General features: G+C 63.6%; 50 protein-coding genes and 3 tRNA genes (1 of these 53 running past the window's edge). 19 read left to right on the top strand and 34 right to left on the bottom strand.

The features are described from left to right. From AC0MRV_RS19085 to AC0MRV_RS19060, 6 genes are all read right to left on the bottom strand, one after another. Window positions 1–603, bottom strand: the 5' portion of a protein-coding gene (locus tag AC0MRV_RS19085; protein WP_472766108.1) for an LUD domain-containing protein. Its footprint begins 27 nt before the window's first position; 603 of the gene's 630 nt are visible here — the first part of the coding sequence; it begins with the start codon at window positions 601–603; the stop codon falls past the left edge of the window. After that, on the bottom strand, window positions 600–1997 hold the full coding sequence (locus AC0MRV_RS19080; protein WP_472766107.1) for a LutB/LldF family L-lactate oxidation iron-sulfur protein: 1398 nt from the start codon (window positions 1995–1997) through the stop codon (window positions 600–602). The genes AC0MRV_RS19085 and AC0MRV_RS19080 overlap by 4 nt, the downstream gene beginning before the upstream one ends. 151 nt (window positions 1998–2148) lie before the next feature. After that, window positions 2149–2907, bottom strand: a complete 759-nt coding sequence (locus AC0MRV_RS19075; protein ID WP_472766106.1) for a (Fe-S)-binding protein — start codon at window positions 2905–2907, stop codon at window positions 2149–2151. Window positions 2908–2930: 23 nt separating this feature from the next. Further along, entirely contained in the window at window positions 2931–4190 is a 1260-nt protein-coding gene (locus tag AC0MRV_RS19070) for an L-rhamnose isomerase (RefSeq protein ID WP_472766105.1), read from the bottom strand. Beyond that, the gene (locus AC0MRV_RS19065) at window positions 4187–5632 is read right to left on the bottom strand and encodes a rhamnulokinase (RefSeq protein ID WP_472766104.1); all 1446 of its coding nucleotides are present in this window, start codon (window positions 5630–5632) and stop codon (window positions 4187–4189) included. Before AC0MRV_RS19065 ends, AC0MRV_RS19070 begins: the two co-directional genes overlap by 4 nt. Window positions 5633–5775: 143 nt before the next feature. Further along, the gene (locus AC0MRV_RS19060) at window positions 5776–7995 is read right to left on the bottom strand and encodes a bifunctional rhamnulose-1-phosphate aldolase/short-chain dehydrogenase (protein ID WP_472766103.1); all 2220 of its coding nucleotides are present in this window, start codon (window positions 7993–7995) and stop codon (window positions 5776–5778) included. Between the two features lie 122 nt (window positions 7996–8117). Between AC0MRV_RS19060 and AC0MRV_RS19055 the strand changes: the two genes are divergently transcribed. Next, entirely contained in the window at window positions 8118–9005 is an 888-nt protein-coding gene (locus tag AC0MRV_RS19055) for a helix-turn-helix domain-containing protein (RefSeq protein WP_472766102.1), read from the top strand. Window positions 9006–9009: 4 nt separating this feature from the next. Here AC0MRV_RS19055 and AC0MRV_RS19050 read toward each other — a convergent pair whose 3' ends face one another. The 13 genes from AC0MRV_RS19050 to AC0MRV_RS18990 form a co-directional block, all read right to left on the bottom strand. Further along, window positions 9010–9903 carry an SMP-30/gluconolactonase/LRE family protein gene (locus tag AC0MRV_RS19050; protein WP_472766101.1) on the bottom strand — a complete coding sequence of 298 codons (894 nt, stop codon included), beginning with the start codon at window positions 9901–9903 and terminating at the stop codon, window positions 9010–9012. A gap of 73 nt (window positions 9904–9976) precedes the next feature. Beyond that, window positions 9977–10252 carry a hypothetical protein gene (locus AC0MRV_RS19045; protein ID WP_472766100.1) on the bottom strand — a complete coding sequence of 92 codons (276 nt, stop codon included), beginning with the start codon at window positions 10250–10252 and terminating at the stop codon, window positions 9977–9979. 81 nt (window positions 10253–10333) lie between these two features. Continuing rightward, a complete protein-coding gene (locus AC0MRV_RS19040) occupies window positions 10334–11413 on the bottom strand; it encodes a hypothetical protein (RefSeq protein WP_472766099.1) in 1080 nt (359 codons plus the stop codon). Window positions 11414–11562: 149 nt separating this feature from the next. Then, the gene (locus AC0MRV_RS19035; RefSeq protein WP_472766098.1) at window positions 11563–12096 is read right to left on the bottom strand and encodes a hypothetical protein; all 534 of its coding nucleotides are present in this window, start codon (window positions 12094–12096) and stop codon (window positions 11563–11565) included. A 24-nt stretch (window positions 12097–12120) separates the two neighbouring features. After that, the gene (locus AC0MRV_RS19030; protein ID WP_472766097.1) at window positions 12121–12654 is read right to left on the bottom strand and encodes a hypothetical protein; all 534 of its coding nucleotides are present in this window, start codon (window positions 12652–12654) and stop codon (window positions 12121–12123) included. Window positions 12655–12675: 21 nt separating this feature from the next. Next, window positions 12676–14046, bottom strand: a complete 1371-nt coding sequence (locus AC0MRV_RS19025; protein WP_472766096.1) for a tetratricopeptide repeat protein — start codon at window positions 14044–14046, stop codon at window positions 12676–12678. 4 nt (window positions 14047–14050) lie between these two features. Then, complete coding sequence (locus AC0MRV_RS19020) at window positions 14051–14719, bottom strand: energy transducer TonB (RefSeq protein WP_472766095.1); 669 nt, start codon at window positions 14717–14719, stop codon at window positions 14051–14053. A gap of 20 nt (window positions 14720–14739) precedes the next feature. Continuing rightward, window positions 14740–15183, bottom strand: coding sequence for an ExbD/TolR family protein (locus AC0MRV_RS19015; RefSeq protein ID WP_472766094.1), 444 nt, complete (start codon window positions 15181–15183; stop codon window positions 14740–14742). A 39-nt stretch (window positions 15184–15222) separates the two neighbouring features. Next, on the bottom strand, window positions 15223–15654 hold the full coding sequence (locus AC0MRV_RS19010; protein WP_472766093.1) for an ExbD/TolR family protein: 432 nt from the start codon (window positions 15652–15654) through the stop codon (window positions 15223–15225). A gap of 55 nt (window positions 15655–15709) precedes the next feature. Then, the gene (locus AC0MRV_RS19005) at window positions 15710–16381 is read right to left on the bottom strand and encodes a MotA/TolQ/ExbB proton channel family protein (RefSeq protein WP_472766092.1); all 672 of its coding nucleotides are present in this window, start codon (window positions 16379–16381) and stop codon (window positions 15710–15712) included. A gap of 312 nt (window positions 16382–16693) precedes the next feature. Further along, window positions 16694–16767 (bottom strand) — tRNA-Gln (locus AC0MRV_RS19000). Window positions 16768–16799: 32 nt separating this feature from the next. Next, window positions 16800–16875, bottom strand: a tRNA-Thr gene (locus AC0MRV_RS18995). 136 nt (window positions 16876–17011) lie between these two features. Next, window positions 17012–17086: transfer RNA gene (locus AC0MRV_RS18990), tRNA-Lys, on the bottom strand. A gap of 322 nt (window positions 17087–17408) precedes the next feature. Here AC0MRV_RS18990 and AC0MRV_RS18985 point away from each other — a divergent pair. Next, window positions 17409–19355: a sensor histidine kinase gene (locus AC0MRV_RS18985; protein ID WP_472766091.1), complete on the top strand. Its 1947-nt coding sequence runs from the start codon at window positions 17409–17411 to the stop codon at window positions 19353–19355. On the opposite strand, the gene AC0MRV_RS18980 is transcribed toward AC0MRV_RS18985, so the two are convergent. After that, window positions 19302–19964 (bottom strand): response regulator transcription factor, encoded by a 663-nt coding sequence (locus AC0MRV_RS18980; protein WP_472766090.1) that lies wholly within the window; start codon window positions 19962–19964, stop codon window positions 19302–19304. The genes AC0MRV_RS18985 and AC0MRV_RS18980 overlap by 54 nt on opposite strands. A 178-nt stretch (window positions 19965–20142) precedes the next feature. Between AC0MRV_RS18980 and AC0MRV_RS18975 the strand changes: the two genes are divergently transcribed. From AC0MRV_RS18975 to AC0MRV_RS18945, 7 genes are all read left to right on the top strand, one after another. After that, the gene (locus tag AC0MRV_RS18975; RefSeq protein WP_472766089.1) at window positions 20143–22938 is read left to right on the top strand and encodes a TonB-dependent receptor domain-containing protein; all 2796 of its coding nucleotides are present in this window, start codon (window positions 20143–20145) and stop codon (window positions 22936–22938) included. A 77-nt stretch (window positions 22939–23015) separates the two neighbouring features. After that, entirely contained in the window at window positions 23016–24689 is a 1674-nt protein-coding gene (locus AC0MRV_RS18970; protein ID WP_472766088.1) for a gamma-glutamyltransferase family protein, read from the top strand. 85 nt (window positions 24690–24774) lie between these two features. Further along, window positions 24775–24969 carry a 50S ribosomal protein L35 gene (gene rpmI / locus AC0MRV_RS18965; RefSeq protein WP_221030168.1) on the top strand — a complete coding sequence of 65 codons (195 nt, stop codon included), beginning with the start codon at window positions 24775–24777 and terminating at the stop codon, window positions 24967–24969. Window positions 24970–25059: 90 nt separating this feature from the next. After that, window positions 25060–25440 carry a 50S ribosomal protein L20 gene (rplT, locus tag AC0MRV_RS18960; RefSeq protein WP_472766087.1) on the top strand — a complete coding sequence of 127 codons (381 nt, stop codon included), beginning with the start codon at window positions 25060–25062 and terminating at the stop codon, window positions 25438–25440. 131 nt (window positions 25441–25571) lie between these two features. Beyond that, window positions 25572–26615 carry a phenylalanine--tRNA ligase subunit alpha gene (gene pheS / locus AC0MRV_RS18955; protein WP_472766086.1) on the top strand — a complete coding sequence of 348 codons (1044 nt, stop codon included), beginning with the start codon at window positions 25572–25574 and terminating at the stop codon, window positions 26613–26615. A 126-nt stretch (window positions 26616–26741) separates the two neighbouring features. Continuing rightward, on the top strand, window positions 26742–29198 hold the full coding sequence (gene pheT / locus AC0MRV_RS18950) for a phenylalanine--tRNA ligase subunit beta (protein ID WP_472766085.1): 2457 nt from the start codon (window positions 26742–26744) through the stop codon (window positions 29196–29198). 99 nt (window positions 29199–29297) lie between these two features. Beyond that, a complete protein-coding gene (locus tag AC0MRV_RS18945; RefSeq protein WP_472766084.1) occupies window positions 29298–30797 on the top strand; it encodes an L-fucose/L-arabinose isomerase family protein in 1500 nt (499 codons plus the stop codon). A gap of 102 nt (window positions 30798–30899) precedes the next feature. On the opposite strand, the gene AC0MRV_RS18940 is transcribed toward AC0MRV_RS18945, so the two are convergent. The 5 genes from AC0MRV_RS18940 to nagB all read right to left on the bottom strand — a co-directional run bounded on the left by AC0MRV_RS18940 (window position 30900) and on the right by nagB (window position 38739). Beyond that, window positions 30900–32099 carry an acyltransferase family protein gene (locus AC0MRV_RS18940; RefSeq protein ID WP_472766083.1) on the bottom strand — a complete coding sequence of 400 codons (1200 nt, stop codon included), beginning with the start codon at window positions 32097–32099 and terminating at the stop codon, window positions 30900–30902. Next, complete coding sequence (locus AC0MRV_RS18935) at window positions 32092–33873, bottom strand: sodium:solute symporter family protein (protein WP_472766082.1); 1782 nt, start codon at window positions 33871–33873, stop codon at window positions 32092–32094. The genes AC0MRV_RS18940 and AC0MRV_RS18935 overlap by 8 nt, the downstream gene beginning before the upstream one ends. 128 nt (window positions 33874–34001) lie before the next feature. After that, window positions 34002–35972, bottom strand: coding sequence for a beta-N-acetylhexosaminidase (locus tag AC0MRV_RS18930; RefSeq protein ID WP_472766081.1), 1971 nt, complete (start codon window positions 35970–35972; stop codon window positions 34002–34004). 8 nt (window positions 35973–35980) lie between these two features. After that, on the bottom strand, window positions 35981–36826 hold the full coding sequence (locus tag AC0MRV_RS18925; RefSeq protein WP_472766080.1) for a PIG-L deacetylase family protein: 846 nt from the start codon (window positions 36824–36826) through the stop codon (window positions 35981–35983). Further along, a complete protein-coding gene (gene nagB / locus AC0MRV_RS18920) occupies window positions 36823–38739 on the bottom strand; it encodes a glucosamine-6-phosphate deaminase (RefSeq protein WP_472766079.1) in 1917 nt (638 codons plus the stop codon). The genes AC0MRV_RS18925 and nagB overlap by 4 nt, the downstream gene beginning before the upstream one ends. 83 nt (window positions 38740–38822) lie before the next feature. On the opposite strand from nagB, the gene AC0MRV_RS18915 reads away from it, so the two are divergent. Next, window positions 38823–39704, top strand: a complete 882-nt coding sequence (locus AC0MRV_RS18915; RefSeq protein WP_472766078.1) for an AraC family transcriptional regulator — start codon at window positions 38823–38825, stop codon at window positions 39702–39704. Between the two features lie 33 nt (window positions 39705–39737). Here the strand turns inward: AC0MRV_RS18915 and AC0MRV_RS18910 are convergent, their stop codons facing one another. Further along, window positions 39738–40616 (bottom strand): metallophosphoesterase, encoded by an 879-nt coding sequence (locus AC0MRV_RS18910; RefSeq protein ID WP_472766077.1) that lies wholly within the window; start codon window positions 40614–40616, stop codon window positions 39738–39740. 175 nt (window positions 40617–40791) lie between these two features. On the opposite strand from AC0MRV_RS18910, the gene gatC reads away from it, so the two are divergent. The 9 genes from gatC (at window position 40792) to AC0MRV_RS18865 (ending at window position 50759) form a co-directional block, all read left to right on the top strand. Beyond that, window positions 40792–41082, top strand: coding sequence for an Asp-tRNA(Asn)/Glu-tRNA(Gln) amidotransferase subunit GatC (gene gatC / locus AC0MRV_RS18905; protein ID WP_472766076.1), 291 nt, complete (start codon window positions 40792–40794; stop codon window positions 41080–41082). 5 nt (window positions 41083–41087) lie between these two features. Further along, window positions 41088–42554: an Asp-tRNA(Asn)/Glu-tRNA(Gln) amidotransferase subunit GatA gene (gatA, locus tag AC0MRV_RS18900; RefSeq protein ID WP_472766075.1), complete on the top strand. Its 1467-nt coding sequence runs from the start codon at window positions 41088–41090 to the stop codon at window positions 42552–42554. An 84-nt stretch (window positions 42555–42638) separates the two neighbouring features. After that, window positions 42639–44096 carry an Asp-tRNA(Asn)/Glu-tRNA(Gln) amidotransferase subunit GatB gene (gene gatB / locus AC0MRV_RS18895; RefSeq protein WP_472766074.1) on the top strand — a complete coding sequence of 486 codons (1458 nt, stop codon included), beginning with the start codon at window positions 42639–42641 and terminating at the stop codon, window positions 44094–44096. Window positions 44097–44146: 50 nt separating this feature from the next. Then, entirely contained in the window at window positions 44147–44389 is a 243-nt protein-coding gene (locus tag AC0MRV_RS18890; protein WP_472766073.1) for a hypothetical protein, read from the top strand. A 47-nt stretch (window positions 44390–44436) separates the two neighbouring features. Next, window positions 44437–44904: a TlpA family protein disulfide reductase gene (locus AC0MRV_RS18885; RefSeq protein ID WP_472766072.1), complete on the top strand. Its 468-nt coding sequence runs from the start codon at window positions 44437–44439 to the stop codon at window positions 44902–44904. Next, window positions 44901–45992 (top strand): hypothetical protein, encoded by a 1092-nt coding sequence (locus tag AC0MRV_RS18880; RefSeq protein ID WP_472766071.1) that lies wholly within the window; start codon window positions 44901–44903, stop codon window positions 45990–45992. The genes AC0MRV_RS18885 and AC0MRV_RS18880 overlap by 4 nt, the downstream gene beginning before the upstream one ends. 92 nt (window positions 45993–46084) lie before the next feature. Continuing rightward, entirely contained in the window at window positions 46085–47713 is a 1629-nt protein-coding gene (locus tag AC0MRV_RS18875) for an immunoglobulin domain-containing protein (RefSeq protein ID WP_472766070.1), read from the top strand. A gap of 170 nt (window positions 47714–47883) precedes the next feature. Continuing rightward, entirely contained in the window at window positions 47884–50073 is a 2190-nt protein-coding gene (locus tag AC0MRV_RS18870) for an APC family permease (RefSeq protein WP_472766069.1), read from the top strand. A 44-nt stretch (window positions 50074–50117) separates the two neighbouring features. After that, window positions 50118–50759, top strand: coding sequence for a phosphopantothenoylcysteine decarboxylase domain-containing protein (locus tag AC0MRV_RS18865; RefSeq protein ID WP_472766068.1), 642 nt, complete (start codon window positions 50118–50120; stop codon window positions 50757–50759). Here AC0MRV_RS18865 and AC0MRV_RS18860 read toward each other — a convergent pair. The 8 genes from AC0MRV_RS18860 to AC0MRV_RS18825 form a co-directional block, all read right to left on the bottom strand. Then, window positions 50745–51683 (bottom strand): ArsR/SmtB family transcription factor, encoded by a 939-nt coding sequence (locus AC0MRV_RS18860; RefSeq protein WP_472766067.1) that lies wholly within the window; start codon window positions 51681–51683, stop codon window positions 50745–50747. The two genes, AC0MRV_RS18865 and AC0MRV_RS18860, sit on opposite strands and share 15 nt — an antisense overlap. A 54-nt stretch (window positions 51684–51737) precedes the next feature. Then, entirely contained in the window at window positions 51738–52262 is a 525-nt protein-coding gene (locus tag AC0MRV_RS18855; protein WP_472766066.1) for an RNA polymerase sigma factor, read from the bottom strand. A 47-nt stretch (window positions 52263–52309) separates the two neighbouring features. Further along, window positions 52310–52909, bottom strand: coding sequence for a pyridoxamine 5'-phosphate oxidase family protein (locus tag AC0MRV_RS18850; RefSeq protein WP_472766065.1), 600 nt, complete (start codon window positions 52907–52909; stop codon window positions 52310–52312). 151 nt (window positions 52910–53060) lie between these two features. Next, entirely contained in the window at window positions 53061–53435 is a 375-nt protein-coding gene (locus tag AC0MRV_RS18845; protein WP_472766064.1) for a DsrE family protein, read from the bottom strand. Between the two features lie 113 nt (window positions 53436–53548). Further along, a complete protein-coding gene (locus AC0MRV_RS18840; RefSeq protein ID WP_472766063.1) occupies window positions 53549–54130 on the bottom strand; it encodes a TetR/AcrR family transcriptional regulator in 582 nt (193 codons plus the stop codon). 48 nt (window positions 54131–54178) lie between these two features. Further along, the gene (locus AC0MRV_RS18835) at window positions 54179–54679 is read right to left on the bottom strand and encodes a nuclear transport factor 2 family protein (RefSeq protein ID WP_472766062.1); all 501 of its coding nucleotides are present in this window, start codon (window positions 54677–54679) and stop codon (window positions 54179–54181) included. A 175-nt stretch (window positions 54680–54854) separates the two neighbouring features. Then, complete coding sequence (greA, locus tag AC0MRV_RS18830) at window positions 54855–56630, bottom strand: transcription elongation factor GreA (RefSeq protein WP_472766061.1); 1776 nt, start codon at window positions 56628–56630, stop codon at window positions 54855–54857. A gap of 253 nt (window positions 56631–56883) precedes the next feature. Then, window positions 56884–57116, bottom strand: a 233-nt coding sequence (locus AC0MRV_RS18825) for a hypothetical protein (RefSeq protein WP_472766060.1), incomplete at its 5' end; no start/stop codon positions are given.

Here is a 57116-nt window from a genome sequence, read left to right as displayed (position 1 = left end):
AATTTGCCGGCCGGGGCCGTGCACGCCTTCGATCAAGATGCCCTCCACGTCCGCGGTTTTGGACGGACCAGTGACGAAGATCAGATTCGGATCATCCGGCAGGGAAGCGAGCGCGGCGGGAATATCGGGGGCAATCTGCGTGTCGCGCACGACCGCGATGTGCGCCCAGGGCGCCAGGGCGGCCAGCCGGGTGGACGTCGTGTGATCGCCGAGAATGAGCGTGCCGGTTTCGGCGATCGCGCCGGCGGCCGCCGTGATGCCGAAGGCGTAGTCATCGACCCTCGTGCGATCGAAGGTCGTTTCGACCGTGAAACTCTCGTTGAACGCCCCTTCCAATTCCGGCCACAACGCGGGATCACAATAGCCATGCAGCCAACCATGGTCGCGCAGCAGGTCGACAAGGGTGTTGAGCTGGTCGACTGGCTCGCCGTTCACCGCGCGCAGACGTTCGGCGAAGAGAGTCCAAAGTTGATCGGCGGGTGGCGTAGTGGATTCGCGCATACGCACGAGCTCGCGGTCCCAATCGGGCAGCGGCGCCCGCTCCGGCAGAGGGGCGAGGGCGTCGTTTACGCGCTTGAGGATCTGGTCGCGAGCGGAGCTCATGATTTGGACGAACGCGTTTTGAGCCACTTGCGGAAGGCGCCACCGCGCCACTCGGGCAGCGTGCGCGACGCGGTCCAGGCCTGCAGCGGCGGGAAGGGAATGAGTTTGGTGGGCAGGTGGTTGATGACCTTGCCGCCGACGAGCGCGGCTTTCCACGCGGTGGGTTGGCTGGCCATCAAGGCCCAGGCACCCATGGGCGGCACGCCGATTGACGCCTTGGGGGCACCTTCGGTTTTGCCCTTGTTGCGCAGACGCAGCAGCAGGTCGGGAATGGGAATGTCGACCGGGCAGACCTCGTTGCAGGCACCGCAGAGCGAGGACGCTTTGGGCAGGTCGGCCAGTTCGGGAAATTTTTTGCCCGCGAGCAGAGGGGACAGCACGGCGCCAACCGGTCCCGGATAAACGCTGCGGTAGGCGTGGCCGCTGGCCTGGCGGTAGATCGGACAAACGTTGAGGCAGGCGCCGCAACGGATGCAGCGCAGGATCTCGCGGCACTCCGAGGCGAGGACCTCGGTGCGGCCATTGTCGACAAAGACGACGTGCATCTCCTCGGGGCCGTCTGGCTGTTCGGCGGACTTCGGGCCGGAGATGAACTCGGTGTAGACCGTGAGCTGCTGGGCGGTGGCACTGCGGCCGAGCAGGTTGAGCAACAGGCCGAGGTCGCGGTCGCGGGGAACGAGTTTCTCAATTCCGACCAACGCGATATGCACCTTGGGGGCGGCGAGGCAGAAGCGCGAGTTGCCTTCGTTGGTCACCAACACGAGGCGTCCGCTTTCGACCGAAATGAAGTTCCCGCCGGTGAGGCCGACATCGGCCTGCAGGTATTTCTGGCGCAGAAAATCGCGGGCGCGGCGGGTGATGACCTCGGGCTCGTCGTTGTAGTCGCCCAGGCCCTCACGCTCGAAGCTGGTGGCGATCTCGCGGCGGTTCTTGTGGATGATGGGACGAACGATGTGGGACGGGTGGTCGTGATCGATCTGCACGATGAACTCGCCGAGGTCGGTCTCGAGCGCTTCCATGCCGCGCGCCTCGAGGTAGGGCGTGAGTTCGATTTCCTCGCTCACCATGGTCTTGGATTTGACCAGTTTGGTGGCGCCGCGCGCCTGCATGATGGCGTGCACGGCGGCGCAGGCGTCTTCGGCGGTGCTGGCCCAGTGCACCTGCACGCCATTGGCCTGGAGTTTGGCTTCGGCGGCCGGGAGCAGCGTATCCAGATTTTCGATCACATGCTGCTTGATCGCGCCGGCGGTGTGACGGAGCTCATCGGGATCAAGGAAATGGTCCCACAGCAGTTTCGTCCGCTTCTCGTGCGTGCCCTTGGTGCTCTGATAAACCGACTCCCGCTTGTCGGGCGGCAGCGCGGCGGCGTAGGCATCAATGGGTTGAACGGGCATGGGACGGGCAGGATGGAACGGACTTTTTAACCACGAATGGACACGAATCGCTTCGCCTACCGGCTACGCGCTGACGACTCGGCTGTAACCAACTCGGTTTGGATGCGAAACGGTAGTGTAGCCTTTCGTGTCCATTCGTGGTTGAGAACAATCATTTGGTTGGCAGCGCGTCGCGGAGGATTTGGACGAAGTGGCGGGTCTTTAGGGGCGCGCCGGCTTTTTCGGCGAGGCCGCCCATGTGCATGAGGCAGCTCATGTCGGCGGAGACGAGGTAATCGGGCTCGGTGGCGCGCACGTTCTCCAATTTCAGCGTGCCCATGTTGGCCGAGATATGGGGGAAGCTCACCGAGAAAGTGCCGCCGAAACCGCAGCATTGTTCGGCTTCGCCAAACGGCGCGACGGTCACGCCGTCGATGGACTCGAGCAGAGCGAGCGCAGCGGCGCCGCTGTTGGACCCGCGACTGTGGCAGGAACGATGAAAGGCGAGCTTGGCGTCGAATCGACCGGGCCAGGCTTTCACGCCGAGTCCGTTGACGATGAAGTCGGCGAGTTCCCAGGTGCGGCGGCCGAGCGAGGCGACGTCGGCAGCATCGGCTTCCTTTTCGAACTCGAGCGGCGCGCCGTGAAAGAGCATGGCGGCGCAGGAGCCGGAGGGGACGATCACCGGGGCATCACCGGCGAAGGTCTTCACGGTGTGACGCACGACCTTGCGCGAGGCGGACCAGTCGCCGCCGTTGAACGCGGGTTGGCCGCAGCAGGTCTGGCCTTCGGGGAACTCGACGATGCAGCCGAGGTGTTCCAGCACCTCAACCGTGGCGCGGGCAACGTCGTCGTAGAAGGCGTCGCACAGGCAGGTTGCCATGAGCTGCACGCGTCGGTCGGCGGCGGGAAGTTGGCGATCGGCAATCACGGAGTGACAGAGAGGCTTTGCGCTCAACGACGGGCAGCAAGCACCGTTTGCTCATAGGTGGTGACGTCGGCGAGCCAGTCTGCGCCCACCGGCACCTCGGCGCGGCGGCAGAGTTCGTCCCACACCGTGCCCCAAGGCAACGAACGGCCGAGTTCCATGAGGGCGAGACGTTCGTGGCCTTTGCCGGATTTTTCGGCGGCCTTGAGCTGCGAAGTGGCATCGAGCAGTCCGCATAGGATGGCCTGGCGGGTGGCGCGGGTGCCGATCACGTAGGCGGCGATGCGGTTGATCGAGGCGTCGAAGAAATCGAGCGCGACGTAGATGCGGTTCCACGCTTTGCCGCGGGCGATTTCGAGGAAGAGGTTGCGCACCTGGTCGTCGAGCACGACGACGTGGTCGCTGTCCCAACGGACCGGGCGGCTGGTATGCAGGAGCAGTTTGGGGTGGAACTGCAGGTGGGCGGAGATCTTGTCGGCGACGGATTCGGTCGGGTGGTAGTGACCGAGGTCGAGACAGAGCACCTTTTCGCGGGAGAGGGCGTAGTTGGAGTAGAACTCCTGGGAACCGACGACGTATTCCTCGGAACCGAGGCCGAAGAGTTTGCCTTCCACGGCGTCGACGCACTTGGCCGCGTCGATCGAGGTGTCGGCGAAGATGGCATCGTAGCTGTCGCGCAGGCGTTGGCGCGGGGCATGGCGATCGGCGGGCACGTCCTTGGCGCCATCCGGCACCCAATGGTTGTTCACGCAGACGCCGCGTTGCGCGGTGGCCATGTGCTCGGCGATCTCGCGGGAGCGTTTGCCATGTTCGATCCAGAACTGGCGCACGGACTTGGAAGCGTGGGAGAGCGTGAAGCCGTCGTTGGCGAGCGGGTGGGCGAAGTAGGTCGGATTAAAATCGAGGGCAATCTTTTGGGATTTCGCCCAGGCGATCCAACGTTCGAAGTGGGCGGGCTGCAGGGCGTCGCGATCGACGGGCACGCCGTCGGTTTCGGCGTAGAGCGCGTGCAGATTGAAGCGGTGTTTGCCAGGCAGGAGTGACAGGGCCTTGGCGACGTCCTGGCGAATTTCGTCGCCGGTGCGGGCGGCGCCGGGGTAACCGCCGGTGGCCATGATGCCGCCGCCATCAACGGACTCGGTGCGGGTCTCGAGGCCCTTGACGTCATCGGCCTGCCAGCAGTGCAGCGAGATCGGCACGGCGAGGGCCTGTTTGATGGCTTTTTCGGTGTCGACGCCAACGGCGGCGTAGGCATCGCGGGCAAAAGAGTAGGCGGAAGCGGTCATGACGAAACGGGGCGGTAGATTTTCGCTTTGAGTTGGGTGGAGAGGGAGGCGCGGAAGGCGGCGAGGTTTTTGACGGCCTTGAGCGCGATGAGTTGGTTGGCGAGGTTGCCGACGGCGGAGCCCTCGATCTGGAATGCGTGCACGGGCAGGCCGGAGGCGTTGGCGGTGGTCTGGCAGAGCAGCTGGTTCTTGGCGCCGCCGCCGACCATGAGGATGCGGCGGAAGGATTGGCCGGAAAGTGTCTCGAAACGCCGCACCACGTCGGCATGGCCCTGGCCGAGCGAATCACAGATGAGTCGCACGTAGCCGGCGAGGTCGCGCGGCGGTTTGGTGCGATGACGCTTCAACTGCGCGTCGATGGCGGCGCGCATGGACGCGGGGTTGCCGAAGGTCGGATCGGTGACATCGAGCAAGCGTTTGGGCGCAGGCAAGGCGCTGGCAGCTTTGATCAACGTGCGCCACTCGCGGTCGTTGGTCGGCCGGGAAGGGAAAGTGTCGAGGGTGCGCTCGAGCAGCCAAAGTCCGATGACGTTGATCAGCGGACGGTATTCGCCGCGGCCGGTGCGATCATTGGCGACGCGGGCGGCGAGCGCGTCGGGACCGAGGATCGGAGTTTTGGATTCGAAGCCGACCAGCGACCACGTGCCGGAACTCAGGAAGATGTCGCCGCCTTCCGCGGCGGCCGGCATGGCGTCGTAGGCGCAGGTGGTGTCGTGGCCGGGCACGGCGATGACCTGGGTGGGGGCGAGGGTGGGCAGATCTTTGACGCGGCCGAGTTTGGTGCCAGATTTGACCGGGGTGCTCAACCACGTCGGCGGCACCCGAAAATAGTCCAAGGCCTCGCGCGACCAGTCATGGCCCTTGACGTCGAGGAGCTGGGTGGTGCTCGCAATGGAAAGACCGTTGGCCTGGCGACCGGAGAGGAGGTAGTTGAAGTAGTCCGGCAGGAAAAGACAGCGCGCGGCGAGGTCGGTGATGCTCGGATCGCTGGCGATGGTTTCGGCCAGTTGGAACGAGCTGTTGTAGAACACCGCGGGGATGCCGGTGGCCGCGTAGATGCGGGCAAGGGCGGCGCGGGTGTTGAGCAGCGACTGCAGTCCAGCCTGAGTGCGTGCGTCGCGGTAGGCGTGAACTGGATACACGAGCCGGCCGTGTTCGTTGAGCAGGACGTAGTCGACGCCCCAGGTGTCGACACCCACGGAGGCGAGCGAAGCGCCTTTGGGCAGACTGCGGGCGGCGGCATGGAGGCCGGTCACGACTTCCTGCCAGAGCGTAGCCACGTCCCAATAGTCGTGGCCGCCGAGCGAGCGGATGGCGTTGGGAAAGCGGTGCACCTCGTTGAGCGTGAGCGCACCGTCGGCCCAGGTGCCGACGATGACCCGGCCGGAGGTCGCGCCAAGGTCGACCGCGGCGCAATGGAGGGGTGGTTTTACAGGAGGCAACGGAGGTGAACGGAGGGGCTTGGGGGCAGGCGAGCGTTTACAGAAGCCAACGAAGAGAACAAAGGATGGTCCGAACGATTTGAGGTATTGGTTTAAAGTCCGGCTCTCTGTTTTCCTTTGTTTCCTTCTGTAATAATCAAGGGTCAGCGCAGGAAGGCTTCGTGCAGACCGCCGTCGACGGTGACGATCTGGCCGGTGGTCTTGCTGAGACGCTGGCTGACGAGGAGGAAGTAAGCCTCCGCCTGATCGGCCGGGGTGATGGGCGACTTGGTGAGGGTGCGGTCGGCGTAAAACTGGGCCAGTTTCGTCACCAGCGACTCGGTGTCCTCATCCTCTGAATACGGGATGTTGTATTTGGCGAGGGAACCGATGACGCGGTCGCGCGGGAACATGGCCGAGCCCTTGACGACGGTGGCGGGCGCGACGCCGTTGACCCGGACGAGGGGCGACAACTCGATGGCAAGCTCACGCACGAGGTGGTTGGCGGCGGCCTTGGAGGTGTCGTAGGCGAGGGAACCTTTTTTGGCCACGGCGGCGTTGGCCGAAGTGGTGAGGACGAGGTTGCCGCGCAGACCCTGCTCGCGCCAGGTCTTGGCGGCTTCGTCGGCGACGAAGTAGGAGCCACTGACGTTGATGCCGAAGGTGAGCGCCCACTTGTCGTCGGGAATGTGGCCGGTGGTGTCGGCCGGGACGAAGATGCCGGCGGTCACGCAGATGTGATCGAAGCCGCCATAAGCGAGCACCACTTGATCGAGCATGGCGCGGATGGAAGCGCGATCGGTGATGTTGGCCGCGAGGCCGATGGCCGGACCGCAGCCGGAGATGCCGGAACCAGCGACGCCGATGCCGAGACCGTAGTTATCGGTGATTTCCTTGGCGGTGGCGTTGGCGGCGTCGGCATTGAGGTCGACGCAGACAATGTGCGCGCCCTCCTTGACGAGGCGATGGGCGGTTTCCTTGCCGATGCCGGAACCGGCGCCGATGACGAGCACGACCTGGCGATCGAGTTCCTGCTCGGGCGGCATGCGGCGCAGCTTCGCTTCTTCGAGGAGCCAGTATTCGATGTCGAAGGCTTCCTGCTGAGGCAGGGAAATGTATTCGTCGATCGCCTCGGCACCGCGCATGACTTCGACGGCGCAATTGTAGAACTCGGCGGTGACGCGGGACTCGGACTTGTTCTTGCCCCAGGCGATCATGCCGAGACCGGGGATGAGCACGACCGTCGGATTCGGGTCGCGCATGGCGGGCGAGTTGGCGTGTTTGCAGGCCTCGTAGTAGGCGGCGTAATCGGCGCGGTATTGGGTGAGGCCGGCGGCGAGTTTGGCCTTCAGTGCGGCGAGGTCCTCGGTCTGCGGATTCCAATCGACGTAAAGCGGCTTGATCTTGGTGCGCAGGAAGTGGTCGGGGCAGGAGGTGCCAAGCTCGGCGAGCCGGGGGGCGTCGGCGGAGTTGACGAAGCGCAGGATCTTTTCGTCGTCCTGAATGGTGCCGATGAAGCGGGTGGGGGGCGTCGTGCGACCGGGGTCACCGACCCCGGCTACAGCGCCACGCAGCCAAGGCAGGATGGTGGCGAAGGCGGCGCGGCGATCGGTCTCCGGCAGCGTTTGGAATTTGGCGCCGCCAAAGGCCGCGGCGTCGCCGCCCTTGGCCTCGTATTTGGCTTCGATGTAGGCGGCGGCCTTTTCGATGAAATCGAGGGTGCGAGTGTAGCAGACCTTGTCGTCGTCGTCCCAGGAAATGAAGCCGTGCTGGCCCATCATGATCGCCTTCACGTCGGGTTGGGCGCGGGAGATCTCCTGCATGGCGAGGCCGAGTTCGAAGCCCGGACGCATCCAGGGGACGTAAGCCATGTCGCCGCCAAAGATCTCCTGGGTGAGCTCCTCGCAACGCTTGCTCGCGGCGATGGCGATGATGGCGTTGGGGTGCATGTGGTCGACGTGCTTGCCGGGGAGGAAGCTGTGCAGCGGAGTGTCGATAGAGGATGCGCGCGGATTCAGGTTGAAGGTCGTGTGCGTATACATGCCGACCATCTCGTCCTCGGCGGGGGTCTTGAGTCCGCGTTCGGCTTTGGCGGCGTAGACCTTCTGCAAGGCGATGAGCTTGTCTTGATAGAGCGAGGAGAAGTTCCCGCGCTTGGACGTGCGCAGATCGCCGCCGGAGCCTTTGACCCAGAGGACCTCAACGTCTTCGCCGGTGAGTGGATCGGTCTCGAGAATTTTCGAGGAGGTGTTGCCGCCACCCGTATTGGTGATGCGTTGATCGGCTCCGAGGATGTTGGAGCGATAAACGAGACGAGCGACGGGATCGAGGGAGGCGGCGTGAGCGTCGTCCCAGGTGAAGTTGACGTGCTGGTATTCGGACATGGTCGGCGAAGAAATTCGGGTTCAGGCGATAATCGCGGGATGGCGCAGGGGTTGCGGGGTGCTGAATCTACCAAAGCGATGCCTTGATCGGAATGCGAAGTCTGATCAAAAACATACAAAAAATGATCAAGATCCCGGACTTCGCCCGCTACCTGCCTTTTTCGCCGCATACGGTCGATTGGGGGGTAGCGGTTTCGGCGGGAGGGCGACAGAAAATCGGAGCGGCGGAGGCCTATCCGCCGGCGGGGCATCCGGCGGATCATCGCTTTTCCTGGCAGGACGGCCGCCGACTGGGGGCGACGCAGTTGGTTTTTGTGCGGCAGGGGCGCGGTTGGTTTGAGGCGCGGCAAGGCGGTTTGAGACCGATCGCCGCTGGGGAGGTCATGGTCTTGCCGCCGCAGTTGTGGCATCGGTATCGACCGGACCAGGCGACGGGGTGGGAGGAGTGGTGGATTGAGTTGGAGGGGCCGGTGGTGCGACGGCTGGAGACGGAGCTCATGCTCGGGAACGGGACGCGCGTGATTCGACCGACGGCGCGTGTGCCCTTGGAGGCGCTTTGGGCGAGCTTACTGCAGCGGCTTCTGGCTGACGATGCGTCTTCGCATGACCCGGTGCGTGGAGCGATGGGACTACAGATTTTGGCCATGTTGCTGGGAGGGCGATCGATGCTGGAGCGGGACGGCGAGCGTTCGTTATGGGTGCGGCGAGCCGAACGGCGATTGGCGGAGAACTTGCGTGAGCCGCCCAGTGCAGAGGAATTGGCCCAGGAGTGCGGCGTTTCAGCGACCCAGTTTCGCCGTGAGTTTCGCCGGGTAACCGGCATGCCGCCGCACCGTTATTTGTCGCGGTTACGCCTGACCCAAGCGCGACGGGTGCTCGGATCGGGCCGGATCAAGCTGGACGACCTGGCAGAGCGGCTCGGTTACAGCTCGGCCTACCACCTATCAGCGGCCTTTAAGAAAGAGTTTGGGATCTCGCCGCGCGACTGGCGGCGAACGGAGCAGGACTGAGCGGTCAGTCGGCGAAGTTGAAGCGATCGACCGGCAGCCCGGCGGCGCCGGGCTGGCAGGTGAAGATGTGACCCGCGAGCGGTTGGGCGGCGCGAGCGGCATCGTCCAGGCCCTCGGACGCCGTGGTGATGAACAAGGTGTCGAGGTCCTGCCCGCCGAACGCGCAGGAAGTTACGTGGGCGACCGGCAGGTCGATTTGTGCAAGGATTGCGCCGGTGCGGCCGTGGATTTTTCGCACGCAGCCGCCGCCCCAAAACGCAACCCAGAGATGGCCCTCGCGATCAATGCACATTCCGTCAGGCATTCCTTGTTCCTGGGTGAAGGCGATGTGGACGGTGGGATTACTCAGCTCGCCGCGTTCAGCCTGCCAGTCGTAGCAATCGATCTGATAGGTGAGGCTATCGATGTAGTAAAACCGGGTGCCGTCGGGCGACCACGCCAGTCCGTTGGAACAGCCGATAGCGCGGCGTTGTGGGGCGGGGGAGTGACCGGACTCAAAGCGGTAAAACGAACCGGTGAACTCGCCCCAGGCGTAGGGCATGGTTCCAACCCAGAGGCGACCTTGGGGATCACACTTCGCGTCGTTGCAGCGGAGATCCGCGCCTTCGGCCAGGTTGGCCAGGACAGAGATCTGACCGGTGGCGAGCTCGAGCGAAACGATTTCCGCGCCGCGGGCCGCCAGCCAAATGCCGGCGCGGCTGGTCGGGACCGCAAATCCGCAAGCGCCACCGAGGTCGAACGTGGTGGTTACAGCGGTGCTCGGATCCATGGTGAATAAGCGACCCGCGGTGATGTCCACCCAATGAAAATGTCCGGTGACATCATCCCAAACGGGGCCTTCGGCGAGGCGGCAGGCTTCTAATTGGGGCAGTGGAACGGGGCGGGGCGAGTCATCCATCGGTGGAGCTCAGGCAAGGCGGTGCTGGCGTGGTAATCAAGACGCGATCGGCGTCGCGGTGGGGCCGCTCTGCTTAAAGCAGCCCGCGCGCCACGGTCGCGCCTTCGTCGGTGGCGAGAACGGCGAAAGCAGCGCGCAGGTCGGCCGGTTCACCCTTCAGTTTCATTTCGTCCACCGCGCTGTTGATGATCGAAGCCCGTTGGAGCGGGGGGAGGTTGAGCAGCAGCTTGATTTGGCCGGAGAAGGCCGGATCGTCCTGCGCGGCCAGCACGAGCACCGCAAGCTGTTCGCAAATTTTATCCGAAGCGCGTTGATTGCGCCAGGCGTGTATTCGCTTTGTTAAGCTCATCGACGGGCCGCATTTCGGGGGCGAACGCTTTTAGGCGCAACGCCCGAATCTGGTGCCGGAGTCTGGTCAGGAGGCCGGAGGCTAGCGCTGGTGGGTCGGTGATGGTGGCGGAATGAGCTCGATGAAGGTGGGGGCGTCTCGGTCGCAGGTGAGCTCTCCTTTGTCATTCACGGAGAGTTCGGTCACCAGGATGGAGCTCCGTCTGCGATCGAGGTTGTCGCCGTCGTCGGGTCTGATGGTGCCGGCGCGTCCGGGATGGGTGAAATAGAAGAGGTAGGCACGATCGCCACAGACCACGACGCCGGGGTGGCTTCCGTTCACTCCGTCATCTGGGCCTTGCCCGGGCGTGTTGAGCAGATCCTGCTCCTGGGGCGCCCAGTTGAGCAGGTCATCGGATCGATATACGCCGAGGCCTCGCCAGAGGTCGACGAGCATCCACCAATGGCCCTGCCATTGGAAAATGTAGGGCCCCTCGCCGGGCCGCTCACCGACGCCGGTGGCTTTGCCGCGATCGGTCCAAGAATACAGGTCCGGGCTGTCGGCGAAGTAGATCGATTTTCCGTCGCGCTCGTTGTTATACCACATACGCCAGGTGCCGTCCGGGAGTTGGGCCACGCCGGCATCAATCACGCGATCGGAGGCTAGTTGAAGGGTGGACGTGTAAGTCCAATGCAGGAGGTCCGGGCTGGTGAGGTGGACGATGTTGCGGGGGTGGCGCCAATCCTCAAAAATGCCCGGCACGACGGTAAGATACATATGATGGCGGCCGTCGGGCCCGGTGATCACTTCAGGCGCCCAATAGGTGGGTTCCGCACCCTCGACGTCCCCAGGTAGGTCGATCACCGCGTCGCCCACGCGGTGCCAGCTGAGCCCGCGGTCGCGCGATTCGGCGATCCCGATCGGGGTGCCGTGCACCCAAGCGACACCCGACAGTCCCGGAACTTTGGCGCGACGATTGGTGTAGAACATCCACCACGATTCGGTCGTGGGATTCCAGACGACGACAGGATCGGCGGCGCCGTCGTAGATCGGATCGCGGTAGAGCGGTTGTGGGGCGGCGTCCGGCTGAACGGCCAGGGTCGTCAAAACCGCGACGAGCAAAACGAACGACAGGCTGAGAATTCGGTGGGGGCGGCCACGGGATTCTGGGTGGGTTAACATCGCGCAGCAGTAGGGCGAGGGATGGGCGTGGCGCCGACCAGAAAGCGATGCGGACAGATCGCATGGACGCCGCGAACGTGGGCAAAGAAAAACCCCGCGGTGAAGGCCGCGAGGTTTGCAGAGGTGGGAGGGGAGGATATCGGTTCGGTTTAGCGATCCGTCGTGGCCGTGAGATCAGGCATCGCGGTCAGGGCGCTCTCCTCGGCTTCCTTGGCGATCATGGAGGTCATGCGCTGGATGCGGAGCTCGGCGGTGCGTTTGGCGATGCGGGCGGTCTCCACCTTCTTGGTCAGCTCGAAGGCCTCGCCGGCCTTGGTGTCGCGTTCGTTGCGAATGGCGCGGAGCTGGAGTTCGAGTTCGGCGGCTTCAGCGGCGAGCTTGTCGGCCTCGGCGTTGAACTCGGCGGTGGCGGCGGCGATTTCAGCACCGGCCTTTTCCCACTTGGCGCGACGCTCGGCCAGTTTGGCGGCTTCGTCGGCTTCGCGTTCGGCGGTGCGACGATCGGCGTCTTCCTTGGCCTTGCGTTCAGCCTCCGCCTTTTGAGCGGCAGCTTCGGCCTCCTCAGCGGCGATGGCGGCGGCTTCTTCGGCTTCCTGAATCGCGTGCTTGGTGGAGAAGTCTTTGTAGATGAAACCAAAGGCCACCATCAGGATGACGGGAACGATGATGTAGAACTTGTTCATTACGATTTAATCCTGAGGTTGGGCTTATTTACGGGCGGCGGCGGCGGCGGCAGCGGCAGCGGCGCGGGCGGTGTTGGCCTCGCTGATCTTTTGGATCACGGCTTGCAGGCTGGCCTCGTTTTGCTGGGCGGCGGCCACGTAGGTGTTGAGGTGGGCGATCTCGGCATCGAGGCGCTTCTTGTCGGCCTCGATTTCCTCGATCTCTTTCTTCACCTCCTCAATGTCGGAGCTGAGGGACTTGACCTGGCTCGAGAACTTGTTGCGAGCGCTTTGGGCGTCGTTGCGGGCTTCCTCGGCGGCGAAACGGGCTTCCTTCTCGGCGAGGTCCTTGGCCTCCTTGGCGGCGCGCTCCGCCTTGCGGGCGGCGTTGAGCTCCAAGGCTTCCTTGATCGCACGTTCGCGATCGGCGGCCTCTTGCTTCATTTCTTCGATGCGCTTTTGTTTGGCCATCTCGATTTTTTCCTGCTCGTGGGCCTCGTATTCCTTGGCGAAGCCCATGTAGTAGAAGGTGAATCCGGCCAGCGCGATTAACGGGACGAAGATATAGACTTTGTTCATGAAAGGGGTGGGTTTGAGAGATTAGATCGTAGCTTCGAGGGCGGCTTGGCGTTCCTTGATGGCATTGTCGATGGCCTCGTAGAGGCGATCTGCATTAGCGGCACCCGCATCCTTGGCCGCTTTGGCGAAGGGCAGGGCCTCATCATACTTCTTCAGTTCGTAGCCCATGTAGGCGACGAACATCTGGGTGGCTCCGACGTTGTCGACGCCACCTTTTTCGAGGGCCTTCTTGGCGTGCGAGTAGGCCTCGGGAAGTTTGTCCAAGCCGTAATAGATGTTGGCGATTTTGAATTCCAGCGGACCAACGGTGGGGAACTTTTCCGCCGTCTGCTTCAGGACATCGATGGCTTTGAGTTCCTTGTGCACCTGCTGGTAGGAGGAGGCGAGGTATTCCCAATTTTGCTGGGTGTCCTCGATGTTGCCATTGGCCAAGCCCTTTTCGAGCAGCACGATCGCCTCGTTGAAGCGTTTGATGTTCATCAGGATACCGACCATGTTGAAATGGTCACGAGGCGTGTCGAGGATCCCGAGTTTCTGGGCCCGTTCGATGGTGACGATGGTGCGGACGTTGTATTCGAGCGCTTCACGTGACTCGGGCGGAAAGGAATTGGCGAGGTTGAGGTAGGTCGCCTGCAGCTGTTGCCAGTATTGCTTGCTGGTCGGGTTGATGGTGACCAGGAGCTCGAGCAGCTCGGACGCTTCCTTGTTCTTACCTTCCTGCTGGAGGGCAGCGAGGATGAGCACGTAGAAGGTTTCGCGGGGCTTGATGGAGAGGAGCAAACCTTTTTGGGCGAGTTCCTGAGCCTCGTTGAGGAGCTTCTTGTCGGGATTCTCCGCATCCAAGGTGGCCTGAGTGTAGATCATGGTCGCCGCGTAAGAAACGGATTCAACCTTCGGATCCTTGTTTTCGGCCAGGTAGATCTGGATGGTGTCGTAAGCCTTCTTGAGGTATTCGGTCTGCAGGCGCGGATCCTTGGTGGTCGTGCCCTCCTGGAAGTAGAGCTGCGAGAGGATCTGCGTGAACTCAAGGCGCTGACGGTCGGCGATGAAGTCGTAGGCCTTGCCGAGGCGAAGGGCGATTTCCAGCGGTTCGATGGCCTCAGGGTATTTGCCTTGGCTGAGGAGAATCTGGACCTTGACCTGATTGAGCAAAGTGCGGTCGTAGGACTCAGGCTTCACCGTCGCGAGCAGCGAATTGACGTTTGCGAGCGCAACGTCCCACTGCTTGGTATCGAAGAGTTCCTGGAGGTTGGACAGGCCGGTTGAGACCTTTTCGGTGAGTTCCTTGCGGGGCGCGTCCTGGGCCGAGATCACGGCGGGCGTGATGACGGTCAAGGCAACCAGCAGTCCACCGAGGCGCAGCAAGCGGCGCGAGAGAGAGGGAGCAGACATGGGTTTAGTCGTCGGTGATGTTGAAAACGATGGGAACCTGCATGCGGGTGTTCACCGCACGGCCACCCTTTTTACCGGGGCGGAAGCGCCACTTGGAAACGGCTTGGATGGCGGCTTGTTCGAATTCGCGGTGGCTGGAGCGGACAGCGTAGGCCTCGCGAACGTTACCCTTGGAATCGACGATGAAGCCGACAATGACCTGACCGGTGATGCCGGCGCGGCGCATTTCGAAGGGATAGACGGGCTTGGATTGGAAGCGGGCAGTGGGCTGCTCATCGAGGTTCTTCAGGTCGAAGAGGTCCTTCATGCCCGCGCCGATGGCGCGTGAAGCGCTGGTCTTCGGAATCGAGATGATGCCGGTCGGGCGCTCGAGGCCGGGAGGGGGCGGGGGCTGCAGCTTTTGGATGAAGGCGGCCTCGACGTTGACCGACGGAACGTCGGCCTGCATCGGGGGCGCGAACTCGATCTCCTCAGGCGGAGCGTCGTCGGTGGCTTCGAGGATTTCCTCGGGCTCCGGTTCGAGAGGGGGCATCTCCATCAGCTCGATGGTGAACTCCTCCTCCACGACGGTGGCGACGACTTCTTCTTCGTGCGGAACGAGCTTTTCGTAGAAAAACAGTCCACCGTGAAGGCCGACGGAAACGAATAAGCCAATAATCAGGTCTCTGGTCATGTTATCCAGTTCTTTAGGGATTAGCGGCCGGTGGGGCGGTAAACGGTCTCGAACGAAACTTGCTCGATGCCGGCGAGGCGGACGAGGTCGAGCAGCTTGATCGTGTCACCGTATTTCGCGAGGTCGTCACTGGTGAGCAGCACGCGGGGATTCGGTTCCTCCGCGGCGTAGTTGCCGAGACGATACTCCACTTCCTTGAGGGTGATGAGTTCTTGATTCCAGTAGTAGTTCCCGTTGTCGGAGACCTGCAGGGTGATCGGCTTGTCGTCGTCGTTTTCCTGCGGGCGCGGCGGAACCGCTTGCGGGAGGTTAATCGGAATCGCCTGAATGCGGTTCAGGGAGAGGGTGAAGAGAACGAAGGTGGCGAGCAGGAAGAAGATCACGTCAATGAGAGGAATGATCTCAATGCGCGCTTTCTTTTCGTGCTCCTCCGTCAGCTTTTGGGTCTTGTTGCCACCGGCCATATGCTTGGATACGGATGAAATTGTCGTTTATTAGGAAAATTAAGCTCCGGGACTGACCCGGGTCTCAATTTTCACTTTGGTGATGCCGGCTTTGCGGACTTCGTCGAAGACGTAACGAGCCTGACTGAAGAACGCATTTTGGTCGCCGTTGATAAGGATCTCCGCTTCGTCGCCCTTGGCCTGATAGAGGGCCTGCAGGCGGTCGAGGAATTCGTCGAGGGAGATCAAGTCCTTGTCCCAAGCGAGCGTGCCTTCGGCGGTGACCGAGATGGTCACGGTGCCGGCGGGATCACGCGCCTTGCTGGTCTCAGTTTCAGGGAGCGATACCGCGACGCCTTCGGACTTGTTGAGGGAGAGGGTGAAGAGCACGAAGGTGGCGAGCAGGAAGAAGATCACGTCAATGAGAGGAATGATCTCAATGCGTGCCCGCTTACTGCCGTCGGGGTTCGTGCCGCCGCCTGAGCTAGCCATTGGGAGGCCTTGGGCTTAGGGTTTTGCGATTCGTAAGTTGAAGATGAACTTCGACTTAGACCGCGGTGCTGTTCTTGTCCTTGCTGAGGATGAGCTCGAGGGCGTTGTTGGCGTCGGAGACGTCGTGTTTCGCCTGGGCGATCTTGGCGTTCATGTAGTTGAACGGGAAGAGACCGAAGATGGCGATGGCGAGACCGCAGGTGGTGGCGATAAGCGCCTCACCCACACCACCGGTGATCTGGCCGGCGTTGGCGGCCACGTCGGTGCCTTCGCCGAGAGCGCCGAAGGTCTCCATCATACCGGTAACCGTGCCCAAGAGACCGACGTAGGGAGCGGCGGTAACGATGGTGTCGAGGGTCGGCATGCCTTGGTTGTAGCGCTGCATTTCCTGATTGGTGGCGCGAGCGAAGGCGTTGGCCATCGAGGTCTCCCGGTGGGTGAGGGAGTAAACGAGGATGCGGGCGATGAAGTCCTTGGACTTGCGACCGACGGCGATGGCGCCCTCGAAGTCACCGGCTTCAACACGTTCCAGAACCTTTTCGACGGACTCAGGGTCGCGGGAAGCGGACTCGCGCGCCGTGAAGATGAGGCGCTCAATCACCACCGTCACGATGACGAAAGAGAGAAGAATGATGGGCCACATGATCCACCCGCCTTCTTTGAAGAACTCCATCGGAGTGAGGTTCATGGGCATCGTGATGGCGAGCGGAAGGGAGATCGAGGTCATGTTGTCTGATTAGTAGTTTGGAGGAGAGTAGTGAGTGGGTTGAAAAAGAGCTAGGGGAATTAGGGCGCCAAGGAAGGCGGGGCAAGGCTTAGGCGCACGCAACCGCAAATCAGCAGGTTCCCGGCGCCGTCCGATTGACTGTTAACGCGCCGTAGGGGTTTCCCCTGAAGTCGTAGGGTAGAGGGGAGGTGGGTTTTGTCGGGTCTGTGGTGGAACACAAGAAAGGGAGGAGAGACGTTTTTCTTACACCAAGCGCTGTCAACGACCTTCGACCGATTAAGTCGAGGATCGTTAGGTGACGATCAGATGACATGGCTGCCCGACTAGGATTCGAACCTAGACAGAACGAGTCAGAGTCGTTCGTGCTACCATTACACCATCGGGCAGTGAAGGTGTGGAAATACCGTGGGTCAAATGCTGGAGCCGGCGACGGGAATCGAACCTGCAACCGCCTGTTTACAAAACAGGTGCTCTGCCAATTGAGCTACGCCGGCGTTGGCGTGCGAGTGGGACCCGATCGGCGAGGCCAGTGTGCCGGAACTGATCGTGAAGACAGTGATTGGGAAAGAACTTCCTGCCTAAGGGAGGGTAACCGCCGAGGGCGATCCGTGAGCCAGGTCGAAAGAAAAATGGTGGCCCCCCAGGGACTCGAACCCTGAACCAATTGATTAAGAGTCAACTGCTCTACCATTGAGCTAGGGAGCCGCGCAATGGAGCGGGGAATAGCTCATCGCGGGGCTACCCTTGTCAAACCCTTTTGAGGACTTTTGTGCACAACTTTTCACGAGGCTGATTGCTGCAGTAAATTGGCGTAATTCGCGCTTTCGCCGCAGGCGCGTCTGCTTCAAATCCAAGGGCTATGCATTCGGCGCATCCGCTTGCGTTTGGTTTCGGCGAAACCGTCGGCGCTCCGGTTCGCCGCCGGGGCCTTTGGGCGGTGCTTCGCCGCGGGTTCGTGCTGCTAGGGTGGGGCGTTGGCGTGTTGGGAACGAGTGCGAGCGCACAGCCTGCGGTTTCACCGCCGTCGATGGAGTCCGTCACCGACATCTTGCGATCGGCGCGGGAGCTGGAGTCGCGGGACTCCAAACGAGCCCTGGAGCTGGCGCGTGCGGCGCAGGCCGCGGCTTCGACCGCTTCACAGCGCTTGGAGGCCCAATTGATCGCCGCCTCGGCTTTGCGCCGTCTGGGGGACTATGACCAATCGATCCGTGATGTGCGGGACGGCTTGGCGGCCGCGGCGGAGATGGGCGACGCCCGACTCACCGCCGAATACCTTTACCTGCTGGGTCGCCTGCAGTGGAGCCTTGCCGACTACCCCGCGTCGATAGAGACCCACTTGCGGCAATTGGATCTGGCCCGCTCCGACGGGGATCCCCTGCTGTTGTCGAAGGCTCATGCCGGCCTGGGGCTGACCTTTCAGAGCTTTGGCGACGCCGCCCAAGCCGGGGAGCACCTGGCGGAAGCCTTGCGTTGGGCGGAAACCGTCGGGGACCTGCGCCAATTGGCGATCGTGCACAACAGCATGGGCAACCACTTTCTCGGGGCGGGAGACCTGACCCGGGCGACGGCGCATCATGAGACCGCGCTGCGCTTGCGGCGCGAGCTCGGCAGCGTGCGAGGCATCGCGGATTCGCTCAACAACCTGGCCCTCATCGCTCACGCCCGGGGGGAGTCGGAACTAGCGCTGGAGCGTCTCGATCAGGCGAAGGCCATCTACGAGCGACTCGATTTGAAGCGTTACATCGCCAACGTGCACCGGCGCATTGGCGGCATTTTGCGGGAAATAGGCCGCAACGAGGAGGCGCTGGCGCACTTGCAGCGCGGCCTGGAGGCTGGACTTCTGTTGGGCAGCGGAGAGGTCCTGGCCAACCTCTACGATGAACTGGCGCGCACCCACGAGGCGCTCGGGCGGTGGTCCGAGGCGCTGCACTTTGAACGGCTGCGGGCCGGTGCCATCGAGACGGCCCGGTCCTCGGAGGTGAGGCAGCGGGTGGCGGAGTTGAACGCCCGCTATGAGACCGAACGGCGCGAGCACGAGATCGACCTTTTGCGGCGCGATCAGGCCCTGCAGACGGCCGAGGTGCGTCGGCGACGGCTGCTCAACGTCTTCATTACCACTGGCTTGCTTCTGCTCGCGCTGGGCTTGTGCACCGCGGTGTGGTTGCAGCGGCAAAGGCTCCGGCAGGAACGCCGGGTCCGGGCGGCCACGGAGGATGCGCGTGACCAAGCGGAACAAGCCGAAGCGCTCAAATCCCGTTTGCTGCGTATTGCGTCCCACGATCTCAAAGTCCCCTTGGCGACCCTGCGAGCGACCGCCGCGCGGATCGAGCATGACGCTGCCGCCGGATCGCTTGCACATCGTCTGGCCTCCAGCATGAGGGTGGATGCCACACGCATGGACCTGTTGGTGCATGATCTGCTCGATTCGGCGGCGATCGAGGATCAGGCCCTCACCTTGCATGCCGAGCAGCTCGACCTGCGGCCTTTGTTTCGGGAAGTGGTGGAGCACCTCCAGTCGGTCGCGTTGGCGAAGTCTCAAGAACTTCGGTTGGTGATGCCCGCAACGCTCCCGCTGGTGCGGGTCGACCGAGAGCGCCTTTGGCAGATCCTGAACAACCTGCTGAGCAACGCGCTGAAGTTCACCCCGAACGGCGGCCACATCACGCTGGACGTCAAGGTGACGGCGCGGTGGCTGGCGATAGCGGTTGAGGACGACGGCCCGGGGTTGGCGCCGGCGGATATGGCCCGGGTGTTTGGCCCTTACGCTCAATTGTCTGCTGAGCCCACGGCAGGGGAGCACTCATCGGGACTGGGCCTGCACATCACGCGCGAACTGGTGGCGCTGCATCGTGGCCAACTCGAAGTGGAATCCCAACCGGGGCAGGGAGCCATCTTCCGTGTCTTGCTGCCGTTGGCGGAGTCAGCCCAAGCCGCGGTGCAGGCACCACCGCACGAGGGTGGGAATGTCGTGTAGGCCGAGACGGGCCAGGATGCGGGCTCGGTGTTTTTCGACGGTGCGCGTGCTCAGGCCGAGGCGGTCGCCGATTTCCTTGGAGGCCAATCCGCGGGCGACGAGCCGCACGACCTCCTGTTCGCGTTCGCTCAGGATGTTGGCTTGCGCAGTGGGAATGGCGGGTTCGTCGCCCAAGCGTGGCTCCGGTGGTCGCACCGAGGCGGAGAAAAACATGCCGCCCTCCAGCAGGCGTTGCACCGCGCGCTCAAGCTGTTCGATCGGGGAATGCTTGTCGACGAAGCCGGCCACCCCGAGTTGCACCAGGTCGGCGGGCAGGCCGGCGTCGGGGTGGGCGGTCACCGCCAGCACCCGCGTATCCACCTGCTCACGACGCAACGCGCGCACCACGTCGCGGCCGTCCATGTCGTGCAGGTAGAGGTCCACGATGAGCAGGTCGGGTGGCGCGGCCGTGCAGGCCGCGATGCCTTCGCGGCCGAGGGCGTAACCCTCAAAGACCAGAGGGCGATAGCGCGCTGCCAGGGTTTCCCGCACGAGTTCCCGAAACGTGGCCGAGTCGTCCACCATCACAAAACGGGGCAGGGGAGCGGAACTGCGGTCGGTGGGCGGCATCGGACGCCTGAGTTGAGGCGCCCGCGAACCGGAGGCAAGCTCGCGTGGACCGGTTTCGTTACGTAGCTTCACGCCATGGCATGGGATTCGAAACTGCTCTATCATCGACGGGAAGCCCGCCGGCCCTCGGTGGCTCCGTTCCCCAAACCGAACACCTGAACTAGCAATGAACTTCATCATGAACTCGCCGCGTGCCCGCATGGCCGTGCTCGGCGGTCTGCTGGCCCCCTGGGGTCTGGCGCAAACCGCCCCCTCTGAAGACGTCGTGAGGATGGAAGCCTTCACCGTCACCGGTTCCAACCTTTCGCGGTCCCTTGAGGAGGCCAGCGTGCCCGTCAGCACCTTTGCTCCGGTCGACATCGAGGCGATCGGCGCTTCGACCATCGAAGATGTGATCTCGGCGCTGCCGTTTTCACAAAACATCGGCTTCAACGACACCGCGACCGGTCCCAATGACGCTCGCGGTGATGTGGCGACGATCAACCTGCGAAACCTTGGCGCGGGCCGCACCTTGGTGCTGCTCAACGGTCGCCGCATGTCGGCCCACGGCGTCACCCCGGGCACGCCTCCCGTTCAATTCGTCAACCTCAACTCCATTCCCGTCGCAGCGGTGTCCTCGATCGACATCCTGCGTGACGGCGCGTCGGCGATTTACGGTTCTGACGCGATCGGTGGCGTCATGAATACCCGCCTGCGGCGCGACTTCGAAGGGGTGGAACTCAAGGTGCGCGGGGAGTGGGGCGATCCGGCGCCCAACACCTACAGCGTCGATCTTTCCGGCGGATTTGCGTCCGAAGACGGCCGCACCCATCTCGGTGTGTTCCTGTCCTACTACGAGCGCGAGCACCTCGATTCTTCGGACCGCGCCTACTCTGCTTCGGCCGACAAGCGCCCGTTGGTCGACGAGCCGTTTGCGTCCAACAGTCGTTTTAACCGCCAGTCTTCGTCGTCGCCGTATGGCCGCTTCACGGCGGTCACCGATAGCGGCAGTGCGGTTGGCGTCCCCGGTTTCACCCCGACCTCCGGTTCGACCCGTGGTCGTTTCCATGTCGACCCCGAAACGGGTGAACTCGCGCGCAGCACCGGCCCGAGCGCGATCTATGACTTTCAGGAAGATGACTGGCTCCTGCCCGACACGGAGCGCGTATCCCTGTTCACCACCATCGATCATGAGATCAGCGACGTCATGAGTCTGTTCGCCGAGTTGTCCTTCTATCAGGCCGACTCCAACGGTCTCACCGCCGCCACGCCGATCTCCTCCGGCACCGATGGCGTCATCATCCCCAAGACCAACTATTACAATCCGGTCGGCACCCGTTTTTACGGCCCGGGCACGGCCAACCCCTCCGGCACCCCGCGTGACGTGCTGATTCGCAACTATCGTCCGGTCGATATCGGACCGCGTTCCTATCTCAGCGAATTGGAAAGCTATCGTGGGGTGGTGGGGCTTCGTGGCCGCCTCGCCGCGGGTTGGGATTGGGAAACCGCCGTCCTGCACATGGTGGGCAAGACCTATCAGGAGAATCACAACTACATGTCGCAGAGCTTGCTCGAAGCGCAACTCGCGCTCGACACGCCCGACGCGTTCAATCCGTTCGGCGGTCCCTTCGTCAATACGCCCGCCCAATACGAGAACTTCGTGATCGATATCTGGGACCGCGGCACCGGCACCATCACCGGCTGGGATGGCAAGATCTCCGGCGACATGGTTGACCTGCCCGCTGGCCCGATGGCCACGGTGATGGGCGTGGAGGTTCGGGAAGAGAGCATGAAACAGCGGAACGACCCCTTCGGTCTCGCCGACGATGTCATCGCCCAGTCCGAGCAGATCGACATCGATGCCAGTCGCCGGATGTTTGGATTCTACACCGAGTCGTTGCTGCCGATTGTGAGCGAGACCAACCGGGTTGCGGGTATTTACAGCATGGATTTGCGCCTCGCCGCGCGTTACGAGGACTTCGAGGAGTTTGACGCCCTCAAGCCGGCCGCCGCGTTGTCCTGGCGGGTTTACGAGGGCCTGATGATCCGCGCCTCCTACAACGAGGGTTTTCGCGCTCCCGGTGTCGCCGAGCTCTTCCAACCGCAGCGCGCCCGTCGCAACAACGGCCTGATCGACGACGCCCGCACGGGCGAGGAAGACGCCGAGGGCACCGTCAGCAAACGGGTCGTGACCGGCGGCAATCCGAACCTGCAGGCCGAAGAATCCCAATCCTACAACATCGGCTTTGTGCTCGATATTCCGAAGGTCGAGGGCCTTTCGCTGTCGATGGACTTTTTCCAAATCGATTCGACCGACCGGATCGACAATCCGGATGCGCAGGACGAACTCGATCTTGATGCCGAACTCTGGGCGGCCAACGGCGGCAGCAATCCGCGGGTCATTCGCGAAGCCCAAACTACCAGCGACATTGCGGCCGGCATCCCGGGGCGCCTCATCGAGATTCAAGGCACCTACTACAATCTGGACTCCCGCAAAATCCAGGGCGTCGACGCGGCGTTGATTTGGGTCATGCCGGAAACCAGTATCGGCCGTTTCACGCTGAAGGCCGAGGGCACCTACACCTCCAAGCTTGAAGATGTCGATCGCGACGGGAACGTCTCTAATCCGATCCGCCAAGGCGGCAATCCGCGCACCAAGGGTCTTGTTTCGCTTTCCTGGCGCAAGGACGCCTGGTCGGCGTATCTGAGCGGTCAATACGTTAGCGACTACGAGAACAGCTCCTCCTATGACACCACGGATGCCAATGGTGTGGTGCAAAAGCTTCTCGTGGACGCGCAGTGGATCGCCAATGCGTCGGTGGGTTACCGCTTCAGCGAAGATTCGGCGCTCGCCGGCACGGCGATGCGCGTGGGCGTGAACAACCTGTTCGATGAGGATCCGCCGCTCTTTATGGGATCGTCTGATGGGTTCGACTCCGGCTACCACAGTGCGAAGGGCCGCCAGATCTACGTGCAACTTTCGCGCAAGTTCTAGTCGCTGGGTCACGCAACCCTTGAACCGATGCCGGGTCCCGTCAGCACGGGACCCGGTATCACCGCACCGCCTGTTCGATGAAACCCTGCCTGCGCATAGTCTCCCTGGCTGCTCTGCTGGTGGTCCCGCTGTCGGCCGCTGACCCGGTCGTGACGGTTGATCCCGTCAACGGTCGTCACGGCATGGTCGTCGCCGGTCATCCCGAGGCGACTGCGATCGGCGTGAACGTGCTGAAAGCGGGCGGCAATGCGGTCGATGCCGCGATCGCGGTGTCCTTGGCCTTGGGCGTCGCCGAACCCTACGGGTCCGGCCTCGGCGGCAAACTCATGGTGCTCTATCGCGACGTGGCGACCGGGCGCACCTCCGTCGTCGATGCCATGGACGCGGCGCCCATCGATCTCGATGTCACCTCCGCTCGCGAATGGAATTCGGCCCAGCGCAACACGGGTTTTACGTCGGTGGCGGTGCCCGGATTGCCGGCCGGGCTGGCGGAAATGCACCGGCGTTGGGCCAGTCGCCCGTGGGCGGAGCTGGTGGAGCCGGCGCATGCGCTGGCGGAGCGTGGATTCACCATTCTCGCCAAGACACACGATTTGTTTGAGGAACGACGCGATCGCCTTGAGAGCGATGCGGAGCTGGCGGCGATCTATTTGCCGGGTGGCGACCTGCCGGCGATCGGTTCGCGGCTACCAAGTCCGGCGTTGGCCACGACCTTACGCCTGCTGGCCGAGGATGGCCCCGATTCGTTTTACCATGGCCGGCTCGGGGCCACGATCGCGGCAGGCGTCAGCGGCCGGGGAGGGTTCTCCGCCGCCGCCCTCGCGGCCTACGAAGCGCGTGTGGTCGAGCCGGTCGAGCTGGAGGTCGCGGGTTATCGGCTGCTCAGCAGTCCGCCGCCCTCGACGGGCTCGGCGATGTATTTCCCGGTGTTGGCCATCACCGCACCCCTGCTTGATGCCGGTGAGCCGCTGCGTGCGGCGGCCAATCTCGACCTCGTGGCGCGGGCGTGGGGGCGGGTGCAGCCGCGCATCTATGCGGAAGTGGCGGACCGTCCCGATGGTCGTGAGCGGTTTGGCGCCTTGATTGATCCGGCTTATCTCGCCGAGCAGCGCGCGTGGCTGCAATCGGAGCCGGCGCACGTGCCGGCGCCGGCCTTGGAGGATACCAACGCCTCGACCACCCATTTTGTGGTGGTGGATGGCATGGGCAACATGGTCACGGCGACGCAGTCGCTCAGCCTGCACTTCGGCTCCGGCCGCGTGGCGCCAGGCACGGGCATCGTGCTGAACAACAGCATGAGCAACTTCTCCTACCGCGACGACAGCAGCCCCAATCTCGTGACCGCCGGTCAACGCCCGCGCAGCACCATTTGCCCGACCTTGTTGTTCGAACCCGACGGCACGGTCGTCGCGCTCGGGTTGCCCGGCGGTTCGCGCATCCCGACGGCCATGCTGCAGGTCTTGCTGGATCGCATCGTCTGGCAACGTCCCTTGGCGGCCGCGATCGGCGACGTGCGGGTGCACATCAACCCAGCCTGGCGCAATGCCGACGTTGATGAGATCGCGCTTGAAACCGGGCTCGATGCCGTCACCCGCGCGGCTCTCGCGGAGGCGGGCTGGAAGGTGGTCGAGCAGGAGCCGGCGGGTTCCGGGCTTTATTTTGGTGGCGTCAATGCCATCGAAATCGCTCCCGACGGCACCCTGACCGGTTTTGCCGATCCCCGCCGAACCAACGCCGCCGCAGGCTTTTAGGGCACTTCATGGCGGCCCGGGGCAGGGGACTCAAAATTCCCCTTGCCAAGGGACGGACCGCTCTCTGTGTTCGACCGCTCTTCCCATGCAAAAGACGAAGAAATCCATCGCCAAGCGCTTCAAGCTGTCCGCCAAGGGCAAGCTCATGCGCCGCACGCCCGGCTTCCGTCACTTGATGGCCACCAAGAGCTCGAAGCAAAAGCGACGAGCCTCCCAGGACAAACAAGTCGACGCCGGCCGCGCTGCCAACCTCAAGCGGGGTCTCCCGCACGGTCTCTAACCCGTAGGAACAGCAGCGAACAACCGCAACTTGTCAGGCGGGTAATACCCAACGAGACGACCCGCCGACACTTAAGACGAAAGACTAAACATGCCTCGTGTCACTAACGCCCCCGCCGCCAACAAGCGTCGCAAGAAGATCCTGAAGCACGCCAAGGGATACTTCGCGCGCAAGTCGAAGCTCTATCGCTACGCGAAAGACGCCGTCGATCACGCCTGGCAATACGCCTACCGCGACCGCAAGAAGAAGAAGAGCACCGCCCGCCAGCTCTGGATCGTCCGCCTCTCCGCGGCCGTCCGCGCTCAGGGGATGAGCTACTCCCGCTTCATTGAGGGCATCAAGGCCGCCAACATCGACATGGACCGCAAGGTTCTCGCCGATCTCGCGGTCCGCGACGAAGTGGCCTTTAACGCTGTGGTCAAACAAGCCCAGGACGCGTTGAAGACCAAGGCCGCCTCCGCGCAGGCCTAAGCCACCACCACCAACGCGAGCCCGGGGGGCTCGCCTCCATTGTTTCACCCGGAGGACGGGTCCCAGTCGGGACACCGTCCTCTTTTCTTTTCCACTCACCGCTCCGTTTCGTTTCGCCGCGCTCTCTCCGCATGCAAGACCAACTCTCCGCTCTCGTTACTCAGGCCCAAACCGAACTGCCGACGCTTGCCAGCCGTCCCGACTTCGAGGCCGCCAAGGCCCGCTACGTCGGTCCCAAAGGCGAACTCACCGGCCTCATGAAACAAATGGGCAGCGTGCCCAAGGAAGAGCGCCCCGCCATGGGCAAGCTCATCAACGAGACCAAGACCGCCTTGCAGAGCCTGCTCGATGCCGCCCTCGAACGCATCGAGGCGGCCGAACTCGCCGCCAAGCTCGGTCCGGCGATCGATCCGACCCTGCCGTCGCCCGATCCGCTGCCGGGCACGCATCACCCGCTCACCCTCGTCCGCGAGGAGATCTGCAGCATCCTTAAGAAGGTGGGCTTCACCGTCGTCGAGGGCCCCGAGGTTGAGACGGAGTATTATTGCTTCGACGCGCTCAACACCCCCGCCGATCACCCGGCCCGTGACGCGCAGGATACCTTCTATTTCCCGGACGACGCCGTCTTCACCAACGTGAAGAAGAAGGTCGACGGTGAAAAATACCTGCTGCGCACCCACACCTCCTCGGTGCAGATCCGCACCATGCTGAAGGGCAAGCCGCCCATTCGCATCGTGTCGCCCGGCCGCGTTTATCGCCGCGACACCGTGGACGCCACGCACTCGGCCAACTTCCACCAGCTCGAAGGCCTTTACGTCGACCAGAACGTCACCGTCGCCGACCTGAAGGCGCTGCTCGACTACGTGCTCAAGTCGCTCCTCGGTTCCGACACCAAAGTCCGCTTCCGCCCGCACTATTTCGGCTACACCGAGCCCAGCTTCGAGGTCGATCTCTCCGCCAAGCATCTGCCCAAGGTCAACAAGGAGTGGGTCGAGATCATGGGCTGTGGCATGGTCGATCCGGCTGTCTTCGAGGATGTCGGCTACGACTCGTCGGTGTGGACCGGATACGCCTTCGGCATGGGCATCGAACGCATCGCCATGATGATGTATGGTATCGATGATATCCGCTACTTCTACCAGAACGACCTCCGCTTCCTCCGCCAATTCGCCTAAGCCGAACCACCGATTATTTGAACCACGGATGAACACGGATGCACACGGATCAGATCCCATGATGGTGCATTCCAATCCGTGTCTATCCGTGTCCATCCGTGGTAAAATTCTCTCTCTTCTCTTCCTGTGAAACTTTCCAAATCCTGGCTCCAAGATTACGTCGATCTCACCGACCTTTCGGACGAACAAATTTCCGAGGCGATCACCCAACTCGGCTTCGAGGTCGAGGGCATTGAGCACACCGGCGCGCCGCAGCTGGAGAACGTGGTCGTGGGTGAAATCCTCTCCCGCGACGCCCATCCCAATTCCGACCATCTCGGCATCTGTCAGGTGGCGGTGGGCGACGCCAATGGCGGCACCAAGCGCATTGTCTGCGGGGCGCAAAACTACAAGGTCGGCGACCGCGTGCCGGTCGCGCTTATCGGCGCCGTGCTGCCGGGCGACTTCAAGATCAAGCCGGCGAAAATCCGCGGTGAGGCCTCCGAGGGCATGATGTGCTCGGGCAAAGAACTCACCATCGGCGAGGACCATTCCGGTCTGCTCATCCTCACCAACCGCCCGGAGATCGGCACGCCGATCAACGATGCCCTGCCGGCTGGCGACGTGGTCTTCGATATCGAGATCACGCCCAACCGCCCCGACTGCCAGAGCCACCTCGGTGTCGCGCGCGAGTTGGCCGCATGGTTCCGCCGTGAGTTGCGTTACCCGGACACCACTGTGCCCGCGGCCGCGCCGGCCCGGCCGGATTTGCTCAAACACGTGCAAGTCGACGACCAGGAGGGTTGCCCCGTTTACACCGGCACGGTCGTCGCCGGCGTGAAGGTGGGGCCGTCGCCTGACTGGATGCAGCAACGCCTCACCGCCGTCGGCCTGCGTCCGATCAACAACCTCGTCGATATCGGCAACTACGTGATGCTCGAATACGGGCAGCCGATGCACGCCTTCGACGCGTCAAAACTCGGCGGTCAGTCCATCATCGTGCGCCGCGCCCGCGAAGGAGAGTCGATCGTCACCCTCGACGAGAAGGACCGTAAGCTTTCTCCGGATACGCTCCTCATCGCCGACGCCGATAAGCCGGTCGTCATCGCCGGCATCATGGGCGGCGAAAACTCGGGTGTGACCGACGAGACCACTGACCTGGTCCTGGAGGTTGCCGCTTTCCGCCGTCAATTGATCCGCGCCACCTCGCGCCGGATTTCGCTCAGTTCCGATTCTTCGTATCGCTACGAGCGCGGCATCGATGTGCACATGATCCCCGAGGTCATTCGCCGGGCCGTGCATCTCGTCACGACGATCGCCGGGGGGCAGCTTTGCGGCGAAACCCTGCGCGTCGGCAACGACGTGCCGTGGGAACGTGAAGTCGCCGTCGCACCCGCTTGGGTGCGCGCCCGGCTTGGGTTCGAAGTCAGTGATGCCGATCAACGCAGCGCGCTGGAGGCGCTTGATCTGCTCATTACCCGCGAGGAGGAGGACGAGTCCGGCAACGCCGTATGGACCGTGCGCATTCCCAGCTGGCGCAAGGATCTCGATCGACCGATCGACCTGGTGGAGGAAATCCTCCGCGTGCATGGCACCGCCAAGATTCCCGAGCGCACCGTTACCGGCCCGGGATTGCTGGTCGAAGACGATCCGGTGGCTGAGTTCAATCGGGCTGCTCGTCGGGTGCTGGTGGGGCAGAACTTCAACGAGTGCGTCACCTACACGCTGCGCGCCAAGGCCGATGTCACGACCTGGGGTGGGGCGGCCAACGTCGACCCACTCGGCCTCGCCAATCCCTTCGTCGAAGATCAGTCGCACCTGCGCCCGTCGCTGATCGGTGGACTGCTCGACACCCTCAAACTCAACCAAGCCCGCGGCAACGCGGTGAGTCACCTCTTCGAAACCGGCCGCGTCTTTCTGCCGCACAAGGACGGCGGCATGCAGGAGTGCGCCGCGGTGGGTTTTATGATCGCTGAATCCGACGACGCGACCTGGCTCAAGCGGGAGCCGGCCGATTTCTACACCACGAAGCGACTCATCGAGACCTTGGCCGGCCTCAGCAACACCGACCTCGGCCGCCAGCCGCACCTCGCGACCGACGATGAAGCGAGCGCGGGTTGGCAATCCGGTCAGTCCACCCTGCAAGGCAACATGGCCTACGGCTGGAGCGCCCGCTATGGTCTGCTCGACCTCGCGCAACTCAAGGCGCAGGGCATCGAGGGTCTGGTTTACGCCGGTGTGTTCGCCATCCTGCCTGAGCGCCTCGGTAAGGGCGGCAAGCGCAGCCGTTACCAGCCCTTCAGTCTGCAACCGGCCGCCCTGCGTGATGTCGCGCTCGTCGTCGACGCTGCGGAACAGGCCGGCACGGTGCTCAAAGAACTCACCAAGCACGCGCGCAACGCGGCGAAAGGTTTTGAGCTCGAGGAGGTGAACCTCTTCGACGTCTACCAAGGCAAGGGGCTGCCGGAAGGGAAGAAGAGCCTCGCGTTCTCCCTGACCTATCGCGCCGCCGACCGCACCTTGAAGGACGAGGAGGTCAACAAGGCCTTCAACACGGTCCTGGAGCAGATCGCCGCGAAGACGAGTTACACGGTGCGGCAGTAGATTGCCGCGGCCCGCCTAACGGTCAGTCGATGCCGGCGCTTGTTTGGAGTGACGCTGGGCGCGACCGTGGGGTCGCTACGGCATAACCCCGCTTCAACCATGTATCTTCCCCTCGGTTCTTACTCTCCCGACATCAAGCTCGGTCTCGTTTCGGCTTCGCGTAACTGCTTCCCGCGCGCCCTTTCCGAAGAGCGCACCCAACGGTTGCTTAAAGCGGCCGAGGCGGAGTCGCTCGCCATCACCACACCGGAGGGCGAGTGCGCCATCATTGAAACCAAGGACCACGCGCTCGACGCGGCGAAACAGCTCAAGGCCGCCGGCTGCGACGCCGCGGTGCTGTTCCTCGGCAACTTTTCGCCGGAGATCGAAGATGCTTGGTTCATCAAAAACTTCGACGGTCCCGTCATGATCATCGCGGCCGCCGAAGAGTCCTGTGGCTCGTTGCTGCAGAAGCGCGGTGACGCGCTGTGCGGTTTGCTCTCCGCCATGCTCGGCGTGAGCAAACGAGGGCTCATGGATCGCGTGCACCTGCCAGAAGCTCCGGTCGTGAGCGCCGAGGAGGGCGTCGCCGAGATCAAACACTTCCTCACGGTCGTGAAGGTCGTGAAGGGCATGCGCAACGCGACGCTCGGCCTTTTCGGTCCGCGCCCCCGCGACTTCGAGACCTGCAACTACAACCTGGCTTCGATCAACTCGATCGGCGTCGAGGTGGAGGAGCTGGGTCTGTTCGATCTCCAGAATGAGATCGCCAAAGTCAAGGAGGCCGAAGCCGCCAAGAAGATCGCGGACGAAATGAAGGCGGAGACGCCGAGCATTCCGGCGGGCGACGAGTTTGTCGGTCGCCTCTCCGCCTACGAACAGGCCATGCGCAACTTCCGCGAGCGGCTGAAGCTTTCCGGTGCCGCCTCGCAGTGCTGGAGCGAGCAGGAATTCAGCCTCAAGCACGTGCCGTGTTACATCAACGGCCGGATGGCCCAGGCCGGTTTCCCCATCGCCTGCGAAAACGATGCCTATTCGCTCATCGCCGAGCTCATGGCGCAGTATGCATCGGACAACGCGGTGGCGGTGCTCGACATCAATCACAGCATCCCGAAGGACCTGCACGACAGCCTGAAGGAATACCCGATCAAGGACATGGTCGGCATGTTCCACTGCGGCAACGCGGCGCCCAAGCTGCTCAAGAACCCGGAGATGAAGTATCAGGTCATCATGAAGCGTCTCATGGAACCGGATACGGAGGCGGACATCACCCGCGGCACGCTCGAGGGGCAGTTCATCGGCTCGCCGATCACGGTGGTGCAGGTGCACGGCGTGGGCGACCAGATGCGCGCCTACATTATTGAGGGACACTTTCTCGACCTCGATCCGCGCACCTTCGGCGCGACCGGCACGGCCTACCTGCCGGGCTTCAATCGCTTCTACCGCCACGTCTTGCTCGGACGATTCCATCACCACGCGGCGGTCGCTTTCTCGCACTGCGGCGCGGCGCTTTACGACGCGTTCAAGCTGCTCGGCATGGCCGAGGTTTACACGCCCAATCCGGACTGCGTGCCGTATCCCGGCGAGAACGTGTTCCGCGGCCTGATGAAGGCGCGCTGAGGCGTCGGCTGGAGAGGCAGCGCAGCGTCCGCGAGCGGGCGGCCTACATTGCGGTTTCGAACACGTAATGTAGGCGAGGCGCTTGCGCGCGCTCCCGGTGCCTCACAGCCGGATAAAGATCCGCTTCCGATACAGCAGCCAGACCGGCACAAAAATCACCGCGGCGTAGAGCACGGCGCAGGTGAGGGAGGCCAGCTTGGCGGAGGCACCGGCGGCCTCGGCGGCGGCAAAGGTGAGGCTTTGCAGGGACTCGCCCCCGAACCAATTGCTCCAGATCACGATGCCGAGCATGCCGGCAAGCGTGTAGGCGGTGATGGCGTTGGCGCCGAAGACGAGGCCCGGCCAGGCCCAGGCATTCCAGTTGAGTCCGTCGATCAAGGCGGTCGCGAGGCCGAGGCCCAGCATGGCCCACCCGGCGGTGACGAGCACGAAGGAGCTGCTCCAGAGGTTCTTGTTGATCGGGAAGGAATGGCTCCAGAGGTAACCGAGCGCGAGGCAGACCGCGGCGCCGACAAAGAGGACCGTCAGCCGGTCGCGCAGGGTCGTGAAGCGGATGAGCGCCATGCCGGTGAGCACGCCGAGCAGCGCGGTGGCGATGGAGGGTAGGGTGCTGAGCAAACCTTCCGGATCCCAGGTGCGTTCCCAGAAGGCACCGGGCACGAGCGTGCGATCGAGCCAGGCGGACAGGTTGGTGCCGGGCTGGAGATTGGGCGCGATCGCGTTGGCGCTGGTGGCCGTGATCTCCACCGGCACATGAGCGCCGAGAGCCCGTTCGATTTGGCCGGTTTCCAGGGCTTCGTTGATGACCTTGTCGCGGGGCACCGGCACGAAGGTGAGCAAGGACCAATAGCCGACGAGCAGGGCGGCCGTGATTGCGGTAAACGTGCGGCGGCGTTTGATGGCGAGAAAGAGAAGGGCGGTGACCACGAAGACGATCGCGATGCGTTGCAGCACACCGACGACACGCAGGCCGGTGAAGTCGAAGGTCGGCCACAGGTTGAGAAAGATGCCGACGGCAAAAATCTTGAGCCCGCGCAACAGAATCTTGCGGCTGAGTTCCGCGCGGTCGGCGCCGGCCTGCAGGCGCTTGGTGTAGGCGAGGGCGATGGAAACCCCGACGATGAAGAGGAAGAAGGGGAAGATGATATCGGTGGGCGTAAGCCCGTGCCACGACGCGTGCAGCAGCGGAGCATACACGGCGCCCCAGTCGCCCGGGGTGTTGACGATGATCATGGCGGCGATGGTGAAACCGCGCAGCGCGTCGAGCGCCAGCAGCCGGGAAGGAGGGTGGGGTTCAGCCATGGCGAGTGGGGATGGAGCGGACGATGAAGATGGCACCGACGACTGCGCCCGCGAGCAGGGCGAAGCCGGTTCCAAGACGGCCGTAAAGCACGAGGCCGGTGCCAAAGAGCGCGAAGTAGATCGCGAAGGTGCCGAGCAGGAAGTTGAGTAGGCCGCGCGGTAGCGAGCCATCAGTCGGTGGCGGCGTTTCCCCGGCATCTCTCAGCTGTTGGTGCACCCGTGCCCAACCGGGACCGGCGGGGCGAATGGCGCGCACGAAGGCCTGCAGCGTGGCGTCGTCGGTGGGGGGCGTCAGAAGCGTGACGACGAACCAAAGGACGGTGGTCACGCCGACACTCACCACGAGTTGCACCGGGCTGGTGAGCGGCTCGAAACCGAGTTTGGCGTAGCCGAATTCGAAGAAGATCGCGACGAGGAAGGAGATGATCATGCCGGCGATTTCGGTGGCGGCATTGATCCGCCACCAGAACCAGCGCAGGATGAAGATCAGGCCGGTGCCGGCGCCGATCGAAAGCAGGATGTTGAAGGCTTGCAGGGCGTTCTCCAGGGCGAGGGCCACGAGGGCGGCGAGCACCATGAGCGCCACGGTGGTGAGGCGGCCGGCGCGCACGAGCTCGGCCTCGGTGGCGGTCGGCCTCCAAAAGCGGCGGTAGACGTCGTTGACCACGTAGGACGCGCCCCAGTTGAGGTGCGTGGAGATCGTCGACATGAAGGCGGCGATGAGGGAAGCGATGACGAGTCCGATTACGCCGGCGGGCAGAAAGGCGAGCATGGCCGGGTAGGCGAGGTCGTCGCGCACGAGGGTGTCTGGCAGGTGCGGAAAAGCGGCCTGCAACGTATCCAGGTTTGGATACATGACGAGCGAAGCGAGCGCGACGAGGATCCAGGGCCAGGGCCGCAGGGCGTAGTGCGCCAGGTTGAAGAAGAGGGTGGCGCCGACGGCGTGGCGCTCGTCCTTGGCCGAGAGCATGCGCTGGGCGACGTAACCACCACCGCCGGGTTCGGCGCCGGGATACCAGACGCTCCACCATTGCACCGCCAGCGGAACGATGAAGACACCGACGAGGAGCGCGGGGTCGTTGAAGTCGGGGAGGAGCGAGAGTTTGTCGCTGACGTTCGGGTGGGCGAGCAGGGCGGAGAGTCCGCCGATGTCGGGATGGTTGACCAATAGACTGGCCGCCCAAACCGAACCGATCATGGCGAGGATGAATTGGACGAAGTCGGTGATGATCACGCCGCGCAGGCCGCCGAGGGAGCTGTAGAGGACGGTGATGACGGAGGCGATGACCAGGGTCTCGGCGGGAGAGAGGCCGAGCACGACGCCGCCGAGCTTGATGGCGGCGAGGCAGACGTTGGCCATGATCATGACGTTGAAGAACACGCCCAGATAGACCGCGCGGAACCCGCGGAGGAAAGCGGCCGATTTGCCACTGTAGCGCAGCTCGTAAAACTCAAGGTCGGTGGCCACACCCGAGCGACGCCAGAGACGGGCGTAAACAAAGGTCGTGAGCATGCCGGTGAGCAGGAAGGCCCACCACACCCAGTTGCCGGCGATGCCGTTTTGGCGGACGATGTCGGTGACCAGGTTCGGCGTATCGATGGCAAAGGTGGTCGCGACCATGGAGACGCCGAGCAGCCACCACGGCATGGAGCGGCCGGAGAGGAAGTATTCGGAGGTCGAGCTGCCGGCGCGTTTGGAGACGGCCAGACCAATGACCAGGGAGCCGACAAAAAAGGCGGCAATGATGGCCCAGTCGAGCGGGGTAAGGGGCATGGTTAATTCATTTACAGGAGGGAATAGAGAGGAACGGAGCTGTCAGCCGGGTAGGTTTACAGAAGGAAACGAAGAGAACAAAGAGGGGCAGGGAAGCCTCCGTTGCCCCCTGTTTTCTCCTGTGAAAACTAGTCTGAGAGTAGCGATTCGATGGCGTCGACGATTTGAAGCTCAACTTTGGCGACCGGTTGACGAGCGCGGGCGAGGATGGCCTCGGCGTCGGCGGGAGGTTCGCCGGCAAGGGCGGCGGTGATGAGATCGGCGAGTTCCATGAGTCGTTCGTAGAGCGGCACCGCCTCCCGCAGGGTCGGCGCCTCATCGACGGATTCGCTGAAGAGGACGTAGGAGAACCGCCACAGTTCCAGCAGGGTTTCGATTTCAGCGCTGTCACCGGAAACTTGATACTTGGCGACCGCGGCGTTGAAAGCCCGCGCACCGGGGGCGTCGGCGATGGCGATGTCGGGGAGCAGGGTGTAGGGCGAAAACTGGCTGTAGGAATCGTCGGCGTTGCGCTGGTAGATTTTGAGGGGTTCGACCAAATCGGCCAGCAGCATCAGCGGCTCAGGATCGGCGCCGCGGGTCAGACGGCGGGCGAGCATACGACGGTTCTTGATATGGGTCAGGCCGTGCTCTTCGAGCTGAACCGCGATGGTGTCGAGGCGCTGATACATGTAGTCGACGTCGCGGACGGTGACCGGTGACCAGAAACGTTCAGCAATTGCGGCCATGCGTGGCCAGATGCGGGAGTCGACGGTTTCGGGCGTAACGTGTTCGCTCCACATGGTGGCTTCGCCGCCGAGCACCCGGGCGGCTTCCTCGGCCGTCAGGGTGGTATCGGCGGGCAACGGGTCGTTGAGGTAGTGGAAGGAGGCCGGCTGCATGAGGTCGATGTAGTAGCCGTTCGAGAGGATGCTCTGGTAACCCTGGCGGGCGGCCTGCTCCATGGCTTCGCGACCGCGCCAGGAGTGGATGACGATGTTGGTGGGCATACCGGGTTGGAAGATCTCGTCCCAACCGATCATGCGTTTGCCGAGCTTTTCGAGAACCGGCAGGAGGCGCTGGTTGAAGCGGGTCTGCAGTTCGTGCAGGTCGGTGATGCCGTGCTCCGCCATGTAGGCTTTGATATGGGGAGCGGCGTTCCAGTCCTTGCCGTTCACCTCGTCGCCGCCGATGTGGAGGTAGGGGTCGGGGAAGAGGCCGGCCATCTCGGTCAGGAACTTTTCCAGGAAATCGTAGGTGCTGTCCTTGGTCGGATCCATCGCCGGATCGAAGATGCCCCACTTGCGTTCGATCTCGTAGTCGCGGGGCACGCTGGCGAGTTCCGGGTGGCCGACGAGCCAGGCGGTGGCATGGCCCGGCATGTCGAACTCGGGGTAAACGCGAATGCCGCGGGCGTCGGCGTAGGCGAGGATGTCGCGAATCTGTTCCTGGGTGTAATAGTCGCCATCGGAGCCGAGCTCGTGCAGCCGCGGGAAGACTTTGCTCTCCACGCGAAAGCCCTGGTCCTCGGTGAGGTGCCAGTGCAGCACGTTGAGTTTCACCGCGGCCATGCCATCGAGGTTTCTTTTGATCATGCCGATGGGCATGAAGTGGCGGGCCGAGTCGATCATGAGGCCGCGCCAGGGGAAGCGGGGGGCGTCTTCGATGGTGAAGGCGGGGAAACTGAAATGACCGCCTTCGACCGACAAAAGTTGGAGCCATGTTTCCAGCCCATGCATGGCGCCGAGATCGGTGGGGGCGGTCAGGGTGATGCCCTCGGTCGCAATATGCAGGTGGTAGGTCTCGTCTTCGCCGAGTGCGAGCGCCCCGGTTCGTTCGACGCGAATGGTCAGACCGGGGGCGGAGAGTCTGTCCTGCGGCGAGACCCGGCCCTGCGGGAGAAACAAGCCGGTGCGGTCGCGCAGGCGTTTCAGCACGCGGTTTGTGCCTTCCCAAATCCGGCTGTCGGCCGGAGCTTCGATCGCGACGCGGAAAACGAGGTTGAGGTCGAATCGACCGGAGCCGCTTTCGATCGAATGGGGCAGCGGCATGAGGGCGGGCGTTTGCGCCACCGCCGCGGCGAGCGGGGCAAGGGAGAGGGCGAGGAGGAGTCGAAGCATGACGGGGTTTAGAAAGCAGCGAGTTGTTTGAGCACCTCGGCACGGAAGGCGCCGAGGTGGGGGGCAACCAGATCGGTGAGGGTGAGGCGGTCGTCCTGTGCCAGCGGGGTCAGGTCCATGGCAAAGGTCAGCGCGGGGGCGGCGTCGACGGCGTGCGAGTTAAAGTAGGTCGCGTTGGCGCGACGCCGGCCGAGGGTGGCGGCGACGTAATCCTTGCCGCCGGAGACCTGGGAGCGGAAGACGGCGATGAGTTCGCGCTCGAGGTCGGGCAGACGGCCGACGGGCAGGGCGACCTTGGCGTCGTCGGCCAGCCAGTCGAGGTCGCGCCAGACCTCGCAGCCGAGAATCTGCTGCGGTCGGGCGGCGATCGGGAGGTGGCGCAGCGCGGCGATGCAGGCGTGCAACACCCCGATGTGGGTGGCGTGTTTGTCGGCCGGGTTGTGGAGGTAAAGGGTCTGGGGGCGCGCGGCGTCGAGCAGGGTGGCGAGTTGTTCGACCACCGGGTTGCGGGCGGCCGGATCCTTGATGATCCGGCTGGGCACGCCGAGCTGGGCCTGGAAGGCGTAGCGACCGAGGCGGGCGGCTTCGTTCTGTTCCTCGATGCGCACTCGGCGCATCTGTTCGTCGGAGAAATCCGAATACGCTCCGGTCCGGGCGCTGCCGCCGCCATCGGTGACGGTGATGCCGCCGAACCACGCGTCGTCGCGATCGAAGCACTGTTCGATGCCGTGGTAGGCGAAGATTTCGAGGTCGTCTTGGTGCGCGCCAATGGCGAGGTGGGTGGTGCGGCCCAGCGCGGCGGTGGCCGGCATGCCGTCCGGCACAAAGAGGCGGTCGAGCAGGGTGGGGCTCATGTGGCGGTGGACGTTGAGGCTTCGGACATCGGGTGCCAACGCACGAAACACTCGATGGCCTCGTATTCGGCGAGGCCGAGACGGTCGTAGAGGCCGGCGGTGGTGCGGTTGCGGGTGACGGCCTGTTCCCACGGTTCGGCACTGGCGCGATCGGTCACGGGAGTCTGGTGGCGCTGGGAGCGGTGTTGGTAAATGGCCTGGGCCTTGCGATCGAGTTCGTCGGGAGAACATGGCACCGCCATTTCGATTTCGGCGAGCGGCCACTCGCGGCCGTCGCTGCGAAAAAGCCAAATCCAGCAGTCGCGTGTCCAAGCGTGTTTGGCCGCGTCGCGGAAGGCGTGGGCGAAGGCGGCGAAGCTTTGGGCGGGCACGGAACTGGGATCGGCCGCGGCGCCGGTGGTGAAAATTTGATGGGGCTGTATCTCGTGCAGCAGGCGGCCGACGGACTCGACGTCGGCGGAGGTCACGGTGAAACGCCGGTAGGTGCCGGCTTCGTAGAAGGGCAGATCGAGGAAACGCGCCGCGGTGGCGTTGAGTCCGCATTGCTCGAGCGCCGCCCGGGCTTCGCTGCGCCGGAGGTAGGCCTTGAACTGGCGGAGGTCGGCGGAGTCCTGATCGAAGTCGCTCTTGCGGGCCAATTCGTCGAGCACGCGACGGGCCAGTGAGTCGGTTTCGGCCGCGTTGGCTTCGAGCATGAGCTGCGCGGCCCAGCGCGCTTCGGTGTCGGGAATGCCGAGGTTGCCGGAGGTGAGGTAGGCGACGGTGACCTCGTGGCCGTGTTGCACGAGGCGGTGCAGGGTGGCGGCCATGGCGAGGATGTCATCCGCGGGTTCGGGGCTGAGCACGAGCACGCGCTTGCGGGCGGGCTCGGCGCGTTCCGGTCGGTGGGTGTCATCGACGTGGGGTTTGCCGCCCGGCCAACCGGTGATGGTGTGCTGGACCTCGTTGAAGAGACGAATGTTGAGGTCGTAGGCCGGGCCGTGGCTGGTGACGAGGTCGGCGAGGCCGTTTTCCTGGTAGTCCTTGTCGACGAGTTTGAGCAGGGGCTTGCCGAGCCGGAGGGAAAGGTCGGTGACCGCGCGGCGGGTGAGGGTGGTGGACCATTCCGGAAAACCGACGAGCCAAGGTGAACGGTGGCGGGTGAGCTCGGACGCGGCCGGCGCATCGAGAATCACCTCGGACGCGGCGTGCGATTGGAGGTAGCTCGCGGGGACGGTGTCGGAAGGCATTTCCTCAATGGCCTGGCGGAGCACGTCGGCTTTGGCGCGGCCCCACGCCAGCAGGAAGATGCGGCGGGCGCGGAGGATGGTGCCGACCCCCATGGTGATGGCGTAACGCGGCACGTTGGCCTCACCGCGAAAGTCGCGGGCGGCGTCGGCGCGGGTGAGTCGGTCGAGCGTGACGAGGCGGGTGACCGAGGCCGGACCGGACCCGGGTTCGTTAAAACCGATGTGGCCCGTGCGACCGATCCCGAGGACCTGAATGTCGATGCCCCCAGCGTCGTCGATGGCCCGTTCGTAGGCGGTGCAGGCGGCATGAACTTCGTCGCGCGGCAGGTCGCCGGGCGGGACGTGGATCTGCGCGGCGGGAATGTCGAGGTGGTCGAACAGCTGTTCGCGCATGAAGCGGTGGTAGCTCTCGGGGTGTTGCGGCTCGAGGGGGTAATATTCGTCGAGATTGAAGGTGACGACGTGGGCGAAGCTGAGTCCCTCCTCGCGATGCCGCCGGATCAATTCCCGATAAAGCGGGACCGGGGTCGAACCCGTGGCGAGGCCCAGCACGGCGGGCTGACCGGCGTCCGCGCGCTCCCGGACCAGCCGCTCAATGGCGTCGGCGACGTGCGCCACGGCGGCTTGGTTGTGCGGAAAAACAGCGGTGGGGATGCGTTCGAACGTCGTGGTCGAGTCGGTCATTGGGAGCAACGCCGTTCATGCTACGGTTTCTGGGGAAGCCAAAGATTGCCAAATATGATCCATTATTTGATAAATCCGATCATATGCCCGCTGCCGCCAAGTTCAGTTCCCGGCTGGATCCCATGGTTGGGGTGGTGCCACGGGACTACTTTCACGGCGTGCGGGCGCCGGACTTGTGTCGGGCGGACAACGTGCTGGCCTTTCTGCGCACGGAGCGGGCGGTGTTGCATGAGAGTGGTTTCACCACGCGGCCGCATCATCGTTACGTGTTGATCGTCAATTTTGAGACGGCGGGCACGCTCAGCATCGATGGCGTGAGTTTCCGACTGCATCCCGGCGAGGCCTTTCTCATCTCCCCCTACCAGCTGCATTTCTACATGGACGTCGCGGCGGCGGAGATCCGATGGCTCTTTTTTACCTTCGAGGCGGAATTGCCGGAAGCGTTCGCGCCGATTCGCAACGTGCCCATCCCGCTGGGCGAGGCCGAGTTGGCGGAGGCCGCCCAGCTCGGCGCGGTCTACCTCGGCGTCGAAACGGCTGGGGGCGGCCGACGGGCAGCCTTGTTGCTCGGGCTTTCGCTCCTGCTCAACCGGCTCAAGCACCTCGGCGCGCGGCGGACGCCGCGGCTGCCGCCCTCGGGGCCGGACGATGGCTTGCTGGAGCGTGTGAATCGTTTGCTTTCCTGGCACCTGAAGGAGCGGCTGGGGATCGGCGACCTCGCGGAGCGCTTGGCGATGTCAGAGAGCCACTTGCGGCGCCGCTTCCGCCAACTTACCGGGATGAGCCTGGGTAGCTTTCTGCTGCATTACCGCCTGAACCGCGCGATCAAACTCCTGGTGCATTCCGAGCTGTCGCTCACCCAGATCGCCTTTGAGTGCGGTTACGAGTCACTGGCGGCGTTCAGCCGCTCGTTCCACGGTAAAGTGGGCAAGACGCCCTCGGCTTTTCGGAAGGATGGGCGGTGACCCGGTCCGAGACTTGGCAGCGTGGTCGGCGGTTCAGCGTGCGGTCGTTGAGCGAGCGGGAATCTGCAACCAATAGTCATCCTGGCGACCGCCCCCCCGCACCTCGAGGCGGTCGGCAAACACGCTGATGGTGGCGTAGGCGGTTTCCGTGGTGTCGACCATGCCCTTCAGGGTGAGGTAGTGGATTCCGCCCTTGAAAGCGTAGGCGCCGTCGTGGCGATGGCCGTTGATATAGGCGACGACACTCGGGTGGCGCTCGAGCAGAGCGACGATTTCCAGCGCATTCCAAGCGGCGTGGGCCTCGATCGGGTAGACGGGATGGTGGCTGTGGAGCACCACACTTTCGCCGGCCTCGTCGGCGGCCTGAAGTTTTGCTTCGATCCACGCCAACTGTTCGGGGCCGATGCCGCCGTTATAGGTCGGTTGGTCGCTGGCGAATCGCCGGTGATAGGCCAACGAACGCGCGTGGGCCGGTGAATCCTGAGGATGGGCGTAGAGGCTGAGATCGTTGGTATCGAGGACCAGAAATCGCCACGTTCCGACGGTGAAATCATAATAGCGCGAGCTGAGTCCGAGGCGGGCCGGCACTTGGGGTTTGAAAGACTCGGCGACTTCAAAGTCATGGTTGCCCAGCACGTGCCGAAATGGCGCGCGTGACATTGCAGCGATCGGTAGGACCACGTCGTAGCTGTCCCAATCCCGGTCGATGAAGTCGCCGAGGTGGACGATGTGGGTGAGGTCCTGGCCGTTGAAGTCCTCAATGCAGGCGCGCAACTTGTCAGGCGAGAGGTCGTATTTGCGGCGATCGGAGCTGCGGTCGTCATATTGACAGTCGGCAATCGCACCAAAGCGGAACAGCGCTTCGGTCGGCGCCTCTGCTTGAGCCACTTTGATCGGGAACAGGCTCAGCACAGCGACCAAGGGAACACGGTGGGTCCGGACCATGCGCTCTTCGTTAGGCCATCGATCAGTGGGGGGCAAGCCGGCCGCCGCCTGTCGCCCGATTGTCACCGTGATGAGGCCGCCGTTTTGCCGGTTGCCTTCACCCCTTCGGCCCCCTTTATCGGGCGGCACTTATCGACTGATCATGGCAGACACCCCGGACCTCGACATTGACCGCGTGGCGCAGCTCGCCCGCATCGCCCTCACGCCCGAAGAGAAGACCGCCTACGCCGCCCAGCTCGGCGAGGTGCTCAAACACGTGGAGCAGCTCAAACAGGTGGACGTCTCCAACGTCGAGCCGACGGCCCACGCCTTCGCGGTGGAAAATGTTTGGGCCGACGACGTGGCGGAACCCGGCCTGCCGGTGGAGGAGGCGCTGCGCAACGCCCCCGCCCAGCGCCAGAACATGATCGTCGTGCCCAAAGTGGTGGAGTGAGCCGTATGTCGACCGATCTCTGTTTTTCCAGTCTGGCCCAAGTCTCCGCCCAACTCGCCGCCGGCGAGGTGTCCGCGGTCCAGCTGACCCAGGCCGTCATCGACCAGACCGCGGCGGTGGACGCACGCGTGCAAGCCTTCAACTCGACCAACGTAGAGGATGCCTTGGCCCAGGCCCGGGCGTCCGATCAGCGTCGTGCCGCCGGTCAGGCGAGGGGACCGCTCGATGGCATCCCGATCGCCTTGAAGGACGTCATCGCGGTGAAAGACCAGCCGCTCACGGCCAGCAGCAAGATGCTGGAAAATTTCGTGTCGCCCTACGACGCAACGGTGACCGAGAAGCTCAAAGCGGCCGGCGCGGTGCTCTGGGGCCGGGCCAACCTCGACGAGTTCGCGATGGGTTCGTCGACGGAGAACTCGGCCTTCAAGCCGACGTGCAACCCTTACAACCTGGAGTGCGTGCCCGGCGGCAGCTCGGGCGGCAGTGCGGCGGCGGTCGCGGCCGGCGAAGCGATCGCCACGCTCGGTTCCGACACCGGCGGATCCATTCGTCAGCCCGCGGCCTTCTGCAACGTGGTTGGTCTCAAGCCGACCTATGGGCTGATCTCGCGCTATGGCCTGGCGGCTTTCGCCTCGTCGCTCGACCAGATCGGTCCGTTCACCCGCACGGTTGAGGACGCCGCGATGATGCTGCAGGTGATCGCCGGCCACGACCGTCGTGACTCGACCTCGTTCAAGACCGAGATCCCCGACTATCGGGCTGCTTTGGCGGAAAAGAAGGGCCCCTGGAAACTGGGCATCCCGAAGGAATACTTTGGCGCCGGGCTCGATCCCGAAGTCGCGGCCGCGATTGAAAAGGCCATCGCCTTTTATCGCGAGCAAGGCTGCGAGATCCGCGAGGTTTCGCTGCCGCACACGGAGCATTGCCTGAGCGTGTATTACATCATCGCGACGGCGGAGGCATCGTCGAACCTGGCGCGCTACGACGGCATCCGTTACACCCACCGCAGTGCCGAGGCGAAGGACGTGGTGGACCTGTATTACAAGTCGCGCGCCGAAGGTTTTGGCCCTGAGGTGAAGCGTCGTATCATCCTCGGCACCTACGTGCTTTCGAGCGGTTACTACGACGCCTACTACTTGCGCGCACAAAAGGTGCGAACGCTCATCCGGCAGGACTTCCTCAAGGCTTACGAAGAAGTCGATGCCATCCTCACCCCGACCACGCCGACGCCGGCGTTCAAGTTCGGTGAAAAGGCGGCCAATCCGCTGGCGATGTATTTGTCCGACATCTACACGATCGGCGTGAATCTGGCCGGGCTGCCCGGCATCTCGATTCCGGCCGGCTTCAGTTCCAGCGGGCTGCCCATCGGCCTTCAGCTCATCGGCCAACCCTACCGCGAGGCCGACCTCCTCGCCGTCGCCCACGCCTACGACTCCGCCCACGACTGGAGCCAGCAACGCCCACAACTTTGATTTTTAAGCCCACGGACCACACGGAACCTGCAGGATGAATTATTTCAGTGTATTCCGTGTGTTCCGTGGGCCCCTCCTTCTGAAATGAATTACGAAGCTGTTATCGGACTTGAGGTCCATGTGCAGGTTAAGACTGCGTCGAAGATTTTTACCCGCGTGGGTCAGGGTTACGGGCATCCCGAAAATTCGCTGACCGACCCTGTGGTGCTCGCGTTGCCGGGCACGCTGCCGGTGATGAACAAAGCCGCGCTCGACGCCATCATCAAAGCCGGCCTCATGCTGCACTGCGACATCGCCGAGGTCTGCAAATGGGACCGCAAAAACTACTTCTATCCGGACTCCCCGAAGAACTACCAGATCTCCCAATACGACCAGCCGATCTGCATCGGCGGAGCGGTGGAGATCGAGTTGCCCGGTCCGTCGCGCAACGTGATGGGTGAGCACAAGCAGATCCCGCTGACGCGCATCCATCTCGAAGAAGACGTCGGTAAGCTCACGCACTTCGCCCACGACTCGCTGGTCGACTACAACCGTGCGGGCACGCCCCTGATGGAGATCGTTTCCGAGCCGGCCATTGCTTCGGCCGAGGAGGCCTATGCCTACCTCACCGCCTTGCGCACCATGATGGTCTACGCCGGCATCTCCGACTGCGACATGGAAAAGGGCCAGATGCGCTGTGATGCGAATATCTCGATCCGCCCGGTCGGCCAAACCGAGCTCGGCGTGAAGGTGGAGCTGAAAAACCTCAATTCCATCTCCTACGTGCGCGATGGCATTGCCCACGAAATCAAGCGTCAGCTCGCCGTGGTGAAGGCCGGCGGGACGCTCGTGCAGGAGACGCGCGACTACGACGGTGTGGCCGGCACCTCCCAATCCTTGCGCACCAAAGAAGACGCGCACGACTACCGCTATTTTCCCGATCCCGATCTCATGCCGGTGCGGGTCGACGAGGCTTGGAAGAATCGCCTCGCCGCCGAGTGCCCGGAGCGCCCCTTCGACAAGCAGCGCCGCTTCATGGATGAATATGATGTGCCCTACACGATCACCTCGGTGCTCGTGCCGGATCGCGCGCTCAGCGACTTCTTTGAGGCAGGCGTAGCCGCCGCGGGCAAGGACAAGGCCAAACAAGTGGCCAACTGGATCATCAATGACCTCCTGCGCGAACTGAGTGCGGCCGGCCAATCGCTGGCCGAAACGAAAGTCACTCCGGCGCACCTCGCCGACATTGTGAAGCTCGTCGAAGCCGGCACGATCAACAGCAACATTGCCCGCGAGGTTTTTGCCGAAACCTTCGCGACCGGCGATACGCCGAGCGCGGTGGTCGAGCGCAAGGGCCTGAAGGCCGAGACCAATACCGATGAACTGGAGCAATGGTGCCGTGACGCCATCGCGGGCAACGAGAAGGCCCGCACCGACTTCCTCGGCGGCAAGGAGAGCGCAATCAACGGCTTCAAGGGCCCGGTGATGAAAGCCTCCCGCGGCAAGGCGAATCCGAAGCTGGTCGACGAAACGCTCCGTCGTCTGCTGGCGGAGATGAGCTGACCGACGATCGCGGGAATAAGTGGGAAGAAACGGACTCCAATGTTCGTTCCATGCCTGATTTATTCCGAATCCTTCGCCACGCCGCGGTGGTTCTCACCGCGTTCGGCCTCCTCTTCCTCCTGACGGGGTGTGGCGCGGTGCCGATCGCGCAGCAGCGCTTGGTTTCACGGCCGGCGATGACCTTCGACGAGTCAGCTGCCGGACATGCGGCGGTGAACCTCGCCGCCCAAATTGAACCCGGCGTCGCCACGACTGGCGGCGCCCAAAACGCGGGTTGCACGTCTTGTCGGTGAAACGGTGGGGCAGGTGGCTGGTGCTGGCGGTCGGCCTGACCGTAGCCGTGCGCGCAAACGCAGCGGAGGTGGACGATTGGCGTGACATCACGTGGCTCGATCGCGACAACGGCGTGCCGCGGCGGCTCGATGATTACACCGGCAACCTGCTGGTGTTGGACTTTTTCGCCTACTGGTGTGCGCCGTGCGCGCCGGCTTCGGCGACGATCGAAACCGAAATCACCCGTCCCTATGCGGCGCAATCGACCCGCGTGCAGGTGGTGGCGCTGAACGTGGAATCGGCCCGGCCCGATCGAACCGCGGCCTTCATTGCCCGGGCCGAACTCAGCCACGTGGGCGACGATCCAGGTGGTGAGGTGTTGGAGGCGCTCGGGGCCCGCAGCCTGCCGTTTCTGGCCGTGCTTGATCTGCGTGGCGAACGGACGGAATGGCGGGTCGTGTATCAACACAATGGATTCGAAGGCGCGGATGCGCTGCGGGCCGTGATCGAGGCGGCGCGGAAGGAGGCGCCATGAGCCGGGTGGCCGCACTCGTCCTGTGGTTGGCCGGCGGTGTTTCGACGGTGCTGGCGGAGCCACGTTGGGATTTTTCCGGGGAAAGCGTGCGGGCGTCGGACGTGGACCTGATCCAGCTGGCGAGCAGCTGGCGTTGGGAGGTGCCGGCGCGGGCGTTGCGCGGCGAACTGAGCTTGGCGCGCAATGACCTGACGATCGACTACCGGCCGGTGCCCTTCGACTTTCGGGGCAAGGAGCTGAGGCGGTCGGAGCACAGCGAGGCCTTGCAGACCAACGTGCGGTGGCGGTCAGCGGAAACCTTGGAATGGATCGGCACCGCGGGTGCCTACCAAGGATTCACCAACTACCGGTCACTCTGGCTCGCGGAGTATTTTCGGCAGCAATACGAACCGTTGGGGATGACGGCGATCGATCGTTGGGAAGCGCCCGATCCACGGGGAGTGAGTGCCGGGGCCGGGGTGCGTTGGGAGTATCTGCGGGCGTCGGGCTTTCTCGAGTTCACCGCGGCGCTGGGTCGTGACGAGGTGGCGCCTGGCTACGAGATCGATTTCGACGGTCTGCGCCGGGGGCGCGTGGGGCTCAACACCGCGGCGTTCACGCTTTCCACGGAGAACGTGGTGTCGCCCAGTGTGCGGAGTCGAATAGTGCTGCGGGCCTCGCGGGTGTCGGAACGGTCGTGGCGCTTCGGTGGCGAGGCGGCGCTCAACTGGGCGGTGGGGGAGCGTCTGGTGTTGCGTGGCGTGCTGGGCGGCGCGACCGAGGATCCGCGATTCCATGCCTGGTTTGGCGGACTCACGGTGGACTGGGCGCTCACGGATCAATGGGCCTGGTTTGTCCAAGGGCGTTACTACACGGACACCGGTGAGATCGAGGACGCGCTGCTTTTCACCAGCGCTGCGCCCGGGCTGCACAGTCGTCGCTGGGCGACGGGCGTGCGCTGGCAGGGCGAGCGGTGGGCCCTCCGTCTGCAGGCGGGTGAGTTGCGCAGCGATCACGACCCCACCAATCCCCGGCTCGACTTTTTTCAAAACCTCTACCGCGACCGTGTTTGGACCCTCATTCAGGTCGCGGCCTCCGTCACCTACTGACCCGAAAGTTTATCGTCATGCGTCAGACCGTTTTTTTTCGCTGCTTATGGCTCGCGGGCGCCCTTGCGCTCGGAGCGCCGTCCCCTGCCCAAGTGCCGGGTTCTTACCAAGTGGGCGACATCGTGCAAAATTTCACCCTGATTGATCGAGCGACCGGCAATCCGGTCGAACTCTACGATTTGGAAGGGCAGGTGATCTTCCTCGAATGGTTCGCGCATTGGTGCCCATTTTGTCAGGCGGCGGCGGCGGAGATCGAACCGGGCGTGGTCAGGTATTTCAATGACGCCGGGGGAAATTTGGCCGGGCTGCCGGTCAAGCACGTCGCGATCAACCTGCAGGGGAACGAGGAAACCGCGACACAGTCGTTTGTGGATTTTTACGGGCTCGGTCTGGTGCTCAACGATTTCAATCGCATGGTAGCAAACCGGTTCCAGGTGGGCGGGCAGCCGATTTTCGCCATCATCAACGGCGTGGCGGACTCCGCGTCCCACCAACAGTGGGAACTGCTGTATTCGGAACTTGGTTACGGCAGGCTGGATTTCCCCATCAACACCTTCCGCAGCGTGATCAACAGCGTGCGGGCGGCGGCGGGCGGGGGTGAACCCGAACCCGAACCCGAACCGGAACCCGAGCCCAACCCCGAGCCGACTCAACCGCCGACCATCACCTGGCAGCCCCGTGCGCAAACCGTGGTCGCGGGGCAGTCGGCGCAGTTCACGGTCGGCGCGGCCGGGCAGGGCGCGTTGACCTATCAATGGCGTCACAACGGCGTGGACGTGGTGAATGAAGTGAAGGCGTTTCTGAAATTGCCTGAGGTGAGTCCCGCCGATGCCGGCGCTTACTCCGTGGTGGTGAGCAACAGTGCGGGCAGTGTGGAGACCGACGTGGCGACGCTGGTGGTGAATGCCGGCGCGACTGGACGTCTCGTCAACCTTTCGTCCTTGTCCTATTCCGGCGCAGGCGCGCAGCAACTCGTGCCGGGTTTTGTGACGGAAGGGGCCATGCGACTGTTGGTGCGGGCGGCGGGACCGAGTCTGGAGGAATTCGGGGTCGAGGATCGCCTGGCCAATCCCATGCTGCAACTGGCGGAGGGTTCGACCGTTATCGCCAGCAACGACGATTGGGAGGACGATGGTCAAGGCCCCGCACTTTCCGCGGCGGCCGCGCAGGTCGGGGGATTTGCGCTGCATGCCGGGGCCGCGGATGCAGCCCTGCTCTACGACCATCCCGGTGGCCCCCGCTCGGCGCCGGTGGTGGGGGGCAATGGCGCCGCCTTGGTCGAGGTGTATGAGGTGCCGACGGCGGGACGCACGGGACATTTGGTCAACCTTGCCACCCGCGGTTTGGTCGCCGCTGACGGCCGGCTGGTGGCGGGCTTTGTGATCGATGGCAATGGAGCGCGAACGATGCTGATTCGTGGTGTCGGTCCCGCGCTCGAGGATTATGAGGTGCCGGGGTTTCTGGAGGATCCGCGGATCACGATCGCCAGCGGTGGCGTTGAGTTCATCGGCAACGATGACTGGGCTGATACACCGAACAATTTGGCGGAAGCGGCGGCGGCGGCCACCGCCGCAGGGGCCTTTGCGCTCCAACCCGGTAGCGCCGATGCCGCGCTGGTGATCACCTTGTCGCCGGGGGCCTACACCGTGCAGGTCTATGGGGCGCCCGGGGAATCGGGGGTGGTGTTGGCGGAAATTTACGACGTGACGGATGCATTGTAGCGCGAGGTCGGGAACTGTCATCGAGCCCAAATAGGCGGTGGATGTTCCGGGTGAGGACCGCGACCGGTGCCGCGCTGCCCGGAAGTTTGTTCCGCGGTGACCACGCGGATTCGCCCCGTAGAATTCGCTTCTTCCCGGCGTGGACGGTGATCTAGCGTGCCGTCCTACGTATGAAGGAATCGACAGCGAAGCCCGAGTCGGGACCGGTTAAGTTTGGCACCTTTGGCGGGGTGTTTGTGCCGAACGTGCTGACGATTCTCGGCGTCATCATGTTTCTGCGCACCGGCTGGGTGGTTGGGCAGGCGGGCCTGAAGGACGCGTTGATCATTCTCTTGATCGCCAATGCGATCACGCTGCTCACCAGTCTGTCGCTGTCCTCGATCTCGACGAACATTCGGGTGAAAGGCGGCGGGGCCTACTTCCTGATTTCGCGCAACCTCGGGCTGGAAATCGGCGGCGCGGTGGGTTTGCCGCTGTTTCTCGCGCAGGCGGTGTCGGTGGCGTTCTACATCATCGGTTTTGCGGAGTCGCTGGAGTTTTTGATTCCCGGTTTGCCAACGCGGCTGGTGACGATCGTGACCTTGGCGCTGATCTTCGTGGTCGCGTGGGTGGGGGCCGACATTGCGGTGAAGGCGCAGTATTTCATTCTGGGGGCGCTGGGGCTCTCCCTGGTGTCGTTCTTCATCGGCTGGTCGCCGGTGCCGTCGTGGTCAGCCAACTTTTCCCCGGCCTATTCGGAGGGCGCGAGTTTCTGGTTGGTCTTCGCGATCTTCTTTCCGGCGGTGACCGGCATCATGTCCGGCGTTTCCATGTCGGGCGATCTCAAGGAGCCGTCCAAGAGCGTGCCGAAGGGCACGATCCTGGCGGTGGTGGTGACCTTTGTGATCTATGCGCTGCAGATGATCTGGCTATCGCTGCACGCCGATCGGGAGGAACTGGTGACGAACAACCTCGTGATGGAGCGCATCGCGGTGGTGGGGCCCTTGATCTTCGTCGGCCTGTGGGCGGCAACGCTGTCGTCGGCCCTGGCCAGTTTGTTGGCGGCGCCGCGCACGCTGCAGGCGCTGGCGCAGGACCACGTGGTGCCGCTGGTGTTGGGCAAGGGGCACGGTCCGGCCAATGAGCCGCGGCTGGCGCTGCTGGCGTCGACGGGATTGGCGGCGCTGTGTTTGCTGGCGGGCAAGCTCGACGTGATCGCACCGGTGATCTCGATGTTCTTCCTCACCACCTATGGCACGGTGAACCTGGTGGCGGGCCTCAGTGCGCTGGCGGCCAACCCGAGTTATCGACCGACTTTCAAGGTGCATTGGCTGCCCTGTTTGCTGGGCGCGGCGGGCTGTTTGTTTGCGATGTTCCTGCTCAACGCGCTGGCGACGGTGGTCGCGGTGGCGTGCATTATTGGGCTGTATTCGCTGCTCAAGAGCCGCCGCTACCAGACGGCGTGGGGCGACGAGCGCAGTGGCATTTGGTTCGCGCTGGCGCGTTTCGGTTTGTTGCAGCTCGCGGCCTCGCGGCAGCACGTGCGCAACTGGCGTCCGGTGATTCTGGTGCTGGTGGGCAACCCGACCAACCGGCTGGCGTTGGTCGAGCTGGCCAACCGACTGGAGGCGCGGCGCGGGTTGCTGTTTCTGTCGCAGGTGATCACCGGCGACTGGTCGGCGATGGTGAAGCGGCAGGCCAAGATGCAGCGGCAGTTGCAGGACTTCATTCGCGAGAGTCGCATTTCGGCGGTGGGTAAAACCGTTATGGCGGAGAGTTTTGAGCAGGGCGTTTCCACGCTGTTGCAGGTGGCCGGTGTCGGGGCGCTCGAACCCAACACCGTGCTGATGGGCTGGAGTGAAGACGCGCTGCGCGAGAAGGATTTTCTGGGTTCGATTCGTCGCATTCTGGAACTCGAGCGCAACCTCTTGATCTTTGCCGAGGCTGAGCTGCCGAGCTACCAGCTCGAACCGGTGATCGACGTGTGGTGGCGGGCCCGGGCCAACGGTAGCTTCATGCTCACGCTGGCCCACCTCTGGCAGCACGAGGCGGCGGGAAAACCATTCAAGTTGCGCGTGCGCCGCATCGTCGAAACCGAGGCGGGCCGCGCGGAAACCGAAGCGGCGATGAAGGAGCTGGTGCGGGCCACGCGCTTCGAGGCCGAGATTGAGATCATTGTTTCGAATGGTTCGCCACTGGAAGTGATCGCGCGGGAATCAGAGCGATCGGCGCTGGTCTTTGTGGGGATGGCCATCGATGCGCCGCGCGAGGGCGTGAATCCGCTCGCGCCGCTCAAACCGATGGTCGCCGCGCTGAAGGGCGAGATCATCCTGGCCAAGAGTTGGGAAGATCTGCACGCCCACGAAACCGACGAAACTTGATGGCCTTGCGGAAGAAACCGCCGCGCTGCTGACTCCCTTCTCCCATGCGTTTTCTGATCACCGCTGGTCCCACCCGCGAACACATCGATCCGGTCCGTTATTTGAGCAACGGCTCCAGTGGCAAGATGGGCTATGCGCTCTCGGCCGCCGCGGCGGCGCGGGGCGGGGAGGTGGCGTTGGTGAGTGGACCGGTCGCGCTGGCGGCGCCGCCAGGGGTGTCGGTGACGCGCGTGGTGTCCGCGGCGGACATGTTGGCGGCGTGCGCGGAGCGTTTTGATGCCTGCGATGTGTTCATCGCGGTCGCGGCGGTGGCGGACTACCGACCGGCACAACGGAGTGACGACAAAGCGGCGAAGGTCAAAGGACCACACGCGCTGCAGCTCGAACCGACCGAAGACATTTTGAAAACCATGGGCCAGCAGCGGCGACCGGGTCAGTTGCTCGTGGGTTTCGCGGCGGAGACGAGCGATCTTGATGTGAAGGCGCCGGCGAAACTCGCGGCCAAAGGCTGCGATTGGATCGTGGCCAATGATGTGAGCGCGCCGGGCATCGGTATGGACGCCGATGCGAACGCCGTCTCGTTGTGGAATCGCGAGGGCTTGGTGACGCGCTTGGGACCGGCGCCCAAAGCGCAGATCGCGGAGGCCATCCTCGCGCAGGTGTTGCCGAGATCAGGCAGGCTTTGAGCCGCAGGCGAGCAGGGTCTCGAAGAAAGGTTCCTGTTCCTCGCGGCTGACGGTGGTGACTTCGACCTGGTCGAAGCCGGCTTGGCGCAGGAAACCGTGCAGGGCGTTTTCCGAGAAACCGAGCCAGACATCGGCGTAAAGTTCGTGCGCCTTTTCAAAGCTGTGGGCCTTGAGATCGAGCAAGAGCAGTTGGCCGCCCGGGCGCAGGATGCGGAAGGCTTCGTTGACCGCGGTCTGCGGGTGCTGCGCGTGGTGCAGTGCTTGGCTGAGGATGGCAAGATCGACCGAGGCGTCGGGCAGGGGCACCTTTTCGACGTCGCCGAGTTTGTAGCTGAGGTTGGCGAGGCCGTTCTTCTTTGCGAGTTCGGTGCCGACCTCGACCATGCGCGGGGAGTTGTCGATGCACCACACCTTGGCGGCGCGGCGGGCGAGGAGTTGGGAGATGAGGCCTTCGCCAGCGCCGAGGTCGGCGATTTCGATCTGCGGTGCGAGTCGGAGAGCGAGGTGGCCGATGGCTTCCCAGGACCGGCCGGGGCAGTAGTTTTTTCCGAGCTTGCCGGCGATGAGGTTGAAATACTGTTCCTGGTGGGCGCGGCGTTTTTGCAGGACGCGTTCGAGGTTGGTGCGGTCTTCGCTGAGTTCAGGTTCGTTCGCGGCGGCGGCGTCGCAGGCGGCGTTCACGAGTTGGGCGACACCGGCCGCGAGGCGCGGATGCAGCGCGTAGTAGGCGCGCTTGCCGTCGCGGCGGTCGCGCACGAGCTCGGCGTTGCGCAGCTGGGCAAGTTGCGAAGAGATGCGGGATTGGGCCATGCCCAGAATTTCCTCAATCTCGCTGACGGAGAGTTCCTCCTCGCGCAGCAGCGAAAGCAGGCGGACGCGGGTCGGGTCGGAGAGAAGCTTCAGGGTATCCCAAGTGCCGTTCACAGCGGGGAGTTAGCGGGGAACGGCAGCGGTGCGAAAGAACAAAGTCGGACGGGTTCAGCGCGCGAGGCAGGTCGCAACGACTTCGGAGGAGGTTTCCTCGAAGTAACGGGCGAGGCGACGGTGGGCGCGGGAGAGGCGCGACATCACGGTGCCCATGGGAATGTTGAGGCGGCGGGCAATGGACCGGTAGTCGAGGCCGTGCAGGTAACGCAGGCGGAGGGTGTCGCGATACATGGGCTCAAGGGCGTCGAGTCCGCGCAGGATGGCCGCTTTCTCGTCGGTGCCGAGGGCGGTGCCGGGCACGGGGAGTTGTTCGTCGGCGGGTTCGGGCAGGTTCTCGTCATGGGTCCAGCGGGACTGACGGGAGCGTTGATGGAGGAATTCGCGGTAGACGGTGGTGTGCAACCAGCTCTTGGCGCGGGAATGGTCACGCAGGGCGTGTTGGTTTCGAGCCAAGGTCAGGAAGGCGTGCTGCGTGAGGTCGGCGGCGGTGTGGGATTCACGGGTCAACGAGGCGGCGTAGCGAAAGACCGGCACGTAGAAGTCGTTGACGATGGCATCGAGATCGAGGGAGGGCATTTGGGTGGAGGGATCGAGGTTGGGAGGTGGAGGTTAAACGAACGAAATCAGGGGTGGGGCGGGGTGTCGGAAGGGATGGCCGTGAGTTCGCGCATGAGCGCGGGGTCGTGGCGGATCTCGGCCAAAGTGTAGCGCGGAGGAATGTGCTGCGGGCAGTTCCAGTCGAATCCGCGTATCTTGAGCGTGAATACGCGTTCAGGTTGACCGACGTAGCCCGGCACGATGAGGCGTTGGAGGAGCTGCGGGTTATCCTCGGCGAATTCCCATTTGCCTTCGGCCCAGACCTTCAGCCGCTGCCGCCGCGGGTAATCCATGAGGAACAGGCACACGCGGGCGTCGTCCCGCACGTTGCCGACGCTGATGTATTGGCGATTTCCGCGAAAGTCGGCGAAGCCGAGGGTGTGTTCGTCGAGCACCCGCAGGAAACCGACGGGGCCGCCGCGAAACTGGACGTAAGGCCAACCACTGGGACCGACAGTGGAGAGGTAGAAACCGTCGCGTTGGCGGATGAAATCAACTTCGGCGGGACCGAGGGTGGCGCGGCTGCCGGAGGTCTCGACGCGGGCGTAGGCTTTGCGGGAGCCGTAGCGTTCCTGTAGCGAGCGGATGGTTGGACTGAACGCGAAGTGGGTGAAATTTTCGTTCATCGGGAGCAGCGAAAATTGGGGGCGACGGGAGGCGAATGAGGAGCGGGGAGGGAAGAGAACCTCGGGTCGTAGGCGCTGGGTCCAAGGCGCGCCTGGCGCCGACGACCCGAGGGTGGTGGAGGTCCGGGACTTTGTGTCCCGGCAAAACGGGTCAGAAGGTGAGCAGGGTGAAGCCGTCGGCCTGCAGTTTGCGCAGGCTGGGCAGTCCGCTGGTGTGCGGAACCGGGTTGTCGCGGATGAGCTCCAAGCCGGTGACCTGGGCGTCTGCGCTGGCGCCAAACACGTCGGCACAACCGCAGGACACACCGGCGATCTTGTCCTTCACGCCTTCGTAGAGGGCGTGGGCAGGATGAGCCTCGTCGGAGAGCACCAGCGGCCAGCGGGTGGCAGCGCCTTGGAAGAGCACGGTGACCTCGTCACCGGCTTGTTTGTAGTCGTAGGCGGCGGCCAGACCGTTGAACAGGCGGCCGAGGGATTCTTCGGACGCGGACTTGGGATCAGAAAGGAGGATGATGGCGGTTTTCATTTTGAATTTGGTTAAGGCTCATGAACGAACGATTCGGAGGCTTGGGAATCCGACCGGTCGGTCATTATTTATGGGAGGCGACCGGTCGGTCGGTTATTTCCCAAAAAACGAAATTAATTCCGTTCGATGAGTTGCCGGGCGGTGCCGCGGGCAACTTCCACCGGCCAAGTGTTACGGAAGACCTGCATCTCCACGATGCAGCCCTCGAAGAGGATCAACACGGCGCGCGCCATGGCCAGCGAAGCATGGGTGTCGCCCTCCGGGTTCAGTCGACGGGTGATGCTGTGGATGCGATCGAGCAGCCCTTGTTTGTGGTCCACGATTTCGGTGCGCATGGGGTTGTTGGCGTCGGGCAGCTCCGAGAGGGTGTTGAGAAAGGCGCACCCTCGGTAGTTGCAGTCCTGCATCCACCGCTCAAGGAAGCCGAAGAGACCCATGATTTGCCCGCCAGGGGTGGGGTCTTGGTCGGCCAGGTAGGCGTCGAGCCAAGTGTTCCAAGTGTGGTGGCGCTTCTTCAGCCAGGCGACGCCGACCTGCTCTTTGGATTCGAAGTGGGAGAAGAAGGTGCCTTTGGCGATGCCGGCCTTGTCGATGATTTGTTTGATACCGGTGGCGTGGTAGCCCTGCTCATAAAAGAGGTGCGAGGCCACATCCAGGAGTTGTTCTTTGCGAGATTTGGTGGATTCGGAGGACATGTGGTTTGGGTTGAAATGAACCGACCGCCCGGTCGGCTCAAGGGCAAATTAGTCGCGGGTTGCGGAGGCAGTGTCCGAGGGTCCGGCGGCGACCGGCGGACACGGGCGCGGCCAACGGAATTGGCGTTCGGTTTCAGCGATGGGCACATCGTTGATGCTGGCCACCCGGCGGCGCATGAGGCCGTTGGGAGCAAACTCCCAGTTTTCGTTGCCGTGGGACCGGAACCACTGGCCTTGATCGTCGTGCCATTCGTATTCGAAAGTCACGGCGATGCGATTGTCGCGGTAGCACCAGAGTTTCTTGCGCAGGCGATAACAGTGCTCCCGCGACCATTTGGTGCTGAGGAATTCGCGGATGGCATCGCGGCCTTGCAGAAACTGGTCGCGGTTGCGCCACTCGGAATCGGGCGTGTAGGCCAGACTCACTTTCGCTGGATCGCGGGTGTTCCAGGCGTCTTCGGCGGCTTGGACTTTGGCCAAGGCGGTCTCGTGCGTGAAGGGCGGGAAGGGCGGGCGCGCTTCTGCGGAGGGAGAGGGTGAGGGAATCATGGCAGTGAATCGGATGGTTCGAGTGTGGCCGTCGTCAGCGGCTTGCTGCGCCGGGCATGTTCCCATGAGCAATGGCGGCCAAAATTTATTCGTCGGACGACTCAGCCTCTGGTCGAGGGCACAAAAAAACGCCGGTCCAAGGACCGGCGTTTCGAAATTTGCGGGGAGGCGAGGCTCAGGCCTTGCTGTCGATGTAGCGGGCGATGCTCGTGATCTCGTATTCGTCCTCGCTCGAGCCGATCTTGACCTTCACCTGCTCACCGACGCGCTTGCCGAGGAGGGCTTGGCCCAACGGGGTCTTGTAGGCGATGACGTGGTTCTCCGGATCGGAATCCCAAGCGCCGAGCACGGTGTAGGTCGGGGTTTGGCCGTTGCCGAGGTTCTTGAGGGAGACGATGCCGCCGACGCTGACGACGTCGGTCGTGGCCTCGGTGAAGTCGGTGATGCGGGCGCGGCCGAGGTCCTTCTCGAGTTGGGACTTGCGGGCCATGAGCACGGACTGGTCCTGCTTCGCCATCTTGTATTCGGAGTTTTCCTTCAAGTCGCCGTGTTCGCGAGCGGTGGCGATGGCCTTGGAGTTCTCCGGAATCTTCTTGGTGACGATCTCGTCGTATTCCTCGCGGGTGCGCTCGTAGGACTCGCGGGAAACGAGGAGGGCCTCCTCCTTGGCTTCGGCGTCGCCGGCCACGAGGGACTGGATGGCGGGGAAGATTTTGATGAAGCGGGCGAGCAGCGACTTCTTGGTGAGTTCCTCGAAGCCCTGATTGAGCATGAGGGTGTTGGCGAGGTCGCGGGCGGTTTCGGGATCGGCCGTCGAGAGCAGGTCGGCGATGAGATCTGGATCGTCGCTGAGAATGTCGGCCAGCGGGATGCGGCGGGCGGAAGCGGCCTGCAGGGCCTCGTAGTCGATGGCGAAGAAGATGGCGCTCAGCAGCCGCGGGGTGATGAGGTCGTTGAGGAGCTTGGCGAACTTCTTGGAGTGGCGGTTCTTGACGATCCACAGCAGCACCGGGGCGCGGAGGTTTTGTTCCACCTGCCAGCGCTTGAAGGTCTCGGCGAGGTCGTCGGCGTAGCCGTTTTCGACGAGGAAATTGATGCACTCGGTGGTGAACTTGCCCTGCGAAGACTTGAGCAGGTTGAAGACGACGTCGCGGCACTCGATGGGGTGGGTATCCTTGATCAGTTCGAGGAAACGGCTTTGGAAACCCACCGGGATAGCGTCGGCGATATCGGGCAGGTCGCGCACGTCGCTGATGATCTCACCCTGGGACGGCTCGAGCGTGGCCACGTTAACCTCGGCGAGTTTGGCGAGGTCGTCGCGGATGGCGGCTCCGTAGAGGCGCTCGGCGTGTTCGAGCTGGTTGGATTCGCGCACGGCTTCGGTCACGACTTCGAGCACCTTCTGGAGTTCCTCCTGACTCTCGCCCTTTTCGACGGCGGTGAGGAGTTTTTCCGCGATGGCGATGCGGCGACGGGCGGAGCGGGTGCCTTCAAACGACTCGATGAGCTCGTCCTTGGCGGAAACCGGGGTCTCGCGGAGGATGAAAAGTTCGGTCTTTTTGGCCGGGACGGCGATGCGCGGGTCCTTGGCGACGACCTTCTTGGCGGCGGACCACCACTTCTTGAACTTCGTTTCGCCGACGACCTGGGTGAGGGTGATTTCGAGCTCGATCGCGGTGGCGGCGTTGTTCGGGTAGGCCTGCAGGGCCTCGACCACGAGCTGGGCCGGGTTCTTGTCGACGAGCTCCTTGATGACTTCGGTCTCGGTTTCCTTGCGGGCGAGAATGTGGTTGGCGGGCAACACATCCATGGTGTTGACGCAGAAAGCCGGGTCCATGGCGTGGCCAGGCTTGTCTTTGAAGTCGATGATCAGGCGCTCGGCGGCCTCGTCATAGCTCTTGATTTGGCCGAAGCCCCAGCTGCGATGGACCACATAAGCATCGGGCTCCATGGATTCCAGCTTGGCTACGGCCGCTTTTAGCGACGGTTTCTTGGCGACTAACGCTGATACGGCTTCCAAATTCATAACAAGGGACTTTTTCGTCTGAACTGGCCATTGGAGAGGATCGGGGTGGGTCATGTCAACAGGCAGCTCGGTTCAATCGTAGGTGGGCGTTTGGCACGATCGAGACATGCAAAGCCCCGGTGCTTGGGAGGCAGCCGGGGCTTGGAGGTGATAGGGGGGCGAGAAGCCGAACCCCGGCTTACTCTGGGATTTCGTAGATTTCGATGAGGGCGTTGCCGACTTCGCCGTTGGCGGCGGTGCTGACTTCGACGGAGTAGGCGCCGGGAGCGAGGGTGATGAGCAGGCCGGCGTCCTTGGTGCCGTCCTCGAGGGCGAAGGCGCCGACGGTGGAGTTGGCGGTGGTGATCTCGGCGGCGGTGGCGGTGCGCTGGCCGGCAAAGACCGGGGTCGGGGTCTGCCAGTCGTTGTTGG

Source organism: Actomonas spartinae (assembly GCF_051209155.1).
In the GTDB taxonomy this organism is placed as follows: Bacteria; Verrucomicrobiota; Verrucomicrobiia; order Opitutales; family Opitutaceae; genus Actomonas.
Note: the sequence above shows the minus strand (reverse complement) of the source record. Positions and strands in the feature narration are given on the sequence as shown.

Bases quoted from the DNA above. Each gene is read 5' to 3' on its own strand.
- AC0MRV_RS19080 (WP_472766107.1), bottom strand. From the start codon at position 1,997: ATGCCCGTTCAACCCATTGATGCCTACGCCGCCGCGCTGCCGCCCGAC.
- AC0MRV_RS19070 (WP_472766105.1), bottom strand. From the start codon at position 4,190: ATGACCGCTTCCGCCTACTCTTTTGCCCGCGATGCCTACGCCGCCGTT.
- AC0MRV_RS19060 (WP_472766103.1), bottom strand. From the start codon at position 7,995: ATGTCCGAATACCAGCACGTCAACTTCACCTGGGACGACGCTCACGCC.
- AC0MRV_RS19055 (WP_472766102.1), top strand. From the start codon at position 8,118: ATGATCAAGATCCCGGACTTCGCCCGCTACCTGCCTTTTTCGCCGCAT.
- AC0MRV_RS19050 (WP_472766101.1), bottom strand. From the start codon at position 9,903: ATGGATGACTCGCCCCGCCCCGTTCCACTGCCCCAATTAGAAGCCTGC.
- AC0MRV_RS19045 (WP_472766100.1), bottom strand. From the start codon at position 10,252: ATGAGCTTAACAAAGCGAATACACGCCTGGCGCAATCAACGCGCTTCG.
- AC0MRV_RS19040 (WP_472766099.1), bottom strand. From the start codon at position 11,413: ATGTTAACCCACCCAGAATCCCGTGGCCGCCCCCACCGAATTCTCAGC.
- AC0MRV_RS19035 (WP_472766098.1), bottom strand. From the start codon at position 12,096: ATGAACAAGTTCTACATCATCGTTCCCGTCATCCTGATGGTGGCCTTT.
- AC0MRV_RS19030 (WP_472766097.1), bottom strand. From the start codon at position 12,654: ATGAACAAAGTCTATATCTTCGTCCCGTTAATCGCGCTGGCCGGATTC.
- AC0MRV_RS19025 (WP_472766096.1), bottom strand. From the start codon at position 14,046: ATGTCTGCTCCCTCTCTCTCGCGCCGCTTGCTGCGCCTCGGTGGACTG.
- AC0MRV_RS19020 (WP_472766095.1), bottom strand. From the start codon at position 14,719: ATGACCAGAGACCTGATTATTGGCTTATTCGTTTCCGTCGGCCTTCAC.
- AC0MRV_RS19015 (WP_472766094.1), bottom strand. From the start codon at position 15,183: ATGGCCGGTGGCAACAAGACCCAAAAGCTGACGGAGGAGCACGAAAAG.
- AC0MRV_RS19010 (WP_472766093.1), bottom strand. From the start codon at position 15,654: ATGGCTAGCTCAGGCGGCGGCACGAACCCCGACGGCAGTAAGCGGGCA.
- AC0MRV_RS19005 (WP_472766092.1), bottom strand. From the start codon at position 16,381: ATGACCTCGATCTCCCTTCCGCTCGCCATCACGATGCCCATGAACCTC.
- AC0MRV_RS18985 (WP_472766091.1), top strand. From the start codon at position 17,409: ATGGAGTCCGTCACCGACATCTTGCGATCGGCGCGGGAGCTGGAGTCG.
- AC0MRV_RS18980 (WP_472766090.1), bottom strand. From the start codon at position 19,964: ATGCCGCCCACCGACCGCAGTTCCGCTCCCCTGCCCCGTTTTGTGATG.
- AC0MRV_RS18975 (WP_472766089.1), top strand. From the start codon at position 20,143: ATGAACTCGCCGCGTGCCCGCATGGCCGTGCTCGGCGGTCTGCTGGCC.
- AC0MRV_RS18970 (WP_472766088.1), top strand. From the start codon at position 23,016: ATGAAACCCTGCCTGCGCATAGTCTCCCTGGCTGCTCTGCTGGTGGTC.
- rpmI (WP_221030168.1), top strand. From the start codon at position 24,775: ATGCAAAAGACGAAGAAATCCATCGCCAAGCGCTTCAAGCTGTCCGCC.
- rplT (WP_472766087.1), top strand. From the start codon at position 25,060: ATGCCTCGTGTCACTAACGCCCCCGCCGCCAACAAGCGTCGCAAGAAG.
- pheS (WP_472766086.1), top strand. From the start codon at position 25,572: ATGCAAGACCAACTCTCCGCTCTCGTTACTCAGGCCCAAACCGAACTG.
- AC0MRV_RS18945 (WP_472766084.1), top strand. From the start codon at position 29,298: ATGTATCTTCCCCTCGGTTCTTACTCTCCCGACATCAAGCTCGGTCTC.
- AC0MRV_RS18940 (WP_472766083.1), bottom strand. From the start codon at position 32,099: ATGGCTGAACCCCACCCTCCTTCCCGGCTGCTGGCGCTCGACGCGCTG.
- AC0MRV_RS18935 (WP_472766082.1), bottom strand. From the start codon at position 33,873: ATGCCCCTTACCCCGCTCGACTGGGCCATCATTGCCGCCTTTTTTGTC.
- AC0MRV_RS18930 (WP_472766081.1), bottom strand. From the start codon at position 35,972: ATGCTTCGACTCCTCCTCGCCCTCTCCCTTGCCCCGCTCGCCGCGGCG.
- AC0MRV_RS18925 (WP_472766080.1), bottom strand. From the start codon at position 36,826: ATGAGCCCCACCCTGCTCGACCGCCTCTTTGTGCCGGACGGCATGCCG.
- nagB (WP_472766079.1), bottom strand. From the start codon at position 38,739: ATGACCGACTCGACCACGACGTTCGAACGCATCCCCACCGCTGTTTTT.
- AC0MRV_RS18915 (WP_472766078.1), top strand. From the start codon at position 38,823: ATGCCCGCTGCCGCCAAGTTCAGTTCCCGGCTGGATCCCATGGTTGGG.
- gatC (WP_472766076.1), top strand. From the start codon at position 40,792: ATGGCAGACACCCCGGACCTCGACATTGACCGCGTGGCGCAGCTCGCC.
- gatA (WP_472766075.1), top strand. From the start codon at position 41,088: ATGTCGACCGATCTCTGTTTTTCCAGTCTGGCCCAAGTCTCCGCCCAA.
- gatB (WP_472766074.1), top strand. From the start codon at position 42,639: ATGAATTACGAAGCTGTTATCGGACTTGAGGTCCATGTGCAGGTTAAG.
- AC0MRV_RS18890 (WP_472766073.1), top strand. From the start codon at position 44,147: ATGCCTGATTTATTCCGAATCCTTCGCCACGCCGCGGTGGTTCTCACC.
- AC0MRV_RS18880 (WP_472766071.1), top strand. From the start codon at position 44,901: ATGAGCCGGGTGGCCGCACTCGTCCTGTGGTTGGCCGGCGGTGTTTCG.
- AC0MRV_RS18870 (WP_472766069.1), top strand. From the start codon at position 47,884: ATGAAGGAATCGACAGCGAAGCCCGAGTCGGGACCGGTTAAGTTTGGC.
- AC0MRV_RS18865 (WP_472766068.1), top strand. From the start codon at position 50,118: ATGCGTTTTCTGATCACCGCTGGTCCCACCCGCGAACACATCGATCCG.
- AC0MRV_RS18855 (WP_472766066.1), bottom strand. From the start codon at position 52,262: ATGCCCTCCCTCGATCTCGATGCCATCGTCAACGACTTCTACGTGCCG.
- AC0MRV_RS18850 (WP_472766065.1), bottom strand. From the start codon at position 52,909: ATGAACGAAAATTTCACCCACTTCGCGTTCAGTCCAACCATCCGCTCG.
- AC0MRV_RS18845 (WP_472766064.1), bottom strand. From the start codon at position 53,435: ATGAAAACCGCCATCATCCTCCTTTCTGATCCCAAGTCCGCGTCCGAA.
- AC0MRV_RS18840 (WP_472766063.1), bottom strand. From the start codon at position 54,130: ATGTCCTCCGAATCCACCAAATCTCGCAAAGAACAACTCCTGGATGTG.
- AC0MRV_RS18835 (WP_472766062.1), bottom strand. From the start codon at position 54,679: ATGATTCCCTCACCCTCTCCCTCCGCAGAAGCGCGCCCGCCCTTCCCG.
- greA (WP_472766061.1), bottom strand. From the start codon at position 56,630: ATGGAGCCCGATGCTTATGTGGTCCATCGCAGCTGGGGCTTCGGCCAA.